The 57,671-nt window shown below is 46.3% G+C and carries 46 protein-coding genes and 1 tRNA gene (2 of these 47 cut by a window edge); 27 read left to right on the plus strand and 20 right to left on the minus strand.

The genetic code is table 11. The annotated features are described in order from the left end of the window. Together ABIE50_RS17120 and ABIE50_RS17125 are read right to left on the minus strand one after the other, a co-directional pair. A protein-coding gene (locus ABIE50_RS17120) for a sensor histidine kinase (protein WP_209857531.1) crosses the window boundary here: on the minus strand, window positions 1–358 show its 5' end (the start). The gene continues 665 nt to the left of window position 1, outside the view; the window shows 358 of its 1,023 coding nt (coding positions 1–358); its start codon is at window positions 356–358; the stop codon falls past the left edge of the window. 13 nt (window positions 359–371) lie between these two features. Then, a complete protein-coding gene (locus ABIE50_RS17125; protein WP_209857532.1) occupies window positions 372–1,577 on the minus strand; it encodes an acyltransferase family protein in 1,206 nt (401 codons plus the stop codon). A gap of 113 nt (window positions 1,578–1,690) precedes the next feature. On the opposite strand from ABIE50_RS17125, the gene ABIE50_RS17130 reads away from it, so the two are divergent. The 3 genes from ABIE50_RS17130 (at window position 1,691) to ABIE50_RS17140 (ending at window position 5,195) form a co-directional block, all read left to right on the plus strand. Next, a complete protein-coding gene (locus ABIE50_RS17130) occupies window positions 1,691–2,182 on the plus strand; it encodes a YdeI/OmpD-associated family protein (RefSeq protein WP_209857533.1) in 492 nt (163 codons plus the stop codon). A 197-nt stretch (window positions 2,183–2,379) separates the two neighbouring features. Then, window positions 2,380–3,177 (plus strand): helix-turn-helix transcriptional regulator, encoded by a 798-nt coding sequence (locus ABIE50_RS17135; RefSeq protein WP_209857534.1) that lies wholly within the window; start codon window positions 2,380–2,382, stop codon window positions 3,175–3,177. 59 nt (window positions 3,178–3,236) lie between these two features. Further along, the gene (locus tag ABIE50_RS17140; protein ID WP_209857535.1) at window positions 3,237–5,195 is read left to right on the plus strand and encodes a M1 family aminopeptidase; all 1,959 of its coding nucleotides are present in this window, start codon (window positions 3,237–3,239) and stop codon (window positions 5,193–5,195) included. Window positions 5,196–5,201: 6 nt separating this feature from the next. Here ABIE50_RS17140 and ABIE50_RS17145 read toward each other — a convergent pair whose 3' ends face one another. Next, entirely contained in the window at window positions 5,202–5,912 is a 711-nt protein-coding gene (locus ABIE50_RS17145) for a LytR/AlgR family response regulator transcription factor (RefSeq protein ID WP_209857536.1), read from the minus strand. Beyond that, entirely contained in the window at window positions 5,909–6,925 is a 1,017-nt protein-coding gene (locus ABIE50_RS17150) for a sensor histidine kinase (protein WP_209857537.1), read from the minus strand. The genes ABIE50_RS17145 and ABIE50_RS17150 overlap by 4 nt, the downstream gene beginning before the upstream one ends. Here ABIE50_RS17150 and ABIE50_RS17155 point away from each other — a divergent pair. From ABIE50_RS17155 to ABIE50_RS17175, 5 genes are all read left to right on the plus strand, one after another. Beyond that, on the plus strand, window positions 6,924–7,952 hold the full coding sequence (locus ABIE50_RS17155; RefSeq protein WP_209857538.1) for a DUF3108 domain-containing protein: 1,029 nt from the start codon (window positions 6,924–6,926) through the stop codon (window positions 7,950–7,952). The two genes, ABIE50_RS17150 and ABIE50_RS17155, sit on opposite strands and share 2 nt — an antisense overlap. Window positions 7,953–8,093: 141 nt before the next feature. After that, entirely contained in the window at window positions 8,094–9,428 is a 1,335-nt protein-coding gene (locus ABIE50_RS17160; RefSeq protein WP_209857539.1) for an MBL fold metallo-hydrolase, read from the plus strand. 153 nt (window positions 9,429–9,581) lie between these two features. Continuing rightward, complete coding sequence (locus ABIE50_RS17165) at window positions 9,582–9,962, plus strand: VOC family protein (protein ID WP_209857540.1); 381 nt, start codon at window positions 9,582–9,584, stop codon at window positions 9,960–9,962. Between the two features lie 62 nt (window positions 9,963–10,024). After that, a complete protein-coding gene (locus ABIE50_RS17170) occupies window positions 10,025–10,243 on the plus strand; it encodes a CDGSH iron-sulfur domain-containing protein (protein ID WP_142686783.1) in 219 nt (72 codons plus the stop codon). A 142-nt stretch (window positions 10,244–10,385) separates the two neighbouring features. Then, complete coding sequence (locus ABIE50_RS17175) at window positions 10,386–11,168, plus strand: PhzF family phenazine biosynthesis protein (protein WP_209857541.1); 783 nt, start codon at window positions 10,386–10,388, stop codon at window positions 11,166–11,168. Here the strand turns inward: ABIE50_RS17175 and ABIE50_RS17180 are convergent. After that, a complete protein-coding gene (locus ABIE50_RS17180; RefSeq protein ID WP_142686785.1) occupies window positions 11,165–11,302 on the minus strand; it encodes an alanyl-tRNA synthetase in 138 nt (45 codons plus the stop codon). The genes ABIE50_RS17175 and ABIE50_RS17180 overlap by 4 nt on opposite strands. 106 nt (window positions 11,303–11,408) lie before the next feature. Between ABIE50_RS17180 and ABIE50_RS17185 the strand changes: the two genes are divergently transcribed. Next, window positions 11,409–11,861 carry a GNAT family N-acetyltransferase gene (locus ABIE50_RS17185; protein ID WP_209857542.1) on the plus strand — a complete coding sequence of 151 codons (453 nt, stop codon included), beginning with the start codon at window positions 11,409–11,411 and terminating at the stop codon, window positions 11,859–11,861. A 55-nt stretch (window positions 11,862–11,916) separates the two neighbouring features. Next, complete coding sequence (locus ABIE50_RS17190) at window positions 11,917–13,818, plus strand: TonB-dependent receptor plug domain-containing protein (protein ID WP_209857543.1); 1,902 nt, start codon at window positions 11,917–11,919, stop codon at window positions 13,816–13,818. A 78-nt stretch (window positions 13,819–13,896) separates the two neighbouring features. Here ABIE50_RS17190 and ABIE50_RS17195 read toward each other — a convergent pair whose 3' ends face one another. The 5 genes from ABIE50_RS17195 to ABIE50_RS17215 form a co-directional block, all read right to left on the minus strand. Then, entirely contained in the window at window positions 13,897–14,691 is a 795-nt protein-coding gene (locus tag ABIE50_RS17195) for a DUF4397 domain-containing protein (RefSeq protein ID WP_209857544.1), read from the minus strand. An 18-nt stretch (window positions 14,692–14,709) separates the two neighbouring features. Beyond that, window positions 14,710–17,265, minus strand: a complete 2,556-nt coding sequence (locus ABIE50_RS17200; RefSeq protein WP_354028050.1) for a TonB-dependent receptor plug domain-containing protein — start codon at window positions 17,263–17,265, stop codon at window positions 14,710–14,712. Window positions 17,266–17,285: 20 nt separating this feature from the next. After that, entirely contained in the window at window positions 17,286–18,239 is a 954-nt protein-coding gene (locus ABIE50_RS17205; RefSeq protein ID WP_354028051.1) for a cytochrome-c peroxidase, read from the minus strand. 194 nt (window positions 18,240–18,433) lie between these two features. Further along, complete coding sequence (locus tag ABIE50_RS17210) at window positions 18,434–19,078, minus strand: YceI family protein (RefSeq protein WP_142686790.1); 645 nt, start codon at window positions 19,076–19,078, stop codon at window positions 18,434–18,436. A gap of 80 nt (window positions 19,079–19,158) precedes the next feature. Further along, the gene (locus ABIE50_RS17215; RefSeq protein ID WP_209857545.1) at window positions 19,159–20,418 is read right to left on the minus strand and encodes a peroxiredoxin family protein; all 1,260 of its coding nucleotides are present in this window, start codon (window positions 20,416–20,418) and stop codon (window positions 19,159–19,161) included. 24 nt (window positions 20,419–20,442) lie between these two features. Between ABIE50_RS17215 and ABIE50_RS17220 the strand changes: the two genes are divergently transcribed. The 7 genes from ABIE50_RS17220 to ABIE50_RS17250 all read left to right on the plus strand — a co-directional run bounded on the left by ABIE50_RS17220 (window position 20,443) and on the right by ABIE50_RS17250 (window position 28,647). Further along, window positions 20,443–20,580 carry a hypothetical protein gene (locus ABIE50_RS17220; protein WP_209857546.1) on the plus strand — a complete coding sequence of 46 codons (138 nt, stop codon included), beginning with the start codon at window positions 20,443–20,445 and terminating at the stop codon, window positions 20,578–20,580. Between the two features lie 614 nt (window positions 20,581–21,194). Continuing rightward, on the plus strand, window positions 21,195–23,396 hold the full coding sequence (locus tag ABIE50_RS17225; RefSeq protein WP_209857547.1) for a B12-binding domain-containing radical SAM protein: 2,202 nt from the start codon (window positions 21,195–21,197) through the stop codon (window positions 23,394–23,396). Between the two features lie 104 nt (window positions 23,397–23,500). Further along, window positions 23,501–24,049, plus strand: a complete 549-nt coding sequence (locus tag ABIE50_RS17230; RefSeq protein WP_142686793.1) for a hypothetical protein — start codon at window positions 23,501–23,503, stop codon at window positions 24,047–24,049. A gap of 28 nt (window positions 24,050–24,077) precedes the next feature. Next, complete coding sequence (locus tag ABIE50_RS17235; protein WP_209857548.1) at window positions 24,078–24,716, plus strand: hypothetical protein; 639 nt, start codon at window positions 24,078–24,080, stop codon at window positions 24,714–24,716. Continuing rightward, the gene (locus ABIE50_RS17240; protein WP_209857549.1) at window positions 24,686–25,465 is read left to right on the plus strand and encodes a sensor histidine kinase; all 780 of its coding nucleotides are present in this window, start codon (window positions 24,686–24,688) and stop codon (window positions 25,463–25,465) included. Before ABIE50_RS17235 ends, ABIE50_RS17240 begins: the two co-directional genes overlap by 31 nt. A gap of 8 nt (window positions 25,466–25,473) precedes the next feature. Beyond that, window positions 25,474–26,109 (plus strand): response regulator, encoded by a 636-nt coding sequence (locus ABIE50_RS17245; RefSeq protein ID WP_354028052.1) that lies wholly within the window; start codon window positions 25,474–25,476, stop codon window positions 26,107–26,109. A gap of 183 nt (window positions 26,110–26,292) precedes the next feature. After that, window positions 26,293–28,647, plus strand: a complete 2,355-nt coding sequence (locus ABIE50_RS17250; protein WP_209857550.1) for an ABC transporter permease — start codon at window positions 26,293–26,295, stop codon at window positions 28,645–28,647. A gap of 56 nt (window positions 28,648–28,703) precedes the next feature. Here ABIE50_RS17250 and ABIE50_RS17255 read toward each other — a convergent pair whose 3' ends face one another. Together ABIE50_RS17255 and ABIE50_RS17260 are read right to left on the minus strand one after the other, a co-directional pair. After that, complete coding sequence (locus tag ABIE50_RS17255; RefSeq protein ID WP_209857551.1) at window positions 28,704–30,188, minus strand: arylsulfatase; 1,485 nt, start codon at window positions 30,186–30,188, stop codon at window positions 28,704–28,706. Window positions 30,189–30,249: 61 nt separating this feature from the next. Further along, window positions 30,250–31,527 carry a hemolysin family protein gene (locus tag ABIE50_RS17260; RefSeq protein ID WP_209857552.1) on the minus strand — a complete coding sequence of 426 codons (1,278 nt, stop codon included), beginning with the start codon at window positions 31,525–31,527 and terminating at the stop codon, window positions 30,250–30,252. Between the two features lie 159 nt (window positions 31,528–31,686). On the opposite strand from ABIE50_RS17260, the gene ABIE50_RS17265 reads away from it, so the two are divergent. The 6 genes from ABIE50_RS17265 to ABIE50_RS17290 all read left to right on the plus strand — a co-directional run bounded on the left by ABIE50_RS17265 (window position 31,687) and on the right by ABIE50_RS17290 (window position 41,591). After that, a tRNA-Leu gene (locus ABIE50_RS17265) sits at window positions 31,687–31,770 on the plus strand. A gap of 114 nt (window positions 31,771–31,884) precedes the next feature. After that, window positions 31,885–33,363, plus strand: coding sequence for a hypothetical protein (locus ABIE50_RS17270; RefSeq protein WP_209857553.1), 1,479 nt, complete (start codon window positions 31,885–31,887; stop codon window positions 33,361–33,363). An 18-nt stretch (window positions 33,364–33,381) separates the two neighbouring features. After that, window positions 33,382–33,900, plus strand: coding sequence for a hypothetical protein (locus tag ABIE50_RS17275; protein WP_209857554.1), 519 nt, complete (start codon window positions 33,382–33,384; stop codon window positions 33,898–33,900). Window positions 33,901–35,027: 1,127 nt separating this feature from the next. After that, on the plus strand, window positions 35,028–35,822 hold the full coding sequence (locus ABIE50_RS17280; RefSeq protein ID WP_142686800.1) for an SDR family oxidoreductase: 795 nt from the start codon (window positions 35,028–35,030) through the stop codon (window positions 35,820–35,822). 25 nt (window positions 35,823–35,847) lie between these two features. After that, the gene (locus ABIE50_RS17285; protein ID WP_209857555.1) at window positions 35,848–36,261 is read left to right on the plus strand and encodes a GlcG/HbpS family heme-binding protein; all 414 of its coding nucleotides are present in this window, start codon (window positions 35,848–35,850) and stop codon (window positions 36,259–36,261) included. Between the two features lie 1,091 nt (window positions 36,262–37,352). Beyond that, window positions 37,353–41,591, plus strand: coding sequence for a type I polyketide synthase (locus tag ABIE50_RS17290; protein ID WP_209857556.1), 4,239 nt, complete (start codon window positions 37,353–37,355; stop codon window positions 41,589–41,591). A gap of 67 nt (window positions 41,592–41,658) precedes the next feature. Here ABIE50_RS17290 and ABIE50_RS17295 read toward each other — a convergent pair whose 3' ends face one another. After that, entirely contained in the window at window positions 41,659–44,193 is a 2,535-nt protein-coding gene (locus ABIE50_RS17295; protein ID WP_209857557.1) for a phosphocholine-specific phospholipase C, read from the minus strand. Between the two features lie 44 nt (window positions 44,194–44,237). Then, window positions 44,238–45,776 carry an FG-GAP-like repeat-containing protein gene (locus ABIE50_RS17300; protein WP_209857558.1) on the minus strand — a complete coding sequence of 513 codons (1,539 nt, stop codon included), beginning with the start codon at window positions 45,774–45,776 and terminating at the stop codon, window positions 44,238–44,240. Between the two features lie 443 nt (window positions 45,777–46,219). Between ABIE50_RS17300 and ABIE50_RS17305 the strand changes: the two genes are divergently transcribed. Together ABIE50_RS17305 and ABIE50_RS17310 are read left to right on the plus strand one after the other, a co-directional pair. Further along, window positions 46,220–46,891, plus strand: a complete 672-nt coding sequence (locus ABIE50_RS17305; protein WP_354028053.1) for a glycoside hydrolase family 18 protein — start codon at window positions 46,220–46,222, stop codon at window positions 46,889–46,891. Window positions 46,892–47,015: 124 nt separating this feature from the next. Then, window positions 47,016–47,369, plus strand: coding sequence for a hypothetical protein (locus ABIE50_RS17310; protein WP_354028054.1), 354 nt, complete (start codon window positions 47,016–47,018; stop codon window positions 47,367–47,369). A 623-nt stretch (window positions 47,370–47,992) separates the two neighbouring features. Here the strand turns inward: ABIE50_RS17310 and ABIE50_RS17315 are convergent. Further along, window positions 47,993–48,241 (minus strand): hypothetical protein, encoded by a 249-nt coding sequence (locus tag ABIE50_RS17315; RefSeq protein ID WP_209857560.1) that lies wholly within the window; start codon window positions 48,239–48,241, stop codon window positions 47,993–47,995. Between the two features lie 320 nt (window positions 48,242–48,561). Here ABIE50_RS17315 and ABIE50_RS17320 point away from each other — a divergent pair, with 320 nt between their 5' ends. Together ABIE50_RS17320 and ABIE50_RS17325 are read left to right on the plus strand one after the other, a co-directional pair. Further along, window positions 48,562–49,740 (plus strand): HlyD family secretion protein, encoded by a 1,179-nt coding sequence (locus ABIE50_RS17320; RefSeq protein WP_209857561.1) that lies wholly within the window; start codon window positions 48,562–48,564, stop codon window positions 49,738–49,740. 17 nt (window positions 49,741–49,757) lie between these two features. Continuing rightward, the gene (locus tag ABIE50_RS17325; RefSeq protein WP_209857562.1) at window positions 49,758–51,941 is read left to right on the plus strand and encodes a peptidase domain-containing ABC transporter; all 2,184 of its coding nucleotides are present in this window, start codon (window positions 49,758–49,760) and stop codon (window positions 51,939–51,941) included. Window positions 51,942–52,102: 161 nt separating this feature from the next. Here the strand turns inward: ABIE50_RS17325 and ABIE50_RS17330 are convergent, their stop codons facing one another. The 5 genes in view from ABIE50_RS17330 to ABIE50_RS17350 are tightly spaced (at most 44 nt apart) and all read right to left on the minus strand, a layout consistent with a single transcriptional unit that may run on beyond the window. Continuing rightward, window positions 52,103–53,353 (minus strand): thioredoxin family protein, encoded by a 1,251-nt coding sequence (locus tag ABIE50_RS17330; RefSeq protein ID WP_209857563.1) that lies wholly within the window; start codon window positions 53,351–53,353, stop codon window positions 52,103–52,105. A 44-nt stretch (window positions 53,354–53,397) separates the two neighbouring features. Next, entirely contained in the window at window positions 53,398–54,924 is a 1,527-nt protein-coding gene (locus ABIE50_RS17335; protein WP_209857564.1) for a PKD-like family lipoprotein, read from the minus strand. 31 nt (window positions 54,925–54,955) lie between these two features. Beyond that, a complete protein-coding gene (locus ABIE50_RS17340) occupies window positions 54,956–55,720 on the minus strand; it encodes a DUF4843 domain-containing protein (protein WP_209857565.1) in 765 nt (254 codons plus the stop codon). 29 nt (window positions 55,721–55,749) lie between these two features. Continuing rightward, window positions 55,750–57,210: a RagB/SusD family nutrient uptake outer membrane protein gene (locus ABIE50_RS17345; RefSeq protein WP_209857566.1), complete on the minus strand. Its 1,461-nt coding sequence runs from the start codon at window positions 57,208–57,210 to the stop codon at window positions 55,750–55,752. A gap of 21 nt (window positions 57,211–57,231) precedes the next feature. Next, on the minus strand, window positions 57,232–57,671 hold the 3' end of the coding sequence (locus ABIE50_RS17350; RefSeq protein ID WP_209857567.1) for a SusC/RagA family TonB-linked outer membrane protein. Its footprint extends 3,025 nt past the window's final position; only the last 440 of its 3,465 coding nucleotides appear in the window; its start codon lies off the right edge, out of view; it ends in the stop codon at window positions 57,232–57,234.

The raw sequence follows: 57,671 nt of genomic DNA on the forward strand, positions 1-57,671 counted from the left end.
TCACGTTGATATCTACCAGGTCGAACAACTGGAGGCCATCGTCGGTTAAAACAACCATCGGCGTGAGAACCATGTTTTGTACCAGTTGATTGACAATAAAAACATACAGCAGTTCTTTCAGGATGATCTTATAGGAAAAACCGGCTTCATTTTTTTTATCAAAATACCGGAACAACCAGTTGAAGATCCCGATCAGCAGGTAGCCCATCAGCGCCGCTGTGGCCATTTCAATGCCGTTCAGCGACAGCGGCCGGTACCAGAATTTCATTTCTGTAATACTGTCTGTTAACAGGCGGATGGTAAAGTATACCAGCAGGCCGTATAACGGTGGGAAGAAATATTTCCAGAATATTTTCATAATTGCTGATTCACTATGCTGCCGGTATTAGTTCCTCTTCTTTTATACCGCGGCTTTTTTCCTTCTTTGCCGCGGGCTTCATTCCAAACAGGAAACGCATCATGGCAAAGGGCTTTATAAACAAATGGAAGATGAATATACTGATTAAAAAAGTAACGATCACGGTAAAGGCGTATTTTAGTCCCACGCCATCCGGCACGTTTACAAGATAGTAAGTAAGGATCACAATTACCGTTTGATGCAGGATATAGAACGGGTATACCGCCTGGTTGGCATATGCCAGGATGGGCCGGGGTTTGTTCAGGTATTTTTTTGCATAGCCTACAATAGCGAGTACCCACATCCATGCAGTAATACCGCCTAAGGCCATATATAGGTAGGTGGAGGGCATGTATCTGAAATTATCGTTGAAGATCCAGGGCTCCAGTTTATTCCAGCGCAGGTAGTTGATGATAAGAAGCCCGGTGAATGCAATGGTGAGTGAAAGCCGTCGGTTCCGTTCCAGGCTGTCCATGAACAGCGGGTTGGCGATGCAGATAAATCCTGCCAGCACATAGAACAGCCAGTAGCAAAAGTAGCCGTAGTCGTGCACCAGGTCGCCTGTCTGCCGGAACCATACCAGCATAAAAGTATGTACCAGTGTGCCGGGGATGATAAGCAGGTAGATGTATTGTTTGTTGCCGATCCAGCTGAGCTTTTGCAGCAGTTTTTTCCCCTTGCCGGAGATCAGCCATACAAAGAAAGGCGCAAAAAGGATATCATACACCAGCAGGTAGGCGATAAACCAGAGGTGGTGCCAGCTCATATTACCATGGGGATATACACCGGTGGTAAACATATGGGTGTAGAAATCGGCATAGTTGCCTTTGAAGCCCTGGGTGAGGCGCTCCATGTACACCTGTGGGGGTACTATAATGAGTATGCCCACCAGCAGGGGAACAAACAGCCGCCTGAAACGGAGACCAATAAACCCGCCGCCGGTGTTCCGCTGCAGCATAAAATAGCTTACCGTTCCGGAGATAAAGAACAGCAGCGGCATACGGAAGCGGTGGAGGAAATCGTTCATTTCCAGCAGGGCATTGCTGGTTTCTTTGTTTTTTATATGCCATCCCCATTCGGGTATATATGGCATGGCGGAATGAAAGAACAGCACGCCTATGATGGCGATGATGCGAAGCCAGTCTAAATATACCTGCCGGGAAGATGATGTTGGTTGCATAACTAAATGTTTTATGCAAACCTATCTTCCCGGCTGTTTTTAAGAAAACATATTTGACGTGTGGACAGTTTTTGGTGTTGAAAAGATGACAGAAGGATTATAACTTTACTGGTATGCCCATAAAACCAATCGTCAGTCAATCGTATCGTCTTGAGAAATTCCCTGTTAAAGGTGGATGGACCTTTGCGCGTATTCCCGAAATAACTCCTGATAAAGTGAAGGCCTTTGGCCTGGTGAAGGTGAAAGGGTCTATAGATGATTTCGAAATCAGGAAATGCCACCTGATGCCGCTGGGCAATAACGTATTGTTCCTCCCTGTAAAAGCGGAGATCCGGAAAAAGATAAAGAAGAAAGCAGGTGATTGGGTAAAGATCATTTTGTTCCGGGATGATGATCCGCTGGAGATACCGGAAGAACTGAAGGTCTGCCTGGAAGATGAACCAGGCGCAAACCGTTTCTTCCACTCTCTTTCTGAAACGGAGCAGCGGTATTATATCAACTGGATCTTCAGCGCCAAAAGAGAAGAAACAAAAGTAAGCCGTATGACCAGATCCGTCATCCGGCTGTCAAGAGGATTGAAGTTATACCAGCGGGAAGAGGAGTGAACAGGGTTTATTCCAGGGCGCCTATGGTAACCGCGATGACCAGCAAAAAAGCAATCAGTAGTTTAAGAAGCTTTTTCATATTTGTTGTTTTGACAGTTCAAAATCAGTACGGCATACAAAGGAGGAACTGTAAGAAAACGAATTGGTTAAAGTATCTTTGATCACCGGCATACCAGCATGCAACCGGCTATTTTTTTATGAGTATCATCCTGTCGCCAGGCAATTATTTTGGAAAAGAACAACAGGTTGGGGAGAATGCCTCTTTCCGGCTGAACATTACGGCATACCAGCCGGATGTACAGATCGGTATGCACCATCATGAAAACGCATATCTCAGTTTGCTGATCCGCGGCAGTTATGAAGAGGTGAGCCGGAAAACAGACAGCGCTGTTATTCCCGGCGAAGTGCTTTTCCGTCCTGCCGGATACAGTCATGCCAATCATTTCCAGCCTTCCGGCGGCCGGTGCCTGAATATAGAGTTTAAGCCAAACGGTTTGCAGGAGCTGGGGCTGGAGCATTTGCTGCCACAAACGGCAGCGATCTATAAAACGGGCACATTCGATTACCTGTACCGGTTGTTGTATGCATTTGTGCAGGACCCGGGCAGCACTCTCCCCGAGGAACATATTATCAGCTGGCTGTTGGAATATGCAGATGGAAAACTGCCTGAGCGTTTGCCCTGGCTGCCAAAAGTAAAGGACATCCTGGAAAATGAATTTGATACCCATCATACTATCCGCTCGCTGGCCGCGCGGGTGTTTGTACATCCCATTTACCTGGCCCGGGCCTTTAAGGAAAGAGAAGGTATCACGCCTGGTGAATACCAGTTAAAGATGCGGGTAAGAAAAGCCATGACGCTGCTTTTTACCACGCAGTTACCGGTAACGGATATTGCTTTTTCCGCCGGCTTTTCGGATGCTTCCCACCTGGTAAAGTGTTTCCGGTTATTTTATAGCGCCACTCCACATAAATTCAGGACCCTGCTAAAAAGTTAATCCGGTACTATTTTTTTGATGCCGCCGGCTGTTACTTTGTATAAAAAAGTATGCGCCGTTTGATCGTTCTTCTATATTTATTAATACCGGCTTTGTTACCCGCCCAGCGGAAGCTCGATTACCGGCTGCAGGTAACTGCCAACCCCGCAAAGCAATCTTTTTTTGTGCAGGGTGGATTTACTTTTGACACGGAAGCCGCTGCGGCCGATTCAGTAGATATCGTGATCAGCAAGGGCGCAGGCCCGGCCACGCTGAAGCTGGAAAGCATTGCAGCCCTCATGGATACCATTCATAAATCAACCGGTGATATCATCTACCGCTGGCATTTCCGTTCTTCGCTGCCGGCAGGAACCTCTTTACACTTCACCTGTGCCTACGAGCGGGGAGGAGAACCCGCCTTCCAGTTTTATCTGGACAGCAGCTTCTGCATGGCAGGCGGCTACGGTGCTGCATGGTACCCGCAGATGACCGATGGCGCAGGCAATCATACCCGTGGCACCGGCGTCATTACCGTTACCACACCTGCCGGCCTGATGCCGGTAATGGCTTCCAGTACCGTTACCGTGGCGGATAGTACTTATACTTTTCATTATGCACAGCCGGATATCTTTTCACTTTATATAGGCCGGTACACAAGGCAGGCGTATAAGGGGCAGCGGCCTTTTTATACCTACAGCCTGAGCAAGGGTGTGGATGGCAACGACCTTAGCCGGAAATCTGCTGCCGTGCTGGATTACCTGTCGTCCCAATTCGGACCGCTGGACATTCCCAACTTCTCCATCATTGAATATCCCGATTATGTGGCAGACATAACCGGTATTGGCGGCGCCAGCATCTTAGGAGGTGTGGCCATGCCTACCGGAGCACTGCGCCGGTTTAATTACGCGCTCTTTGGTCATGAAATAGGCCATCAGTGGTGGGGCAACAAAGTATTGGCGGCCGGTAGTAAGGGAGAGTCCATGCTTTCGGAAGGACTGGCACAATACGGCTCATTACAGGTAGTGAGCCATTTCGACAGCGCCCATGCCATGGCGTACCGGAGAACGGGTTACCCTGGTTATATCAGCGACCAGTGCGGACTGGGTTATCTCAAAAATATAGCTGCAGGCAATGATGAGCCATTGGTGGCGCTTACCGGCAGCAATGGGCATACTATTGGCGACAGCAAGGGCTTTCTCGCCCTGGAGCTGCTGTCCGGCATCGTGGGCAAACAGGCTTTTCATAAAGCCCTGCGGACTATCGGCGATAAATACAGCAGTAATGGCGTTACCTGGGAAAATTTCCAGGCAGAAGTGGAGAAGGCGCATGGCAGCAGTTTGCAGTGGTTTTACCGGCAGTGGTTTGAACGCACAGGCGCCCCTTCCTGGCAAAGCAGCTGGCAACAGCAGCAGGATAAGCTGCAGCTCAGCATTACGCAAAAAGACAGTATATACCAGCTTCCGCTGGAAGTGCTGATCACATATAGCAACGGGGCAACAACACTGCAACGTATCAATATCAATAACCGCAGCAACCACCTGGCGCTGCCGGTGAAGGGAACGGTAACAAACGTGCAGATAGATCCTTATTTTAAAGTGCTTCACTGGGATGAAGCGCTTACTCCAGAGGCGCTTGCCCAGGCCAAAGTGGTGCGGGTGCTCAACCTGCGCAGGCAGCAAAAAAATGATGAAGCGATGAAGCTGGCGCAGTCGTACCTGGACGAAGGGTTCCCGGACGATCACTACGGGGTGGAATATACGTTGTTGTACCAGATGGGCCGAATTGCCGCGATGCAGCATAAAGACAAAGATGCCCTGGCCTACTATCAGCGCGCTTTGCAATGTGTATCGCGTGCGCCGGACCTGCTGGCCTATACTTACTACCGGATTGCACAGCTGGCCGCTGCCCAGCATGATGATGCACTGATGCGGTGGGCGGCAGTCAATGCACTGAAAGCCGATGCGGCAGCAGATAAATCAGATGGTATGGAGGCAAAAGTAGCGGCGTTTTTACCGGCTGTAGTGGCGAAGACCCCGTAACCGGCGTTATAAAAACCGCTGCCGGATCAATTCCATAAATGCGGGCCTGAACTTTTCACTCAGCGGGATCCGTTTGCCGGCAACGAACAGGTGATTGTCCTGGATCTTATCAATATGCGTGGTATTTACAATATAGGAGTTGTGTACCCTGATAAAAGGCGCCGACAGCTGTTCCGCAATATCTTTCAGGCGTTTGTATACCAGTATGGCTTCCCGCACAGTTACCACCCGCACATATTCTTTCTCTCCTTCAAAGTACAGCAGCTCGGAGAGTTTCACCTGTTGCAGGGTTTTACCGGTTTTTATAAAATAATAACCGGGAGATGATTCCGGAACAGCTGCATCCTGAATACGGGAAGGCATAAACGCCGTTTCTATTTTCTGGCGGGCCGCCAGGAAACGTTTGAGTGTAATGGGTTTGAGCAGATAGTCGACCGTTTGGAAGTTATAACTGGCGGCAGCGTATTCCGTATATGCGGTGGTGAACACAATTTTTGTTTCCGGAGGCAGCAGGGCAGCCAGCTCCATGCCATCGAGCCGGGGCATATTGATGTCGAGGAAAACCAGGTCGGCCCTGTTGCTTTTAAGGAAGTTCAGCGCTTCCAGCGCGTCGTAGCATTTAGCCAGCAGTTGCCAGTCCGTTGTTTGCTGAATATGCAGTTCCAGCAGGTTTACAGCATTGGGCTCATCATCAACAATGATACATTTCAGGCTCATAACGGAACGGATAATAATGCGGTGAAATAATTACCGGACTTGCCGGTTTGCAGCGTGAAGTTGCCGCCATACAGCAGGGTAAGGCGTTTCCGGAGATTATCGATCCCTGATCCGCCGGGATGGTTATGTACAGGTTGCCCCGGTAAACTGTTCCTTGTAGTGAAAAGCAGGGCGTTGTCCTGTTTTACCAGCGAAATATCAATATGGTTCTGCATACTTGTTTTATCGATCCCGTGTTTGAAAATGTTTTCTACAAAGGTCATGAGCAGCATGGGCGGAATCGTGCATCCGCCGGGCACTTCACTGGTAAATTGGAGATCGATGCCATGCCGGATCCGGATGCGCTCCAGTGCAATATAATTCTCCAGGAACTTTATTTCCGTGGAGATGTCTACCTGGTCTTTAGGGCTTTCATCTACAAAGTACCGCATAATATCCGACAGCCGTTCTATCAGGGCCGCAGTACGGGGGGCTTCCAGGTAGGCTTCGTAATAGATATTGTTCAGCGTATTAAAGAGAAAATGTGGTTGTACCTGTGACTTAAGAAGATTGAGCTCAGTTCTTGTATTCTGTAACACCAGTGCGGCCGCCTGCGCCTTCAGCTCAAAATAAACGATGGCCATTCTCATTATAAAGCTCATCAGGAACAGCAGGGGAATGCCGGTGAGGTAACGGAGCATAATAGCGGTGGTGAGAGGTTCCGGGTGCGTGGTGAACCAGGTGTTGTAGATCCAGGTGAGCAGGATGCCCCTTATTGATCCTGCCGCCAGCAGGAATAATGGCACCGTAATAACGTAGACCCATATACGCTTTTTCAGGTAGTACCGCGGATACAGCCAGCTGATATTGCCGTAAATGACCAGGGCATAAAAGAGGATGTTGAGCAATGAAAAAACGGCGGCCTGCCAGAAGCCATCTTCCGGCAGCATGGTAAAGAACATCATTAAAAAAACAGCCACCCAGAGCACCCATTGTACCTTGACGGCTGCCGGCATACGGCTAATTAATTGCATGGCCCAATTTACGAAGGTTTTGCACTCGTTTGCAGTGATCGTATTATTATTCAACAGTTACCGGCAAAGGCTCAACCACCGGGCCGGTAGTTTCAACGGCTGCCCGGTTTCATTTTTTTTCAGGAGAAACAGGCAGGTTATTAAAAAGAAAGGGAAGGTGATTGAAATCATTTTCAGAACAGCAGGGAAACAGGAAATCTTTGCTGATCCGATCACTTTAAATCACCTTTTCAATATGCAACCCAAGCGCTACCTGACCCTTGCTGTACTGTTAATGACCATGCTGCCCGCTTTTGCGCAAACCGATACCATTGATCAGCAACATCTCCGGCTGAATACTGCTTTCCTGAAACCCGGGGTAAAGCAATACCTGGTATATTTTCAGCTGCCCTCCCGCAGTAACTGGCTTGACCTGAGCCTGTGGGTGCGGGAAATAGAGAAAACCAATCATGATAATGCGCCCGTGTTCCGTATCACCCAGCATTGGTATGGGAGTGATACCGTCCGTTATCTCAAAAGCTACTCCTATAACAGCGTGGCCGATTTCTCACCGTTGTACCACGCTGAAACAAGAGGTGGGGAGCAGAAAGCTTACCGCTGGGCTGCTGATGGGATCAGCGGCGATTCTGCCGCCCTGAACAATAAAGCAGCGGATTTTAAACTGGTTTTTGACAAGCCTAATTATAACTGGAACCTCGATATCGAAACCTTTGAGATGTTGCCTTTGAAGGCCGGGAAAACCTTTGTGATCCGGTTTTATGACGCGGGATTGGAGCCGCCGGCATATGTAACGTATAAAGTAACCGGCAGTGAAACGCTGCAAACTTTAAACCACCAGGAGGTAGACTGCTGGAAACTGTTCACCGAAGGAGACTCGCCGCGGGGGCACTATACGCAAACCTTCTGGATCAGTAAAACAGGTCATGAGCTATTGAAGGAAGAAGATTTTTTCGGAGGCTATTACCGGTACAAGGTAAAGCTGCCGGGACTGGCGCCGCACCTGGAGCCGCGGTTTACAAAATTATAAATGTTGCATGGTTTGCGCCCCGGTATCCCCGGGGCGTTTTTTATCTCCCCGAAACAAACAACTGATAATGCTGTTTGTTGTAACTTCCATGATCTGTGTAAAAGTTCTTTACATGGAAAGTTTGTCATAAAAGCAACGGTCATGGATATTCAACAATTTGAAGATAGTGGGTTGGCGCAGTATGCCTATGCCATTTACAGTGAAAAGGCCCGTGAGATCATCGTGATAGATCCGGCCCGTGATATCAGGCCCTACCTGGAATATGCAAAAGGACTGAATGCAAAGATCTCCGGTATTATTGAAACCCATCCGCATGCGGATTTTGTGAGCGGCCACCTGGAGCTGCACCGGGTTACAGGCGCCACTGTGTATTGTTCAAAACGTACCGGCGCCGCTTACCCGCATGTAGCTTTTGATGAGGGAATGCGGATGATGCTGGGGGATATTGTGCTCAAAGCATTGAATACGCCGGGTCATTCACCGGATAGCATCAGCGTGGTGTTGATACACGGAGGGGAGCCACGGGCGGTGTTTACAGGCGATACATTATTTGTGGGCGACTGTGGCCGCCCCGACTTAAGGGAGCATACCGGCAACATGACGGCGCATCGTAACGAGCTGGCAAAACAAATGTATCATTCCCTGCGCGAAAAGCTGATGGTGCTGGAAGATGATGTGCTGGTATATCCCGGGCATGGCGCCGGAACTTTATGCGGTAAATCGCTCGGCGATGCCGACAGCAGTACTATCGGGTTGGAGAAAGTAAGCAACTGGAGCCTGCAACCGCTCAGTGAAACGGAGTTCGTGACAGCTTTGCTGGCCCGGCAACCTTTCATTCCCAAATACTTCCCTTACGATGTGGGTGTAAACCGCGAAGGAGCGCCGGACCTGCAGCCATCGCTGGATAAGGTGAAGATAGCAGCGGAAATAACAGAAGAAAATATTATTATCATAGACACCCGGCCCCAATCCCTTTTTAAACAAGGTCATTTGCCCCATGCCATTAACCTGCAGAATGGCGACAAATTTGAAACCTGGCTGGGAAGTATCGTTGCGCCCGGAGAGCTATACTTCCTGCTGGCGGGGAACGAAGCGGCATTAGAGGAGGTGATCCGGAAGACAGCCAAGATAGGTTATGAGCCATTTATCAAAGCAGCGGCTGTTTACGCCGGGGGCAAGGCAACGATGACACCATTGCCGCTGGCAGATTTCAGGGAGCACCCGGAACATTATACAATTGTGGATGTCAGGATGATATCTGAAGTGAACGATGAAAAGATATTTAATGATGCGATCGCTATTCCGCTGGACCAGCTACGGGAACGGGTATCCGAAATTCCGGAGGATAAGCCCATAGTGGTGCATTGCGCCGGCGGCTACAGGAGCGCAGCGGGCAGCAGCATTGTGGCCGGTGCATTGGAGGATAAAGTGCCTGTATATGACCTGGGAGAAGCTGTAAAGGAATTTGTGCAATAGTTGTCGTAATAGCCCCTTAATTTGCCTTGTTCACCCCCCGTGATTACGGGTTGATGATAGTACATTTACATAACAGGTATTTCAATGGAGCAGGCCGCTGTGCCTTGTTTCACCGTAGTATGAAATTATTTTTCACCAGAAAAACCAGTTATTATGTTTGGGAACACAAAAGCATTCAGCAGTTTCTCAGTAAATGATCTGCAGCAGGCAAAGCAATTTTACCAGCAAACATTGGGAATAGAAACAGAAGCCGGCGAAAAGGAACCGGTGCTTACTTTAAAGATCGCGGGCGAGCCATCGGTGATGATCTACGAAAAGCCTGATCATACCCCTGCCACGTTTACTGTGCTGAACTTCCCGGTAAGCAACGTGGAAGAAGCGGTAGACAAGCTCACCGCAAAAGGCGTACAATTCCAGCATTACGAAGGTGAGCTTAAAACAGATGAGAAAGGTATTTTCCGCGGAGGAGGGCCCGTAATTGCATGGTTTGCCGATCCTGCAGGCAATATCCTTTCCGTGATAGAACAACGGTAACAGGTTGTTAACGGAATAGCCATTTGTTTTCCCTACTTTTGCCGCTCAAATAAGGAAGATTTATGGCTACAAAAATTACAGTAAACAACAATGGCTCACTGAGAATAGAAGGTGAATTTGAGATCGTGGATAAGAACGGGAACAAATACGACCTGGGCGGCCGGGAAGCAGTAGGGATCTGCCGTTGCGGGCTTTCTGCCAACAAACCGTTTTGCGATGGCTCCCATAAAGGTCACTTTGAGCACGATGCGGTAGCATTTGCGCTCCCTCCGAAGAAATAGTAAAATCAGCGCAGTTTTTAAAGGCTTCATGCAGGTATTTGCATGAAGCCTTTTTATATCTGATATGGTCGAAATAATCAAAATTGCATCTGTTTTTGGAAAATAATTCGCTGCATTTTTGTGCTACAATTTGTAACAACATATGGAAGTAAGATTTTTTCAGGTAGATGCTTTTACCAGGCAGCCATTTAAGGGAAACCAGGCAGGCGTGTGCCTCCTGGAGCAAATGCCCGGTGATGAGGTATTGAAATCCATTGCCGCAGAAAACAACCTGGCAGAAACGGCATTCCTGCTGCCGGTAGAAAATGGTTACCACCTGCGCTGGTTTTCACCAAAAGTAGAAATGAAACTCTGCGGGCATGCTACACTGGCCAGTGCGCATGTGTTATGGGAAACCGGGCTTGTTGCGCCGGATGCTACTATTTCCTTTACCACGCTGAGCGGCGTGTTAACCGCCAGCCGGGAGAACGGGTGGATCACGCTCAATTTCCCGGCGCGTAACTGTGACCGGGTGGCATTGCCGGACGACCTGCGCAGGCTGTTTGCCGACGCCATTGATGTAGCATTCAGCGTGGACCGCTATATCATAGAGCTGCCAACAGGCGCCGCGGTGGCTGATTTTGTGCCCGACAGGAACATCCTGGCGCCTTACCTGGTGGTGCTTACAGGGAAAGGCAGCGCAGAAGGACCGTATGATTTTATTTCCCGCTATTTTGCCACACCGGTAGGCGTTGATGAAGACCCGGTAACAGGTTCCGCGCATTGCAGTTTAGCTACTTATTGGGCGGCAAGATTACATAAAAATGAATTCCTTGCTTACCAGGCATCGCCACGGGGCGGAGAGTTGAAAGTGATACTGGAAGGAGATCGCGTACTGTTGAAAGGAGAGGCCGTGACGGTAATAGAAGGCCGGTTCCATTTTTAACGGAACAGGGATGCGCCCCAGTAACCCAAGGCCAGCCACAGCAGGCCCTTTATAAGGAAGAAAAGAAAACCCCAGAAGCCGAGCTTTTTTATCCATTTAAGGATCTTTGCTTTCCTGTTGTTTTCTGGTGTCATAGCATCACAAAATTAAAGGTTTTTTTGTTGAGATAAATGTATCTTAACAGGGTTGATATTTTCATCAGGTGAAGTCATTACGTATAACCGTTCACGTATTAACCCTATGATTTTCAGAGAAGCCACTATAAGCGATATTCCCGGTTTACAGCGTGTCCGTGCGGCTGTGAAAGAAAACATGCTGAATAACCCCGGGCTGGTTACCACGGCTGACTATGTGCAATATCTTACCAGCGCCGGTAAAGGATGGTTGTGTGAATCGGCCGGGCTCATCGTGGGATTCGCTATTGTGGATACCGCCACACATAATATCTGGGCTTTGTTTGTAGATCCGCATACGGAGGCACGGGGAATTGGCAGGGAGTTGCAGCGACTTATGCTCAACTGGTATTTTGATACTTACCCTGGGCCGCTCTGGCTTGGCACTGCACCGGGAACCCGGGCGGAACATTTTTACACCCGCAGCGGCTGGAAGAATGAAGGCTTGATGAAGAACGGGGAATTAAGATTTGAAATGGACCGCGATACCTGGTTATCATTACGGAATACCCGTACCTGATTGGATAAATGATTTAATACGTACTTTTGCGCTCTTTTAGCAATCATTTAGAGAGATGCGTGTAGCAGTACCGAATAACAAATTACTGATATCCCTGTTCCTGGGTCTTTGTGGCAGCGCCTCTGCGCAACAGGCAGACTCCTTGCTTACCACCCGCCACCTGGATGAAGTGATTGTGCAGGAGAACAGGCTGGCAGCGCCTGTAAAGGCGGTGAACCGGAATATTACCATTATTACCCGCCGGCAGATAGAAGCCTTGCCGGTAACGTCTATAACGGAAGTATTGGCTTACGTACCGGGGCTGGATGTAAGGCAGCGGGGCCCAGGCGGTATCCAGGCGGATATTGGCATCGACGGGGGCACTTTTGACCAGACCCTGGTGCTGCTGAACGGTGTAAAGATCACTGACCCGCAAACGGGCCATAATATTATGAACCTGCCTGTTTCCCTGGCAGATGTAGACCATATAGAGGTGCTGAGGGGCGCTGCTGCCCGTATTTACGGGATCAATGCACTGAATGGCGCCATTAATATCGTAACCCGTAAAGCCACCCAAAGCGGGGTTAGCATCAGCGGCAGCGGAGGCAGCAGTTTTAAAAAGAATGAAAAGGATAATTTATACGGTGCATACAGTCTTGGCGCCACCGGCGCGCTGGTAAAGAACGGCATCAGCCAGTCGCTTTCCGCCAGCCGTAACCAGGGCAATGGTTACCGCTATAACACGGCCTACGATAACTACCGCGCATTTTACCAGGCTGCCTTTAACCGCGATACCCTGCACCAATACAATGTGATGGCCGGATTTGTAAATAACGGGTATGGCGCCAATGGTTTTTATGCCGCTCCCGGCGACCTGAATTCAGAGGAAACCGTGAAAACCCTTTTCGCCGCTGTGAGCAATACCTCCCGTATCAGTCCCAACTGGGTGATGACGCCACGGGTAAGCTACCGCTACACCAAAGATGATTACATCTACATAAAACCCGATAAATTCAGGAATCTTCATAACACCCATGTATTCGATGCAGAACTGAATAACACATTTACCACTGCCATCGGCACCTTTGGCGCCGGCCTGGAAGGGCGTTACGAGCATATTAAAAGCTCTAACCTCGGTAACCACGACCGTGCCAACCTGGGCCTGTTCGGGGAGTATAAATCAGTGGCCGACCGCCGGTTCAGCTTTACCGTGGGAGGGTATCTTAATTATAACACGGTATACGGCTGGCAGTTCTTTCCCGGTGCAGATATAGGTTTTAACGTTACGCCCAACATAAAGCTCTTTGCCAATGCAGGTACCGCCCAGCGTTTGCCTACTTACACAGATCTTTACTATAAAGGCGGTGGTATTACCGGCAACGAAAACCTGGGGCCGGAGAAAGCATCTTTTGCAGAAGCGGGCATACGGAAGTTCAGCGGTAAGTTTTCTTTCTCCGGGTCGGTGTTCTACCGGCAGGTGAGCAATTTTATTGACTTCGTGAAAGATACTGCCGGCGGTGTAGATCCGGCAAAAGTTCCCTGGCAGCCGCAGAATTTCCAGCGTGCGGATATGACCGGTTTCTCGCTTAACAGCGGCTACAACACTATTTTCAGCGAAGGATCGCTGGTTAACAGCTTTGGTGTGAACGCCGGCTACAATTATCTTTCTCCCTCATTTAAAGGCGATGCGATCACCACGAAAATTTCGAGATATGTGATTGAAAGCCTGCGGCACCAGTTCACTGCCAATGTGCGTACCGATATTGCAAGCCACTTCAGCGTTTCCGCCGCGGCGCGTTATTGCATGCGCGTTAATTACAAAGACTATACCCTGTTAGACGCCCGTATTGCGTATAGGCAACCCCGTTACCAGGTGTATGCAGATGCTACCAACCTGCTGGATGTAACCTATGTAGAAGCTGGCGCTGTGCCCATGCCCGGCCGCTGGATCACAGTAGGTGGCAAGGTGAGCTTTTAACAGCAACTTATAAAAAAGTAAAAGCAGCGGACAAATTTGTCCGCTGCTTTTTTATTACAAACCACCAATTGCCAACCGTTATAAACCGCCGGTAGAGAGGATGCCAGCGCTTACAACCCCTTTGCTGTCTGCACGTATAAATACTGTGTATATTTTCCCTGCTTCAAGATTGATATTAGTTAACCTCTGCTGGTCAATAACAATGGGCGCCGCATTTTCTCCTGCGCTTACAACCAATGAAACCGTACCCGCGTTCAGGTTAGTGAAGGGCGCGCTTTCGTAAGCGGATCCCTGGAGGTTGCTGCCACCGGCGCTTCCATAGGGAATAGCGGTGAACAGGCTGCTTTCCACATTGTTTTGTTTCAGTTTTACGTTTACTCCCCCGATACCCTGCGCCAGGTGCACAAACCGGAACTTGGCCTTTCCTGGAGGCGGGGCTGAAAGATCGTCATAAAAAAGGATCAGGGTGTCTTTGCCTGTATTGGCTTTAGTGGATGCGGCAAATACAGTATGGTAGTATCCGGTAATAGGACCGTTAGGACCGCCTGTTGCTGAATAGACAGCGCTGCTGCCAAACTGCCTGGAAGCTTTGTAGGCAGTGCCGCTTCCTTCCGTAAAGTTGATCTGCACATTCCCGAAAGTAGTGGGTACATAGGGGGATGCGGCGCCTGGCAGCACGGCATCGGTGGTTACTTTTTGTGTAAATGTCCAGAACTGGATGCCGGTGGCGGGAATGCGGGCATTTACAAAACGGATATTGGCGGAGAGCGGAGGGCGGTCACCGGCGTTTACATCCAGGTAATCCGTTTTGTTGCAGGCGCTGAAAGCCAGTATAGCAAAGCTACCCAGGAAGAAGAAGTGATTATTTTTCATGATGATCTTTTTAATGGATTAGAAACGGGCGTATAACCTTACAAATGGCTGGATGCCTGCACTGCCGTTCTGGATACCTACTACAGACGGGTTACGCAGTCCTGCAATGGCTTTGTCGGTATAGTCGCCCAGTACATTGAACGCATTATTTACACCGGCCGTTACCTGTACGGCTTTGCTGATGCGGTACCCTACGGAGAAGTCGGTAACCCAGATGGGCTTCAGTTCCTGGAAGTAGTAGTCGGGCCGCGGGAAATTAGCATTGAGCGCAGAGGCGGTGGTAACAGCGCCAAAATAAATGGTACGTGCCAGGAAGGTGAACCGGGGCGTACCCAGTATAGCCTGCAACGTTATTTTCTGTTGTGGTATATTGGTAGTTACCCTTGCTTTTTCCGATTCGCTGAAGATGACATATTTATATTGTTCCAGTCCTTTGGGGGTATTTACAGATGTTACCTCATTCTTTACAAAGTTGCCGCCAGCCAACAGCTGCAGACTGTTACGTTGCAGGGGGATTTTATAGCTGCCGGTAAATTCAATTCCCTGCGTGCGGGTGCTGAATGCGTTGTAAAAGAACTTTGCCTGGGTGGTGCCGGTTTGCAGCAGCAATGCCCTTACATCTGCCGGCAGGTTTTGATCGGTAGCGGAGAAGTTACCGGTATTGCCTACACGATTTTTAATATCTATAAGATAGGCATCAACGCTCAGTTCCACGTTTCGTGCCGGTTGGGAAGTAATGCCGGCGGTGTAGCCGGTACTTTTCTCCGGTGTAAGGGAAGGAATGCCAAGCGCCCTGGTAGCGGCATTTTTATTGGAAGCGGTTACCTGGTCAACGGCGCGGCCCTGCTGGAAGCTGGTGGAGGTTTCCGTGTAATAGAACTGTGCAAGATCGGGGGCGCGGAAGCCGGTATTGGCGGAACCCCGTATACCGAGCCATGGGGCGAAGCTGTAGCGGGTAGCTATTTTACCGGTAGTAACGTTGCCAAAGTCGGAGAAGTTTTCCGCGCGGATAGCGGCGGACAGCAGCCATTTTTCGGTAACATTAAGCTCCACATCGGCATAGCCGGCTACAATAGCGCGACTTACATTCACTTCATTTGAAGGGCGGAACCCGGCGTGGATCTGTGATCCGGGAGAAAGCCCATTCAACGCCAGCAGGCCGCCGTCGGCCAGGTAAGGCACGCCGTTCACAGAAGTATCCACTGTATAAACAGGGCGGAGATCTGCTTTGCTGTAGGAGGCTTCTTCTCCGGCAATGATCTGGTAGGTTTCTGTGCGGTACTGCGCACCAAACGCGATGTTAAGGCCATGCAGCACGGTGGGGAAGTAACGGCTGATATCTAGGCTGGCGGTATTCTGGGAAGCGTTGTATTTGCCGGCATCGAAAGTAGTAGGGCTTTTGAGGCCCAGGCTGGCATTGAGTGAATTGCTGATCACGTTGCCAAAATCATTTTTGCCGTATACATTGGAAATATCGAGCTTCCATTCACCGGCCCGGGCTTTGAGGCCAATGGCAATGGATTTGTCGGTGATGCTGTTGTCCATGTTTGGCAGGAAACCATCGGGGTAAAGACCGGTATTGTTGCGCTCCGTCCATCCCGGCAGGCGGTATACCGCGGTAAACTGGGAGTTGCGGTGACTGATACCGCCGAATGCATACACTTCAGCATGGTCACTAACGGGAATGGCTGTATTAAAAAACAGCAATGCATCTTTAGCTTTGTTGGAACCTCCGCCGCGCTGGTCAAAAAAATGGCGGTCGATGCCCCTGCTGGCGAGGATAGCGTCATCTATTTCTTTGGTATAGATGTTATCATAACCGCGGGTGTTGGCGCCACCTCCATAGATGGGGCCGTTGTACAGCCCAGCATCGTCGCGGCCGGGCGGAAGTGAAATGGCTTGTGTGGCAAATTCGGCGGTGGCGTTGAGGTAGCCGCCCCGGTCGCCTATTTTGATACCGTAGTTAATATTGGTGCGGGTACTGGCGCCATCGCCGCGGCGCCGGACGCTGCCGGTAGTGGATACGATCACATCATCCGTTTGTTTTTTCAGTACGATGTTAATCACCCCCGCGATGGCATCGGAGCCATATTGGGCGGCGGCGCCGTCGCGCAGTATTTCGATGCGCTCTATAGCGCCGGCGGGAATAGAGTTGAGATCGTACCCGGTGGCGCCGTTGCCAAGGCCGCCCCAGTTCACGTTGGAGCTCTTATGGCGGCGTTTACCATTTACCAGTACCAGCAACTGGTCTACGCCAAGCCCTTTCAGCTGTGCAAGGCTCAGGGCAGATCCTGCATCGCCGGCATTGGAGCCGTTTACCGAATGGAAGGAGGGGGATACATACTGTAATAGTTGTGTGATGCTGGTTTGCGGCGCTGCTTCCTGCAGTGATTTAATATCGATGACATCTACAGGTACCGGCGAGTTCAGTTTGGTACGGTTGGCGCTGCGGCTGCCTACGATCTGTACTTCTCCCAGCTGGCTGGTAGTATCCGTAAGGTGTTTATCCTGTGCTGCTAGTGTTGCTGAGAGCAGCATCAGGGGAGAGAGGACAGGCAGTATAATTTTTTTCATGCCCAGGTTGATTTTTATGGTTAATGATCTTTCAGTTTGAAGCGGTCGTCGGTAAGCGCTACCAGGAATGCTTCCAGGTCTTCCATTTCTTCTTTGCTGAGATGGAGCGGTTTGCTGAGCGACAGGTCACGGTTGATGCCATCATGTACAATGCTGTTGGGATCATTGTAATAGGCAATTACTTCCTTTAGTGTTTTGAACATACCGTTATGCATATACGGAGCAGTAACGGCTACATTGCGCAAGCCGGGCACTTTGAAGAAACCGCGGTGGGAGCTGTCTTTCGTGGCTTCAAAGCGGCCGGCGTCCGTTAAGGTGGTCCCGTTATAAAGACCGATGTTTTTGAAGCGGTCGGCCGTAAAATCTTCTCCCGAATGACAATTATTGCAATTGGCTTTACCGATAAAAAGAAGGCGACCACGTATAGCCGATGGTGTTAGTGCATTATCATCGCCGGCAATGTATCGGTCGTACGGGCTGTTGGCGGTTTCCAGGGTACGCTCAAAAGCGGCGATAGCCTGCAGCAGGTTTTTGCTGTTTGGCGGACTGTTAAACAGTTGCCGGAAATAGCTTTTATAGCTTTCATCATCGTTAAGGCGCTGCACGGCTTCTTCAATAGGCAGCCCCATTTCGTCGGGATTGATAATGGGTTGCAGGGCCTGGTCTTCCAGGGAAGCGGCGCGCCCGTCCCAAAAGAAATTAGGTCGCCCGGAAAGATTGGTAATGCCAGGCGTATTCCTTTTGGTGGGCGTATGATGAATACCATTGCTGAAGGCGAGGGTATCTGCAAATCCAAATTGCGGGATATGACAGGACGCGCAGCTGATGCTGCGGTCTTTCGATAACAGGGGATCAAAGAACAGTTTTTCTCCCAGCTGTGCTTTGGTGGGCGGATCGCTGGTTTTGAACCCGGCTGTAATAATGTATGCACATAGTATTCCCAGTAAAATGAATATCATTTTTCTCAGCTTCATGGTGGTAAAAGTTATAAATGGCATGTAATGCCCGGTAGCAACATGGAGGTTGCAGAAAAATTAAATGGTTGATTAAAAAAGGTTGCTGTTAAGAGGCTGTAACAGAGTTGGTGGATTGGCATTCCCGGGAGCATGGGCGGGAGTGCCCGTGCTCCCCAGGAATTATATAATGGGGTAGTAAAAACAAGAACGAATTATTTGGCAGCGGCTACGAGTGTTACATCCAGGTCGAAGTCGTCGTAGATGGCTTTATCGCCGATGCCTTCAAAGAAGCTTTTGGAGCCGTATTTAATATTGTATTTGGTACGGTCTACTTTAATAGCTGCTTTGGCCGTAAGCTTGCTGCCGGCAACAGTTACGGTAGCCGGGAAGGTAACGGGGTTGGTGATGCCTTTAATGGTTAAGTTACCGGTTACTTCGTAGTTGCCACCGCCTTTGGAGGTTACGTTGGTAGTTACAAAAGTAGCGGAGGGGAATTTTTCCACGGCGAAGAAATCTTCGCTTCTCAGGTGCCCAAGTAATTTAGCGTTGCCGCCTGCATCTTTGATATCTGTTACTGCGATGCTGCGGGTATCGAGTGAAAAGCTGCCGCCTTTCAGCACGTTGCTTTCTACTTCCAGTTTGCCATCGGCAATATTGATAGTGCCTTCGTGCTGGCCGGTCACTTTTTTACCTGTCCAGTTTAATTTACTTTCTTTACTGTCTACCTGGAAAACAGTTGCTTTCCTGGCTGCTGCAGCTTTGGTTGGTTTTTCTCCTTTGTTGACAGTAGCAGGTGAGGTGAAAGACATGAGGAAGATGGATCCTCCAATAAAGAGCAGTGATGCTAATCGTTGCATATGTTGTGTGTTTAAATTTGGTGCAATTTAATGTTGACGGTCGGATTAGCGTTTACGAGATCCGGAAATAAATGTTAAAGTTAGTTTTCCGCAATTAAAGCGTCCAGGTCCTGGTTCCATTTGGCTACATAGTCTTTGTAGTACTGGCCGGTCACTTCACCGGTATAGCCGGTATGTATCTGCCGCACTTCGCCTTTACGGTCAATGATGATCGTAGTAGGGAAGGCCATCATGCGGTTGAGCGCGGGTAGCTTTTCAGATGCCACTTTCTTATCGGCAATGCCGCCAAAGAGAATATCATACTGGATATTGTATTTTTCTTTCAGTTTACCCAGGGTATATTTTGCATATTCCAGGTCATCTTTCTGTTCAAAACCGATGGCGATGGCTTCTACACCACGGTCTTTGTTTTTATTGAACCAGGGGGAGAGGAAGGAGGTTTGATCCGTGCAGTTGGGGCACCAGGTACCGATGATTTCCACGATCACTACTTTGCCTTTGTATTTGTCGTCGCTCAGTGAAACGTTGTGCCCATTGAGATCCGGCAGGGTGAAGTCCAGTTTTTTATAACCTTCTTTCAGGAAAGTGAGCTTATACGGATCCGGTAATTCTGCAGCCGCATTTTTTTCGCCGTCAAATTTGATGTTATTGTAGATGCCCAGGCTGATTTCCCCGGTGAGGGATTTATCATCATTTATTTTTCCTTTGATGTAGATGGGGCTGGGGCCTGTAAAGCCGGACAGCTCAAACTCATCGCCGTGAACGGTTCCTTCCAGTTCGCGGCTGTCGCCTACCACAGACATGACCACACCGGTGAGTTTATTACCGTTTTGTTTGAGCAGCCCGATGCGGTTGGGAGTTGGTTCTTTACTATAGATCTTCAGGTCCCATTTGCCGCTGATATCGTATGCAGGCGCGGCTTCCGTGCCTGGTTCCGCGAAGCGGTAGGTTTGTCCGTGTTCCGCTGTGAAAGGCAGTGCGTTGCCGCGGAAGTTAGGCACCAGGCTACGGTATTCGCCGGTGATTTTACCATCGGATTCAATTTTTGCTACCAGGGCAGCATCGTAGGTGTTCATCTTTATAAATAAAGAGTCGTTGCCTATGCGTTGTACATGGAAATCGTCGCGGCGGGAACCGTTGATGAGCGTAAAAACTGCATGTTCAGGGTCTTTGCCTTTCAGTTCAAAATTGAAGGGTACCTGTGATTCGCTGAGGGTGAATACACCTCTCCAGATACCTTGTTTTACAAATGGTTTTTTGGGAGCGGCGAAGGAGCTGGCGCCGTTAAATAATCCTGCCACCATCAGGCCGGTTAGAAATAAGTGCTTATGCGTTTTCATGGTTGTATATATTGATTGAATAAAATGAAAGACGTTGCCGGTCCTGGTGGGGCGGACGAGGTAATGCTACAAATAAAACTGGTGGTGGGAACTGATGGAGTGGTGGCTTTTATCAGTGGTGGTGAGACAAAGATAAAGTGGTGTTTTATTATTTCCAAATAAAAGTCTATAAATTTTGTAGACTATGCGAAAAGGGCGAAGGGGAGCGCCTTCGGCGCTTGTCTTTCTGCAGGATTAGACTGATTATGATGATTACGCTGATTTTATTTTTTTCTTATGGAGATGGTTTTTATTGGTGAGTGTTGCAAGGAGGAGCGTGCAGATTTATTGATTTCTTTTTATATAGATGGTTTCTATTTAAGGCGTATCCTACTTTTTAAAGATTCAGTTATTTAGTTGTATTTAATAATAAAGAAACTGTTATAGCTACTTAAATCAAGACATTCAGGTAGTATTAAATCATCGACATAAAACAAAATCAAAAAATATCAATCATTTCTGTACCAGCCATCCGTCAAAATTACCTCAACCGCAACCATCTGTGTAAGAAAAGAATAAAATCAGCGTAATCATCATAATCAGTCTAATCCTGCAGAAAGACAAGCGCCGAAGGCGCTCCCCTTCGCTCAGTACCAGTCATCCGTCAAAATTACCCCAACCATTTACAAAAGAAAAGAATAAAATCAGCGTAATCATAATAATCAGTTTAATCCTGAGTCAGACAACCTTCGCTCCCTCCGCAAAAAGCGGTAGATTTGCGTTTTAAACAACGCGACTTGAGTAATTCTGTTTTTTTAATAACACCGCCGTTTACCCAGCTGAACACGCCATACCCGGCCACAGCTTACCTGAAAGGATTTCTGAATACAAAGAACATTACTTCCTTCCAGTCGGACCTGGGTATTGAGGTAACGCTCCGTTTATTTTCAAAAACCGGGTTGGAGCGTTTGTTTGCGCATATTGCTGCAGCCCCGCCGGTGGCGGCTTCAGAGAATATAACACGGATGCTGGTGTTGCAGGACGACTATATACAGACCATAGACGCGGTTATTTTATTTTTGCAGGGAAAGAATCCCACACTGGCGCACCTGATCTGCAAACGGGATTACCTGCCGGAAGCATCGCGGTTTGCGCAACTGGATGATTTGAACTGGGCTTTCGGGGCCATGGGCACGCAGGATAAGGCCAAACACCTGGCTACCATGTACCTGGAAGACTTGTCGGACCTCATTATGGAGTGTGTGGACCCGCATTTTGGTTTCAGCAGGTACGCCGAGCGCCTGAGCCGTTCCGCTAACAGCTTCGATGAGCTTTATGCCGCATTACAGGCCGATCATACATATATAGACACCATCCTTACCGACTTGCTGGCATTGCATATGCAGCAGGTACAACCGGCGATGGTGGCCATTTCTGTGCCTTTTCCCGGCAACCTGTACGCGGCATTGCGCTGCGGACAGTGGATCAAACAGCATTATCCTGCCGTGAAAGTGGCGATGGGCGGCGGGTTTCCCAATACGGAACTGCGCTCACTGGCGGATGCCCGGGTATTTGAGTTCGTGGATTTTATTACGCTGGATGATGGGGAAGCGCCCCTGGAAAACCTGCTCTTATTCCTGGAAGGAAAGAAAACCGCGGAAGAATTGAAACGTACTTTCCTGCTGACAGGAGAAAAGGTAACCTATGTGAACAGCTCCGCCACGCATGATTATAAACAGGCCCAGCTGGGTACGCCGGATTACAGCGACCTGCTGCTGGATAAATACATTTCCGCCATAGAAGTAGTAAACCCCATGCACAGCCTGTGGAGCGACGGGCGCTGGAACAAGCTTACCATGGCGCATGGCTGCTATTGGGGCAAATGTACTTTCTGCGATATTTCTCTTGATTATATAAAGATATATGAGCCCATTACGGCATCGTTGCTGTGCGACCGTATGGAAACCATTATTGCGCAAACGGGGCAAAACGGCTTCCACTTTGTGGATGAAGCCGCGCCTCCCGCATTGATGCGGGCACTGGCGCTGGAAATTATCCGGCGTAAGCTCACCGTTAGCTGGTGGACGAACATCCGTTTTGAGAAAAGCTTTACCCGGGATCTGTGCCTGTTGCTGAAGGCATCAGGATGTATCGCGGTTTCCGGCGGACTGGAAGTAGCATCCGACCGGTTGCTGGGACTGATCCAGAAGGGTATTACCGTTGCCCAGGTAGCGAGGGTGAACCGGCATTTCACCGAGGCCGGTATTATGGTGCACGCATACCTGATGTATGGATTTCCCACACAAACCGCACAGGAAACCATTGACGCGCTGGAAATGGTGCGCCAGATGTTCCAGGCGGGGATATTACAATCGGCTTTCTGGCACCAGTTTACCATGACGGCCCACAGCCCGGTAGGGCTGAACCCCGCAAAGTTCAATGTACAAAAGGAAACTGAGGAAACAGGCGCCTTCGCCAATAATGATATTATGCATATTGATCCCACAGGCACGGACCATGAAGCTTTCAGCTATGGGTTGAAGAAATCGCTGCTGAACTATATGCACGGCGCCTGCCTGGACTTCCCGTTATCAAAATGGTTCGACTTTAAAGTGCCGAAAACCACGGTGCATCCCGATTTTATCACCAATGCACTGATGGAGGAAGAAGCCGGGACCGTGAAGCCCACCTCCAAAGTGGTATACCTGGGCAAACAGCCGGCCATGGAAATTATTACGAAATCGAAGAAGGGGAGTACCTGGGAAATGTCTTCCTTAACATTCCAGGGCAAAAAAGAGAAAGTAAATATCAGCGTGCAGCCTTCCCAGGGCCAATGGCTCACGCAGCTGCTGCAGCAGCTGTCGGTAGCTAACGTCAAAACCTATACGCTGCAGGAGGTGAAAGACAGTTACGAGGCTGCCGGGTTGGAGGACTTTGAACTGTTCTGGGACAACAAGCCGGTAAATACCCTTTACAAGCTGGGTTTATTAAAACTTTAAGAGGACGGTGCAGGTGGATAGCAGTAAAATGTGTTACCGGGGATTTTCCCGGTAACAGTCATGAGTAAAAAGTCAAATATTTGTTTCCACTAAACTGACCTAACATGAGTGATCAAATGTCCCTTGCTGGCTATGGTTGTAACGACCAGGGCTACCTGAAACCTCTCACTGAACAGCTGGATTACCGCATGCCTTTTACTTCGGACCAGCTGGTGACCTATGGAATGCCAATTACTGTTGGTGCGTATTTTGGAATGCTGAACAACTTTTACAAATTTTTGATTGCTAATCCGGCACTGATTCCCTTATTCCAGGGATCATATGCAGTGGATTTCAGTAAAGCCTCTCTTTTACGTATCTTAAGCCAGGAAGGCTGTGAGTACATCCGGTTTCATTTTGCCATTCCTGAGGCCGATGAGAAGCTCAGCCTGGTGGCTGAAGGGCTTACGTCGGATCAGGAACAGGTAGGATATGCGCAGTTGCTGCAGAAAGCTACCACAAATAATATGGTACATGACACCGGAGATCCTAAAATTGAGGAAAGAGGCAATGGTACCCCAGGCCCGAGAGGACCGCTCAAGCAATTGTTTGACCTGCTGAAGGCACAGGGATCGCCGCTTGCTACGGCCGACCTGGATCTTTTATTTTTATAGCTAAACCTGATTTAAATTTTTTGTGCCGATGAACGGTTGGGTGTATGCATATTATGCTTTATTGATAGCCTGTTTTATTATCAGTTTGTTTCACCTTGAGCACAGGGAAGTAAAGCTGCTGACCGTATTGCTCGGCGTATCCATTATTACAGAGGTGATAGTGGAAATTATCGGCACAAAAGGTTTAGGTTTTTTTATAGTGTATCATTTTTTTGTGGTGCTGGAATATAGTTTGATTACAATTATTCTCCGATCGGGGATCAGGGACTATCGCTGGCGCTTACTAATGGGTATTTCCATTTTTGTGTTTTGCTTTGTGTCTCTTTTCTACAGCTTTGTAATGGACGGATGGCGTGCCTTTCCGGGTATCAACATCACCATAGAAAGCTTCCTGGTTATTTGCTGGTGCCTTTTATCCTTTTTTTCAATAACCCCGGATAGTGAAGCATCTATATTCCGGCACCCTGTTTTTTGGTTAACCCTTGCCTTCTTTATTTACTTCGCGGCTTCCGTGAGTGTAAACGCCTTTTATAACCTGCTACTGGAAAATGATACGGCCCGGGCCAGGCATTTTTTCGCAGTATTGAACTCATTATCCAATTACCTGTTGTATATTATGCTGATAAAAGGCATTATATGCTTCCGGTCAAACAGGATCTCTTTGTAGCGGTGATTTTTATATCGTTGCTGGTTACCATTATGGGACTGGTGGTAGTGGCTGCGGTAATAAGTTATAAGAAGAAGCAGGATGCATATTTACATCAGCTTAAATTAATGAAAGAAGATTACGACAAACAATTAATGTGGTCCCAGATTGAAATGCAGGAAGAAGCCTTTGCCCATCTGGGGCAGGAGTTGCATGACGATATAGGCCAGTTATTAAGCAGTACCAAGCTCCTGATCAATGTTACCCAAAGGAGCATGAAGGAAATCCCGGATACGTTGCAGATCGCAGAAAATACCCTGAGTACCGCTATTCAGCATCTGCGGGCGCTTTCAAAATCATTCAGCCGCCAGTGGCTGGATCAGTTCAGCCTGGTAGAAAACCTGAAAACGGAAGTGGAAAGGCTCAATTCCAGCAGGGCCATCACGGTGAAATTTACCTATGAGCTGGTGGAGTTACCCCTGCAGGCGGAGCCACAGATCATCCTGTTCCGGATCATACAGGAAGCCATGCAGAACTGTATTAAGCACGCCCGGCCACAGGTGATTGATATCAGTATCCGGAAGGCAAACCAGCAACTGATCGTCATTATTGCGGACGATGGTTCGGGCTTTGATAAAACCAGTATGTCGTCTATCGGTATGGGCACCCGGAATATGCAGCACCGTACCAGCTTACTTGGAGGCGATATCCGCTGGGAGGTAACAACCGCCGGTGGTACGGCCGTATTGATAACATTACCCCTTGAATAATTTTTTTTATGAAGATCAACATAGGTATTGCAGATGATCACCAGTTGTTCCTGAAGTCACTTAGTTTACTGGTGGGCGGATTCGCAGGCTTTCACATTGTGGCCGAAGCGATGAATGGAGAAGAGATGCTGGATAAACTGGCCAAGCTGCCTGCACCCCCTGATATCCTGCTGCTGGACGTAAATATGCCGGTAATGGATGGGGCCAAAGCCACGGAAGCCGTACTGAAATTATATCCCACCGTAAAAGTAGTGGCCTTGTCGATGAAAGACAATGACGCCACGATCATAGAAATGCTGAAGGCTGGTTGCTGTGCTTATCTCCTTAAAGATATCCATCCCACAGAACTGGAGAAGGCATTAAAGGAGATTTACACTACAGGGCAGTACAGTAACGATGCCTCCAATGTTAATTACCGCCGCCTGCTGCTGCAGTCGGAGCAAAAACAAACGCTCACAGAACGGGAACGGGAATTCCTTCACCTGGCCTGCAGCGATCTTACCTATAAAGCCATTGCCGCTAAAATGAATGTAACGGAAAGAACCGTGGATGGCTACCGTGAAATATTGTTTAACAAATTAAATGTACAAAGCCGTACCGGTATGGTGCTGGAAGCGCTTCGCCGGCAACTGGTGACCTTATAACGATTATTTTTCCCGCAGATTTAGTGCTCATCACTGTATACCTTGTTGTCCGCTTCTGAACACCTGTTCCCATTTCCGGACAGTTTATCCCGACATTCGCAAAGTAAGCAATTGGTTTTCATAGCGCTATTTGCTGGCATTTTCTTTGGGCGCTTGCATGTGTTTCATTTTCAACCAAAAGCTATGATCGCAAACTATTTCAATGTTGCCTTTCGCCATTTCCGCAGAAACAGGGGATACAGTATATTGAATATTGCGGGCCTTACCGCAGGTATTGTCTGTACGGCGCTTATCTGCCTGTGGATAGAATCTGAGCTTACGTTTAACCACGATATACCCGGCTATGAGCACCTGTACATAGTCAGGGAAAACCAGACCCATAATGGTAAAATTTCCACTTACATGGGCACGCCGGGGCCTATGGGGAAGGCATTGCCGCAGGATGTGCCCGGCGTGGTAAGGGCCGCCCGCAGCGGAGGCAATTCCCGGGAGCTGTTTAGCTGGAAGGATAAGCACATGAATATAGACGGGCATTATACGGATGCTTCGTTGTTTGCCATGCTGGGGCTGCAGTTTACCGGCGGCAATCCTGCCACGGCTTTTCAGCAGGTAAACTCCCTGGTGATCAGCGAGCGGATGGCCACCGCTTTCTTTGGCACCACAGATGCCGTGGGCAAAACGCTTACCATGAATAACGGCGACGACTATATGATCACCGGCGTATTTAAAGCGCTCCCGGAGAATAGCACTTTTAATTTCCAGTGGCTGGCGCCTTTTGAGGTAATAGAGGCCAGCCACGACTGGATAAAACGATGGGACGCCAACGGCGTCCGCACTTATGTGCAGTTATCACCTCATGCAGATGTAGCAGCAGTGAACCAGCAGTTGAAAACATATCTCAGTACAAAAACAAGGACCAATACGGTGTGCTTTTTACAGGCTATGGACGACTGGAACCTGTATGATCAGTATACGGATGGCAGGGTTAGCGGGGGCCGTATCCAGTACGTCCGTTTGTTTAGTATCATAGCTGGCATTATCCTGTTAATTGCCTGTATTAATTTTATGAACCTCGCTACAGCGGGCGCTGAAAAGCGCGCCCGTGAAGTGGGCGTGCGTAAGGTAATGGGCGCCGGCCGGAATAAGCTGCTGTTGCAATTCATGACAGAATCTGTTACGATGGCCTTTATCGCAGTAATACTTGCTGTACTGATCCTGTTATTGGTGCTGCCGGTGTTTAATGCTGTTATTGGCAAACAGTTGTCGCTTTCGTTGTGGAAGCCATCACACACCGGTGCGCTGTTGCTGATAGGATTGCTTACCGGCGCGGTGGCAGGCAGTTACCCGGCTTTTTATCTTTCCTCGTTTAGCCCGGTGGGCGTATTGAAAAAAATGAAAGGCAGCAGTAATGTGCTGGCAGGTTTTATCCGGCGTGGCCTTGTGGTTACACAGTTTTCCGTTTCCATTATATTAATCATCTGCACTATCATCGTATACCAGCAGATTAACCATGTGAAGTCCCGTAACCTTGGATTTGATAAGGACCGCCTGTTGTCTGTTAATATGCAGGGGCATGTCAGGGATCATTTTGATGCGATACTACACGACCTGCAGGAAACCGGCATGGTTGCCAATGCCGCTTTAAGCCAGTCGCCCATGCTGAAGATCTGGTATAACGCCGACAACTATACGTGGAATGGAAAAGATCCTGAAAAGAATGTGCTTATTACCTACGACGGCGTAAGCCCGCAATATCTTAACACCATGAATATGCAGTTGCTGGCAGGCAGGGATTTTAATACCGACGCGCGTACGGACAGTAACAACGTGATCATCAATCATTCAATGGCGGTAAGCATGGGAGCAGAAGGCAGGGTCGGCGGTATTATTTATAATAATAACCGTGCGTATCATATTGTGGGTATCATAGGTGATTTCCTGTATAATAATATGTATACGGCCAGCGCCCCATTCCTGCTTTTCAGTAATACTGCCTACACGGAATATATAAGCATCCGCTTTAAGCCGGAAGTTAATATTAATACAGCGCTCGCTGCTACGGAGAAAATATTTGCCCGTTACAATCCCGGTTACCCGTTTGAATATACTTTCACGGATACTGAATTTGCCGCCCTGTTCAGGGAAGAGATGCTTACAGGCAGGCTGGTTGCTTTTTTTGCCGGTCTTGCCATCTTTATCTCCTGCCTGGGATTATTCGGGCTGGCCACTTATACAGCCGAGCGCAGAACCAGGGAAATCGGTATCCGTAAAGTGCTGGGCGCTTCCATTGCCGGGCTCACGGGCTTATTATCAAGGGAGTATATGAAGCTGGTGGGTATTTCCTGCCTGCTGGCATTCCCGGTGGCCTGGTGGATGATGCATCGCTGGTTGCAGGCATATGAATACAGGATTGCCATCAGTGGCTGGATCTTTATGTTTGCGGGTTTGCTGGCTATGGCCATTGCATTGGCAACGGTGAGCTACCAGGCGCTGAAGGCTGCATTAACCAACCCGGTAAGGAGCCTGCGGGCGGAATAGGCTTATTGATAAGGTAGTGCAGGGATTTTCAACACCGGAAATCCCTGCACTATTTTTTATTTTGTTTTACTGATTTTTGGGTTGATGAATTCCCATTCATTGATATGTGCGTTCCGGTGCTCTTTTTTCACAATGTAGCTGAGCTCCTGCAGGAGTTCCGGGTGTGCGGCAGCCACATCATGTTCTTCCCCTTTGTCCGTACTGAGGTCATATAGTTCCCAGGGAGCGGCGGGGTTTTTCTTCAGGCCGTTTTTTATGGCTTTCCATTTTCCCATGCGGATAGCTACGGCGCCGCCTTTTTCGGGGTATTCAAAGTAGAGGTATTTTCTTGCTGCTACCTGCGCATGTTTGCCGGTCATTTCCGGCAGCAGGGAAATACCATCGTTAGGTGGGGCGGGGATGCCCGCCATTGCGGCGATGGTGGCCATCAGGTCGTACTGTGCACCAGGTAGCTCCGATGAGGCGCCTGCAGGGATTTTCCCCGGCCAGCGCACAATAAACGGTTCGCGGATACCGCCTTCATAAAGGTCCATTTTAAGCCCTTTAAGGCCCCCGGTGCTGTTAAAGAAGGCAGCATCCACCCCGCCGTTGAAAGTGGTGCCATTATCGCTCGAAAACATGATAACCGTGTTTTTATCCAGCCCGAGACTGGCCACCAGGTCCATAATGATGCCCACCTGTGTATCCAGGTAGGTGATCATGGCTGCGTAGGCCGACAGCGGGTACTTCTGCGGGCTGTAGCCCTGCTGGCCGTAGTAGGGTTTTTCATTGAATTGCCCGAGGTATTGACGGAGCGCGCTGTCCGGCACCTGCAGGGAAACATGTGGTATGGTATAGGGGAGATAAAGAAAGAAGGGGCGTTGTTGATTTTTCCGGATGAACTGAGTGGCTTTCTGCGTCATTTCATCTATCGCATAGTCTTTCCCTTTGTAATAGTTGAAGTCCGCGTCGGTGGCGGTAGCTGGCGATAGTGGCCTGTGCACATCGATGAAGGTGTTCCGGAGACTGTCGGCTTTCCCGTTTTCCCAGAGGTGGGTAGGATAGAAGCTGTGTGATTGCTTCTGGTCCAGGTAGCCATAGAAATAATCGAATCCCTGCCGGTTAGGATCGCCGGTGTTGTATGACATGCCCAGTCCCCATTTACCGATAGCGCCGGTAGTGTAGCCGGCCTTTTGTAACATGGTGCCAATGGTAACGGTGCCTTCCGGCAAAGGCATCTGCCCGCCCTCCAGCGAATCGGCGAAGCCGCCCATTTCATAATTGCCGCGGATATAGGAGTGACCGCCATGGCGGCCGGTAAGCATCATACAACGTGCAGGTGCGCATACCGGTGTGCTGGTATAAAACTGGTTAAAGTGAATGCCTTCCGCAGAGAGGCGGTTGAGATGAGGCGTTTTTATTTTCTGCTGGCCATAAGGGCCTGTTTCAGCATATCCCAGGTCATCTGCATAAATAAAAATAATATTCGGTTTCGGGGTTTGAGCAGATGAAATAAGGCTCTGCAGGGCGAGTAATCCCGGCAGCAGAATTTTTCTTAGCATGACTATCGGGTTGTTTGTGTTAAGATAGAAAGGTTATGGAAGATAAACTACAGCAAAAGTATCATTGCGCAAGCGTTTGTGTACGGATAATCACCTCATCGATGCGGTGATGGTCCATTGTTTTTATTTCAAATGTTACCTGGTTGAGCATTACTTTTTCGCCGGGCACAGGAATATGTTTCAGTTTATCGATGAGCAACCCGGCAATGGTGATATCTTCCCTTTCATATTCCCGCAGCCATTCAAAACTGAGTGTTTCACGGATATAGCTTAGTCGCGTGTAGCCATAGGTAAGCCAGCTTTTATCCGGCTGCTGTACCAGGAAACGCTCTGTGGCATTGAATCCCGGGAGACTTCCGCCCAAAAGGCCAGATACAATATCGTGGTAGGAGATCATTCCTTCACAGGCGCCGTATTCATTGATCACTACGCCCATGTTGGTATTTTCGCGGCGCAGCTGCTGGAAGATGTCGTATACGGCCTGGTTCAGCGATAGGAAAGAAACAGGGCTGAGCAGTGCTTCCAGCGGCTTATCGGGATACAGCATGAATTCCTTTGCACCCAGTGCGCCGAGCATTTCCTTTTTATCATTCACTACCGGGAATGTGCGGTGAATGCTACGTTTAATCGTTTCCGTTATTTCCGTTCTGCTCATTTCTTTTTTTACATAGGTGATCATACCAGAGGGCGTCATAATGTTTTCCGCTGTGAGGTCGTATGCAGAGAACAGGTTTTTGTGAAGGGTGAATTCTCCTTTGTCTATCAGCCCTTGTTTGTAAGCGGCAGTGAGCATGCTCCGCAGGTCGTTTTCCGTTAATTTTTCTTCCCGGATCGTATTTACGGAAAAGAGGCCGAGAATGAGTTTGGTACTGGCGGTAAGCAGTTTTATAAAAGGGTAGGTGATTTTTGAGAAGATGATCATTGAGGGGGTGATGAGATAAGATACTTTCTGGGGATTCAGCAGGGCGAGGGTTTTGGGGATCAGTTCACCGATAACGATAGTGAGGTAGGTGATGCCGCCCACACCTACAATAAGTGCCACCAGGTGGGCCATACTTTCATGGAGGCCCCATGAAACGAATACCGGTTCCAGCCAGGCCGCCATCAGGTCGCCGCCGTAGAGCCCTTCCAGTATGCCTACAAGGGTAATACCCACTTGTACGGCGCTGAGAAATTCGTCCGGGTCTTTGATGAGGTTCAGCACGCTGATGGCCTTTTTATTGCCACTATCGGCCTGTTGCTGCAGGAGCGTTTTATCTACTGAGATCAGGCCAATTTCCGCAATGGAAAAGTAGAAGTTGAGCGCTATAAGTACGATGATAATGATGATAGAAGTCATAATGTTGGCGGTTGTATGCTAATTAACAACCCGGGCACGTTATTGTTTACCGGGCTGATTTTCAGTGAAGTTGCGGAGGTTGACTGAAAAAATATTTCAGTGAAATTTTGGAAAAATAAAACGGCTGCTTATATTTGCAGCCCTGACACAATATCAGTTGCCCAGATGGCGAAATTGGTAGACGCACTGTGTTCAGGTCGCAGCGCCCGCAAGGGTGTGCTGGTTCGAATCCAGTTCTGGGCACACAATAGGTTGTAAGTATTTGACTTACAACCTATTTTATTATTAGGCGTTTCCGTTTTTCCCGCATTTCCTCCGCTTTCTCCTACTATCGTTGACACAAAATTGACACACCAAATGACACACCAAATTCGTGTGCGGGTGGGAGAACAAGACGGTCACGTTTGTGCTTTTTATGACACCCAAATCAGACACTTTTTCCTCGTTTGTGACACACCAAAATTTTATATCACACCGGCAGTTGGCAAAGAAACTCTTTCTTGTAAAAAAGATCACACTCACTCAAAAAATGATGATCAAGACGAAAAGATTTCGGCAATAAAACAAGAATTTGCCAAACATGATTTTAGCAAAAGTCTTTCAAATCGTTTTAATGATTCAATAATTATTAATTGGTCAGCAGATTGGGAGCAAGTATCTGCTAAAAAAGGTAAGGATAATGCAGTTTATTACTTCATTCCTCTTTTGCCAAGCCTGTCATCACAGGCAGGGCAAACTAGTAAATATAAAATAAACGTTATTGGATTTCAGCAATTCATCATTGCTACGGAAGACATTAATAAAGGCGTTCGATTTTTCAAAGGTAGATACATACTACAATCAGGTAGTTCACCCAATAACACATCAAATATTAACAGATCTGCTGTAATAAATTACTCACGCTTTACCGGGAAATTATTTTTGGACGATTTTTCAGGTAAAACCCATATTATTAATTATTACAATGGGGAAAAAAAGAAAGTAAAAGTTCAAACAGAGAATGCACGAATTATTTGCGACCAGGAGTGTACATGGACAATGTGGTGTGACAGAGGTCCTTGGGTAACGGTTACTTATGGATACGGTGGAGGCAATTGCCCATCTCCAGAGTCCGGACCGGAAGTAGCATATGATTGCCTCACTAGTGGTGGTGGTTCAAGTGGTTGGGAATTACAATATTCATATTTAGTTAATTGTACCAATATTGATGACCCCATTGATCCTCCAACACCTCCAGGACCTGGAGGCGGTGGAATCGGAACTGGTACTAGTGCTGTTCGTGATATTTCAAATAAATTAAAAACACCATGTTTTAGTAATGTATTCTCAGAAGTACAATCTAAAACCTTGCAAAATACAATCAGTAAAATGCTTAATAGACTATTTGGAAGCACAGAATTCCTAAATTTGGAAATAGGGGAAGGCGTATTGAAACAAGGAGTAGAAGGAGATACAGGAGGCTCAATTAACTCAGGGGGATATAAAATTGTTCAAGTTACTTTAAATACCAATGAGCTTAAAAATGCCTCAAAAGAATATATTGCTATAACTATTCTCCATGAGGTTGTTCATGGCTTTTTCAAGGCAGAGAATAAAAACCCGTTAATAGATGATCATAATGAAATGGGATCATTCTATATCCAATACATGGCAGAAGCCTTAAAAGAGTTATATCCAACTATCTCACATGATGATGCAATTGCTTTGTCTTGGGGTGGAATTCAGGAGTCTTATGGGTGGTCTGAGTTAGTTCGGAAGACTCCAGCTGCTGCTATTTCTATTGCTGATACCAATAAAAAATATAAAACTGGTATATCGGGTACGAATTGTAAATAATTTAAATCGGAGATTCTTATGAAAAGATTTTGCATTTCAATCTTATTATTTTGCCTCAGTATAACAGTAGTAACTGCTCAAGAAAAAGAGAAATTGTACCGAGCAGAATTTGATACTTTAGCTAAAGAAACAATGCGCAATTTCAGAATTCCTAGAAGTGTTGCAGAGTCCTGTAAATCTTCCGCAGTTTCATATATTGTTAAAATAGAGAGAAAATCAAACAAAAACAAAGCTATAAAGAAGGACTTTCAGTTCTCCAAAAATTTCCCGGTAGAGCTTAAAGATAAAATATTAAACAATCTTGTGGTTTTTGAATCCATAAAATGGGAAAATTTTTTCCCCAGTACAAAAAGTAATGGCACTTACTCATTTCTTGTGCCAATGGTTTATCATTCAGATGCCAAATGTTTTGAAAAAATAAATTCTGTGGAGTTTGCGGATATTGTCAATACCGGACTGTCTTTTGATGAAATACCACAACAACCATTATATCTTCTTAAACCCTTATTAATTACAGTATTCAAACCAATACAATAGGTCAAATATATCATACAAGGCTGTTAAAAGACAAACTATAAAATGTATTGTGTAAAACTCAGTACTCACGAAATTATAGTTGGCCAAATACAAAGCCCAGGATACACCTCTTGGGCTTTTCCGCATGGCGGCAAAGACAATTGGAATGCGCATATATTGAGAGCCTGAATTTAGAACGAAGGCAACTTTACAAATAAATTTCCGAGCCTTCTTAATATGTATATTTGAGAACAGTTTAAATCCGGTAAAAGGCGCTTAATATATATTTCTTTTGGCATCACGCTAAACTATTCATTTGGCTGCGATCAAATAATTGACATAAAGAACGATGATTTGGAATAGTTGCGATTTAATCTGATGGTTTATGGGTTAATGAATAAGTGTGGTTACTTAAAATTAACCCATAAACCATCAGATTAAATCGCAACTATTCCATATAATACAACCATTTTCTACTTGTAAGCTTTTGCCACAAATTGATACGGCGGCGCTTTATTCAGACAACAATGATATTATTTCAACTGGGATTGAGATTTTAAGATATTCCGGTTGGTATGCGTCATTTTGGCGCTGAAATATTATTTTGTACATTTATTCACGACAGAGAGAATGTCCCGGTATATGTGGTACTAAAACGTTTTTTTGCGTTGATACGCAATTGACACACTTCGATCGCAATATATTGATATCCAGTTAGTTGAAATTTCAGTTCTGGGCACGGAAAGCCCCTGTAAATCTTGATTACAGGGGCTTTTCTTTTGATCAACCCCAATTGTCGCCGATATTTTGCCTCACAGCCGGCACACAGTTCAGCATACAAAAGACCAGTTGTAAAAAAAAAGAATAAAGCAGCGCTGGCAATCGTATATACAAAAAAGTCCCAACTATAGCAGAGCGCTGTCTCGTTCTCTAAACGAATCATACTGGTCAATTTCTTTGTGTGGTTCCCACGAAAATACGGAACTGAAAAAAGGTCAAGAGCTTCAATAATTAGATTATTTACATTCGGGCGCCCGATAAATTAAACTAGTATAATGGTATTTTATTCGACCGGGTATAAATTGAGGAAAATTTATTTGCAGGGAAACAGAAGCTTGTTAAAAGTCATGGTTGCAAGTTAAAATCAAATGAAAAAAAAGAGAATTTTAATTACCGGGGCTGGTAGTGGACTGGGCAAAGCAACCGCTTTGCAGTTAGCAAGAAATGGGCATGACGTGATTGCGTGTGTAGAGTTATTATCCCAGGTTACAGCGTTGAGAAAAGATGCTGAAAAGAATAAGGTTGAGCTAACAGTAGAACAAATTAATATTTTAGATCCAACGGACCGCCAGTTCGCATGGACATTTGAAGATATAGATGTGTTGTACAATAATGCGGGAATTTCGGAAGCCGGAGCAATATCTGAAATTCCTTTGTCTTTTGTGCGCAAGGTTTTTGAAACAAATGTATTTGCAAATCTGGAGTTTACGCAAGGCTTTATTAAAAGTATGGTTAAACGCAGAAAAGGCAAGATCATCTTTGTTTCTTCTGTTGCAGGCTTTATTGGAGGGCCTTTAACCGGGGCTTACGTAGCCTCAAAGCACGCACTGGAAGGGATTGCAACAGTGATGTCAGATGAGTTGGCTCCTTTTGGGATCCAGGTTGCCACCGTTAACCCGGGACCTTTTGACACAGGATTTAATGACAGGATGATGGAAACCATCAAAAAATGGTACGATCCGAAAGTGAATTTTATTGATCAAACCAAAGCTGCATTTCCATTTGAGCAATTTGATCCGCAGGAAATGATTGATAAAATGGTAGAAATAGCCGAAAACGATGGAGGTTTGTATCGTAATATTTGTCCGGAAGAGTTCATTGATTTAGTAAAAGAAGCTCAGGCGGATGCCTGGACCAGGAGACAAAACGAACAGTTATCATAATTTATCACGGTAATGCATATAATAAATGTTGGACCATTTTAGGGCAGAGAACTTATTCCGGGTTTTACAAATCGTTGTTTGCAAGGCGGAACGCATCCAGGTTCCGGTATCCGTCTGTATAACAGATGCTTCGGGATTGTCTTTGGCCTTTTTAAGAATGGAGGGCGCCAAACCTATTAGCGTTGAATTAGCGCCTAAGAAGGCCTATACAGCCGCCATGTTTAAAATGGCCACAAAAGATTTAGGGGGGATTGCACAACCGGAAGACGCCTTCTTCCAGATGGGAATGAGGCTTGGAGGAAAGATTGTGACCTTTGGTGGCGGAGTTCCCCTGCTCTATGACAACAATTTGATCGGCGCCATTGGAGTGAGTGGCGGCAGCGCAGACCAGGATCATGAAATCGCCCAGGCAGCTACTGATGTATTTCTGAAACTGTAAAACAGGGCATATTCCTGTACATCCTCGCTGGTTCATTAAATCCTGTGATCTGTTTTGCTTACATCGCTCAAAGCAAGTTGTTTTTATGAAAGCCTGTTTGAGAACCAATAATAATTAACCCACAACCCCTATTACATCTTAAAGATTTTGTCTTCAGAGAAAAGCCGGTTAAAGCATTTGCAAATCCCGATATATTTGGTGAATTTAATAGATCTGAAAGCCTACTCAGTGATCCCGAGACAAATCCCAGGCAATTTGGGACCATCTATATTGATTTGAATCAAGACAGTTTATCAGGGAAGCCAAAAGAAATTATTGCTACTGCTATTTATCACGAAATAATTCACGGAATGCCCCGGAAGATGGACGTGCACCAGATAGTTATCTTACAGGAATCTATGATTTCAATAATACGAAATATGACTTAAGTTCAGCTGTTTTTGTGCCTCCCATTTTCATGAGTGCTTCGAATAAAAAAATAGATGAGAGTCAACGACTAGACACTACCGATATCCGTAAGACATTGTTACACCCCCAAATTACACTTTAATTTAAAGAGGGCGAGTCTACCTCATTTTTCTAATTTTAATTGCTAAGCGCAAAATACTTTGTGGCAGATGGAGGAATGACCAAAGTGTATTCACTTATTTATTCGACTCCGCTTTCTTTATTTTCGTTAGCCGGCAAATAAAAAAACTTCAGATATTTCCATTAATTTCTCATGAGGCGTCAACCCTTGTAGTGATGCATATGGACGATTATAGAAATCTTGTTATTCCGGTAACTTAGGAGCAGTGTGGGGATTCCGTTCCTTCCGGGAGTTGTACAGTAGAATTCTGATTTATCCGTTAGTTGTGAACGTTCTGCTTTTCCATTTAAGTGCAGCCTTCCAGGCTTAATCGGCCTGAATTTTATAAAATGAACCTGGAACCGGCCATAAAAAAACGTCCCACAATCAGACGATTGCTCTGAATCAGTTTTAATTATTTTTAATGAAAAAGTGAGAATTTAAATATTAATTTTATTATCTTAATCTCAGATTTTTTAGTTTGCGCACTTAGCGGAATAACCCTCAACGAAATAACTATTTTATGTTACCCGAAACGAGCCCTCAACTCAACCAATCCGGTCCCTATTATGCTAATACCATTGCAATTGTAGGTGTATCCTGTCGTTTTCCTGAAGCACCTACAGTACAGGACTTCTGGGAATTATTGCGACAGGGAAAAGATACTGTTACACGTATTCGTCCGGAACGCTGGAATTTATGGGATTACTATGATCCCTCTCCACTCGCGGTCAATAAAACCCATCAACGCGATGCATCCATGCTGCAGGATATCCATGATTTTGATCCTTTATTCTTCAATATTTCCCCTGTGGAAGCTGCCGAAATGCATCCTTCCCAGAAACTCATATTGGAGCTTGTCTGGGAAGCTATTGAAAGCTCAAACATACCTTTCAGAAAGATACAGGGCCGACACATAGGGGTTTATACAGGCGATATCTGGAGTGATTTTGAGCATTACCGAAAGCAAAAAAATGTTCCTGTTACGCCGCATTCGGCGCAGGGAATGTCTGCCAACATCATTGCTAACAGGGTCTCCTATGCATATGGGTTTACCGGGCCCAGTATGTCAGTTGATACAGGTTGTTCGTCCTCAATGACGGCCCTTCACCTGGCTTGCCGGAGCTTACTGCATGAGCATGTAGAAATGGCCATTGCCGCCGGGGTAAACCATTTAATGGCCCCTGACCAATCTGTGTTACTTTCAAAATTTGGCGCATTATCTGTAAAAGGCAGATGCAGTGCATTTGACAGTGAAGCGGACGGTTTTGTACGTGGAGAAGGGGGTGGGGTATTGTTACTGAAAAAATTATCGCAGGCTGAAAAAGACGGCGACAGGATATATGCCCTTATACGTGGAACAGCTATCAATAACAACGGATATAATGTCAACCTGCCGGCTACCAGTATTGCCGGCCAGAAACAGGTACTGGCACTTGCCTATAAGCAATGCGGTATTGAGCCGCATGAGGTGCACTATGTAGAAGCACATGGAACCGGTACAAGGGTAGGCGATCCTGTTGAAGCCAGGGCGCTGGGGGAATTTTTTAATACCAGCAAAAGAAAGCGCAAACTTAGCATCGGATCTGTAAAAACAAATATAGGCCACCTGGAAGGCGCAGCAGGTATAGCAGGAGTGATAAAGGTGGTGCTCTCAATGCAGCACAGGTTGCTGCCTGCCAATCTTCATTACAAGACACCCAACCCCGATATTCCTTTTGAAGCACTTCAACTTTCTGTACAAAATCAGCTAACTCCCTGGCCGGTAAATGGCAGGGAAACCCTGAAGGCCGGCGTCAATTCGTTTGGATGGGGAGGTGCTAATGCCCATGCCGTTTTGGAAGAATACAGAGTAGGAGATGACCAACGCAGCAATCTGCCCGAACGCAGCCGGTATTGTCTTCCGCTTTCCGGCAGATCAGCTGCAGGGCTCAGGGAGTATGCCAAAACGTATGTTAATATTCTTAAAGAGGCTACAGAAAGCACTTTCAAAGAAATATGCATAGCAACTGCCATCTTAAAACCAGCATTCGAATACCGGAAATTATTCACTGCAAACAGCAGGGATGGACTTATTGGGGCACTTGAAAGTTTTATCCGGGACACAGATGAGATAATACCGCATATGCCAGGCTCAAATGATTACAAGGTGGTAATGGTATTCCCCGGACAGGGTTCTCAATGGCCGGGCATGGGATGCGGGTTGTTTTTGCAGGAGCAGGTATTCAGGGAAACACTGGAAGAGTGCGACCATGCCTTTATGCCTTATTCAGGATGGAGCCTGATACAGGAGTTGCATGCTTCCCGGGAATCTAACCGTATGCAGCATATTGATGTTATTCAACCTTTACTTTGCGCTATACAAATTGCGCTGGCAAAACTCTGGATGTCCTGGGGAATCAGGCCTGAGGCTATAACAGGACATAGTATGGGAGAAGTTGCTGCGGCATACATTGCCGGAGCCTTAACGCTTGACCAGGCGGCGCGTATTATCTGTACCCGTAGTTCCTTGATGAAAAAGGCAAGCGGAGCGGGAAGCGGGATGATCGTGACGGAGTTATCAGTTGAAGAAGCAAACAGATTGATAGCAGAAAAATACCCGGCGTTGAGCGTTGCAGTCTGCAATAGCCCTAAATCCACCATATTGGCAGGCGATCTGCCGGCCATTGAGGAATTGAACACGGAGCTGGACAGCAAGGGTATCTTCGCCCGCCCCGTAAAAGTGGACGTAGCCTCACACAGCAAACAGATGGACCCATTCAAACCTGATCTGGAAAAGGCACTGGAAGATATGAAACCTCTCCCAAATCATATTCCCCTTTTCTCTACTGTCAGAAGTAAAATGATCAGTGGAAAAGAAATGGACTCAGGCTATTGGGCAGATAACCTTCGTAACCCGGTGCAGTTCACTGCAGCGATGGAATATCTCATGAAGGAAGGTCATTCGGTATTTATTGAAGTAAGCCCTCACCCGGTATTGCTGAATGCTATAAATGAATGTGCAGAGGCGTTCGAAGCACAGGCCATACCGGTAGCTACAACCTATCGTGAAAAGCCTGAGCAGGACTCCATTTATAGGAGCCTCGGAGAATTATATGAAAGAGGATATGATATGGATTGGAAACTATTTTATCACACCTCCAAAGCGCCGCTTGTAAAGTTGCCGGGGTATCCTTTCCAAAGGGATTGTTTTGATATAACGTACAAGCCAAAATCCGCAGGAGAGAATGACATACTACCGGAAGAATCTGACTTCCTGCGCCACTTCGGGACACTTAATTCAGTTAAAGAAAAAAGAGATTTACTGGAACGGCTGGTAATACAATATACCGCTGGTAATATCAAACTCCCATCGGACAGGATCAAGCCATATATGACATTTAAAGGACTAGGACAGGACTCACTAATGGGTATCCGGTTAAAGAACCGCCTGGAAAAAAAACTGCATATTAAACTACCTGCCACCGTCTTCTGGACGCACCCAACTATAACAGCATTTGTTTCCCTGTTGATAGGAATACTGGAAGAAAACCATGGGAAGGATCAAACTGTTTTCTCCGGGGAAACCACGGAAATTAAGCAGGAGGATCCTACGCGCTGGTTTGTTATCCCCAGGCCACAACCCGAAAGCACCAACCGCTTGTTCTGTTTTCATGACGCCGGAGGTGATGCTTCCCTTTTCAGTGGCTGGGAACGTCAGCTGGGAAATGATTTTGAGGTGGTGGCTATAGAGTTACCAGGGCGGGGCAGAAGGCTAATGGAGGCCGCTGCGTCAGATATTCACCTGTTGATCAGGGAAATGATGCCTCTGCTTATTCCGCTCCTGGATAAACCTTTCCTGTTTTTCGGCCATAGTCTTGGAGGATTGCTGGCATTTGAAACAGCAAGAGCGCTACATAAAGCGGGGCTTCCATTACCCAGGAAATTATTTATATCTGCTATGCCGGGGCCTTCAAACTATCCTTTCAGGGAGGTGGAATACAACTGTAGTGAAGATAGGCTTACCAGCATATTTACAGATTTCGCTAAAGATCGGATCGGAGACGAAGAACTGTTCCAACTGCTGATAAAACGACTACGGGCCGATCTCCTGTTGTTCAATAATTATAACTATACACCCGAAATGCCCTTGCCTTTACCCCTCGTAATAATTCATGGAAAAGATGATGAACGGACTACGGGGAAGTGTATTGATGATTGGCATAGCGAAACATCTGTATCAATGAAAGTCATTTCAAGGCCGGGTGGACATCAGTATATCAGGGAGGACCTGCATTTTTTAGCTGCATTACTCCGGGAAGAGACGGGGACCCCAATTGGAGATAAGATCATTGGCACCTGGAAACTGATGTCATGGGTATATTTCAATGACAAAGGCCAGCCCATTCATTATTTGGGGGAAAATGTCACCGGTATACTGATGTATGACAAGAACGGCAATATGAATGCGCAGTTGACAAAAATGGAGCGGTCACCCTTCAGTTCAGTTTCACTCAATGATGGAAGTCCTGAAGATGCCCGGGCTGCTCTAAGCGATTATGTAGCTTATTACGGGAAATATTATGAAAACAGTCCCGGTGAATTAGTGCATGTTGTGGAAGGCAGTCTTTTGCCTAATTGGATAGGTAGTAAACAGGTAAGATATGGCAGATTGAAGAATGATCAATTGATTCTATCCACACCGCCTATTCCATCGAAGGATGGAGAATTGGTTTTTCATCTTACCTGGAGAAAGATGCTATCTACACATGAAGCCCATTAATATTATAGTAAAACGGGAGATCATCGGCATCAATAACGTAAGGATGTGGCCTGATAAGGCCACGTCCTCACGTTAAAGGCGGTTTTGTTGATCCATCCCAAAAGCCCATGTATGGGTCTGTATATCCGGGCAAGCCTCTCTCTACATGGCCGGTATAGCGCCTGTAGTATTTTTCATGGCCTGAAACCCTGACGGTGAAATCGTACCAACTCAGAGAGTTATCGAGCCTGACGGCCGTTGTGACAGACTTCATGCCCGTAGCGCCGTTGGCCGGAAGCGGCATTACAATGTCGGGTTGCCCATAAGCATTATCTGTAATAATAACGGTGCCGGATGTGTTATCGTTAATATCAACGCGTATTTCAACGTTACCGGTTAAAGTCCGGGCGTCCTGTAAAGCGTATTCGTATAAACAGGAAATAGCAATGTCCGGATCATTATTATCTCCGCCAAATTCTCTTGAAAAACCATTGGGACCGTATACAACGACGTGGTATACGTTATTCTTAAAAAGCATCAAAGGGAGAGTTTCTGTGAGTGTATCCCCGGCTTTCACTACATAGGATCTCGGTCTTGTTAAGCCGGTAGTGCTCCCCCAACCGTTCTTAAAGATCTCAAGCTCGTTACGGCCCCAATAAAGACTGAATGCAGCACCCCAGCAGGTATGGCCATATATTTCATTCCCCGCTTCAAAACTTACAACAACGGCATTAGCGTTTTTATCTACCTTTGCTTCAGAGAATAATTGATATAATAACCCATTGGCTGGCCGTATTCCCTGTTCCTGTTTGGGCAATAACTTATTATTCCGGATATCCTTCCTGATCGCTGCAACTTGATCAGAATTCAGCAAATTAGTGCACGGATCCACGCTGTGCTTTGCGTTCTTTATTTGTGTGAAAAAGCTTAGGTTGTCAACTAGTGGAGGAAGTGTTATCTTTTCGCCGTTGTACGGCCTGAACACAGACGTAATATCTCCGCAAACAGTTCGCCTGAATTGACTGATATTGTTACATTTGATATTACTATTGCCGGCTTTTGTATTTAGGAATTTTTCCAGGAACATTAAAGTGGAAGTATGATCAAGTACCTGTGAGTTCACCCAACCGCCACGGCTCCATGGCGACACTACCAACATAGGTACCCGGTACCCGAGGCCGATCGGACTCTCATATTCCTCTGCAAACTCTTCACTAACATCTATTCCGGATGAACAGCGCCCTGCTCCCTCAGTGGGAGCTACAGGGGGAGGCATGTGATCAAAGAAGCCATCATTCTCATCGAAGTTTATTATAAATATGGTCTTTTTCCAAACCTCGGCGTTTGAGGTTAGTATATCTAAAACTTCGGAAACGTACCAGGGACCATATTGAGGGGAAACCGGGTGATCCGAAAAAAACTCAGGCGCCACTAACCAGGATACCGTTGGCAATTCTCCTTTACTAACATCCTGTCTGAATTGATGAAGAATATCACCGGCAGGAACTGACATGGTTGTTCCATCATTCAGCGTAATTTCCTTAAGGGAATTATATAATGGATCATTAATATTTGTGGTAAATGCCCTGTTATGAATGTCCTTGTTGTATTGGGGCAAATCTTCCCACATGGTTGCTATAGCGTCCCAGGCTGCTCTGTTTTCTTCATTCAAACAAGGATAGAATTGTTTAAACGATTCCAATACATTGTCAGTAAAATTTGATAACCATTTTATCTTAAGGTCCTCTGTTTCGGTATAAACTTTCCCGAAAATATTACCCATCTGCTTAAAGGGCCCAAGAATCTGATTTAATATGTTTGTTACCCCCGGTTGTACAGGTTCTGATAAATCTCCCGAATTAAACCGCTCCAAAATAACAGGAAGTATTTTTTTAATGTCATCTGCCCGAAGATAATTTATAAAGGTTTGGTTCTGGTAGATTTTCCATGATATCCCATTATCCTGCAATACTTCCGGGAATGCCTGCCAGTTGCAGGTTCCGGGTATTAAGAATGAAGCATTATCCATATGACTCTTTGTATTCGGAAAAATATCATTCTTACCTGACAGCGTACCTGTCCAAAACATTGATCTGTTAGGGGATGTACCTGTCAGTGACGAGCAGAAATAATGATCGCATACCGTAAAGGCATCAGCCAGTGCATAGTAAAACGGGTGATCCTCCCGGGTGAAATACTGCATCGTTTTCGGCGTTTTCTCGTCTATCCACTTATCCATATACCCTAAATTTCTTGCTCCTACCTGATTCGCTGCTTCATGCGGACATCCTCCGGACCAGGTAACATTTGTGTTTTTGATATCGCATCTTGCCGGTGCATATGTTTCTCCCATCTTATTACTTTGCAACCAGATGGGGTTACCATTTTCCTGCCGCAGGAAGCGGGGATCATTGAATCCTCTCACCCCCTGAAGCGTACCCAGTAAATGATCAAATGACCGGTTTTCCTGCATTAAGAAAACGATATGCTCCGCATCCATAAAGGTGGTGCCAGGATCGGGATTGATGGCAAATGCTTTTTGAACCGCGCCGGGGAGGCTACCCAGGGCCAGGCCTCCGGATAAAGCCGTTAATTTTTTAATAAAATCGCGTCTGGATTCCATTTAGTGAACTTTTTACTATTAACATTCAATTTTAAACCTGACAATTATTCTACAGCCAGCCCTATGGTTTTAATGTGATATCCGGACGAGCTTAAATGGACCCAGTAAAAACCTGTCGTTAGTTTACTGATGTCCATTGTTATAAGATTGCTTACACTATGACGTTCACGTATCATCTCCTGTCCAAGCGCATTGATAATGCTCACCAGTATATCCCCGGATCTTTTTACAGGAGAACTAAAAGAAATATGTATTACCGACTTCGCCGGATTAGGGTATAGAGATATCTTTTCGATTTTGCTCACATCCTGTTTTGATATTGAAACGGTATCAACTAGCGGCAGGCTTTCCTTCGGATGAAGATTTTTTAAAACAAGAAAGTTGTCACTATAAGAATTGGATACCATTAAATTCAACTGTTTGGTTTTTCCCATCTCCTTCATGTAAACATGTTGTGGAGCACTGCCAACAGGTATTTCCCTGATCTTTTCAAATGATACATTATGTAGGGAAGAATAGTTTTTCAGAATAACGGTATTATTATCCTTCTCACTGCTTACGGCTATCTCCGGCATGCCGTCGTTATCAAGATCACCTGCCGCCAATGAGCTGGGGCTTTTAACTGATATCTCCATTTTAGCATCTGCAAAGTGAGCCTGACTGTTGGGAGAGGATGTATTCATGTAAATTGACAACGAATTGTCAAATAAATTTGTGACGGCGATATCCGGCATTTTGTCGCCATCCAGGTCTTCCACCAGACAATCTACAGGTCCGCTTCCCGTATTTAATTTATCAACCTGTGTAAAAGATATCTGCCCCGGCAATGAAGTAGAATTCTGCAGAACAAACAAGCTGTTTTTATCATAATCGGAAATAATCAAGTCCGGTCTTTTATCACCATTTATATCTTTTACAACAAAGTAATTAGGGCGTATCCCCAAATCACGGCTGGATCTTGAAAAGTTCACCATACCCTTATCGGTGGAGTTGCCTAAAAATGTTAAAGATTTCTTTTCAAAATCAGCTACAATAAGATCTGTCTTCTTGTCGCCGTCGAGGTCTGCTGTTGCAATGTAATAGGCAGATCCGTTCGTTTCTATACTATGTTTTTTTTTGAATTTTATTGACCCTGGTGTGGACCTGTTCAGAAAAATGCCAACAATACTATTGTAACCCTTTTTATTTGATAAGGTGATAATATCCTCCTTTGAATCGCCATCCATGTCACCAATACAAAAAGAAAGTACCCTTCCATCCAGCGATATACTGTCTTTCATTGTCCAGGATTGTCCGTCGTTTGCCGGAATTCCCTCCCAGACGTAAATCTTCTTTTGCTTAGGGCTGGAAACAATTATTTCATCTTTTGTATCATTGTCCAGATCTGCTGAAACAAGTTTTCCCGGCGAGCTATTGGGCCATCTGTAAGTAGTAGCATCAAAAGAAAATTGATTTGATTGACCCTGCAATATGTGCGGTATGTTTAGCAGAAAAGCAATACATATACCTGTGAGCACATTACTTCGTAAGGGACGTAAGTTTATATTCATGAAGTTCTGATTTAAACGGGTATAGCGTTTCATTGGTGGGCTTTTATAAGTCTGCGTTGAAATATATTTCACTGTTTCCAATTCATAATGGATCTCAGCACACACGAGATACATGTGCTGTAATGTTATACCCTGGGGGAAGAAAGAGTTTACATTAAGTTAATATTGGCCCCGGCGCTGAAAAGGCTTGTATGCATCAACTTGCCGGCCTTTTAATTATGTTTAGAAGCGTTACTACGTTTAGTGGCCTGTTGGCTTGTCAGCGCCATTATTACAGCTATTAAACTTGTTTAACAAATTAAACCTCCCGTTTGAATACACATTAATTGCGCTATTTTTAACTGTTAAATAGTTTTCTTTTCCGGCCGGTTTATAAAACTAGTTCCATCATCAAGGTCAATAAGTAATGGTATACACGTTATTTATAAGTAATTCAATTGATGGAGCACCAGATTCATTTAATAAACCTATCAATTATGAACTACATTCCAAGAGTCGGCTTATCCTTATTCATGCTTGCATTTGGCTCAATTTTGATGCAGGCCTGTACAACTAAAAATGACCTGAAAATAGAAAACGAAATCAAGGCGACGCTAAAGGTGAAAGATAGCACGTACCAACAGGTTGGTTATATGAAAGTGAACACAGCGCGCATTACAGATATTGATAAGTTTCGGTTCGAGTTGTCAGCAGAGGAGTCAAAACGGTATGTCCCGGAGCGTTTTTTTGATATTGCCATTGTCTTCGAGTCGGCAAAAATATTGCCTGCTAAGTCGCCCAAGCTCAGAGGAGAGACCAATCCCGGTGCAGGAGACTATGTGCTCGCATATAAAGAATGGGCAGCTTCCAAAGCATTTTCACCCTCGGCGGCATCCATAAACAGGGCAGACTTATATACATCAGACGGAAAACAAATCGATGATCCGATGCAGAGAAATAATGATCCGGGACGCTATTCGCTTAGCATGAATGAGGAACTGAAATCGGATATATTGGCACTTAAGAAAACCGGGAGAATGGTATTGATGGACATAATGCCAGACCATGAAGATGCGGGATGGGAAAGTTTCAACACGCAAGAGCAGGCGAAGAAATTTGCGTTACAGATTAACGACGCTATTAATAAATTATGGTTGGGATGGTATTGATATAGATGAGGAATATGCAGCCTACAACAATGGACCATATATCGGTTCGATCAGCAGGGTGCTCTACGAATTGAAGAAAATTTGGAAACAGGAAGACAGTAGGCACCCAGGCAAAAAATTGATTATGGCGAAAGCCTTGTTCGCAGATTATGGTGACTTTTCTACACCCGTTAATATTGACGGAAATGAGGTGAGGTTAACAGACCTACTGACCTATGGGTGGGAAATGTCTTACGGCTCATCACTCAGTTATAGACTAACCAATTATTTAAACACGTTTAAAATGCAGAAATATCAACTGGGCCTGGGCGTTGATTTTAATATTAACTCAACAACGAGTGCTGTTACTACCGCCAAATACGTAAAGAATAATAATTTGAAATTTATGATGTATTACGACGTCAAGGTAGGTGATAGTTCCAAATATCAGGCGGTATCGGATGTTTTTTATACACGCAGGCTGCAGGTAGTTCAATAGGGGAGCGCCCCGCAATTAGGCTACGTTAGTGCGTCCTGGTTAGTTTGAGCAGCAGGGGGATCAGTTTTCCTTGCTGCTCAAACGATTTATTGAGAAGTGAATTGGCGGACTAGCAATATCTTTTGTCAATAGTGAGATCAACACCGCTATGCGATTAAAAACTGGTCTTGAAAAATGCTTTTGGCCAGATCAGCATTGACAAAGCCGGAAGCAATAATACCAAAATACCTATCGATTGCTGGTTAAAGTAGTTCAGCAGTTTAGGGTTGATTTCGCCTGATATAGAAGGAATATCGGGAAATACGGCTGGCGGGTTTAGTTTGCGCCAAAAGATGTATTTGCCCAAAGGGATATGTTTCCGTGACGATGGATTCTTATCGTCGGAAAAAGTCATGCGGAGGCATATGACCGTCAGGTTGAAGTTCGTATTTGTGTGGTGGAGCGGGAGCCGTATCCGGGAAAACTTTTTCGGGAAAGAATGCGGGAGTGAGTTGGAAGGGTATATGGTTATGCCGGCGCTTTAGGAACGGCCATGAAATTTGATTCTAATATAGTGTGTTGTGCTATTAAAAAAACAATGGTTTTTTTATTTCCCTTTAATAACACAACACGCTGTAACTACATTATTTCCCACATATGATGGCGGGCAGGAGCTGGCCTGGAGGATAATCGAGGACTTTAGCAAAAGCCTTAGTTGCCCACACTGTTGCTTCCGCAGCTTCCGCTGGATCATTATTTGTGATGGCGGATGCCAGTTTTGTTACGTATTCAATGCCAACTGACAGCGTATCGGCTATAATACCCCCTCCATTAACATTAATAAGTTCATCCTGGGAAAGCTCAAGGAATTGATAAGATTGTAATGATTTCATAAAAACATGATTTAGTTGAAAAAAAGTGACTATGATATTTGATTATTAAAACCTGCACGTTTAATTATGCAAACAGCTAACCGTTATCTGATCCGTTCCGGTAGCCGCTTATACTGCTATCAGAACGGGTAGTGTGAAAATTTATAGTACGCTTAAGATCATTACTATCACTAATTTAACTTTTCCCGGGCAAACCACACCTGAATTGCCTGTTCGTTTTGTTCATTTTGATAATCCTGGTTCATTTTATACATTTTTCATCAACCAGCTACTCCTGAACGCTAATTGGCTATATTGGAAAAGACCATTTAATCCCGTTTATGAAGCCCGTTCTTTTTCCGGCCGCTATCATGCAGCGTTCCATATTTACCTGGCTGCCCAGGGTGCGCGTTCATACCCAGGTTATTTACATCACCGTATTGTTAGCTGTCCTGTGCATAATGGCCGCTTTGCCATTCATCAAAGTAGATATTGCTGTTGCCGCTAGTGGAATTGTGCGCCCGGTTACTGAAAAAACAGAGTTGCGATGTATGGTGGCCGGTACCATAGAAGAGATACTGGTGAGTGATGGCGCCAGCGTACAAAAGGGGCAGGTGCTCCTGCGGTTGCAGGAAGATATCAGCAACGCCAAACTGACGCAGAATAATTTCGAATTAACCCAGCGGGAAATCCAGATAAAGGATCTCCAAACGCTGGTGGCCGGCGGCAGCAGGCTGCAATCTTCACTGTACCAGCAGCAATATGCCCGGTTCATGGCCTCCCTGCAGGAACAGGCCGCCACCATGGAAAAGCTTAAGCTCGACCTGGAGATGTATGATAAGCTTTTCAAAGACAAGGTTATCGCCAGAAAGGAATACCTCGACCGGAAATATGAATACGAAAAAAGCAAAGCAGCTTATACATCTGCCATACAACAACAGCGTAGTACCTGGGCTACTGACCTGAACCAAATGCGGCTGGAAGACAACCGCCTGCGCGCCGATAACCGGCAGCTCACCAAAGAAAAAGAGTGGAACCTTATTAAAGCGCCCGTGAGCGGCACCCTGCAGCAATTTACCGGGAAGTATGCCGGAGGCTACGTGCAAACCGGAGATCTGCTTGGCGTTATTTCCCCCGACTCAAATATGATCGCCGAATGTTATGTTTCCCCCCGGGATATTGGTTACCTTAAAAAAGGAATGCCGGCCAGGTTCCAGGTGGATGCCTTCAATTATAACGAATGGGGAATGGTAAAAGGTGAAATACTGTCTGTCGATAACGACTTTGTACTCATCGATAATCAACCTGTATTCAAGGTACGATGCCAATTTGCCGGTACCACGCTGCGCACTGCCAGTGGAGTGAGCGCATCCTTACGAAAGGGAATGACCTTACAGGCCAGGTTCATCCTCACGAAGCGCAGCCTGTACCAGCTGTTGTACGACAAAACGGACGACTGGATCAATCCCAACAACCGAAAGCGCCCTGCTACTGCAGGCGTAAATGCAATCAAACACTGATCTTTTACCACGGATACATGAATAACCATCAATCTGCCCGGCTCAAACGCGGGGCGAAGATCAAACAACACGACATTACCGACTGTGGTGCTGCCTGCCTGGCTTCCGTAGCGGCCTGGCATAAACTGCGGATTCCACTGGCGCTGATCCGGCAGTATGCCGGCACCGATAAGAAAGGGACAAATGTAATGGGGATAATCACCGCCGCCCAGCAACTGGGGTTCCAGGCTAAAGGGGTGAAAGGCCCGTTTGAAGCGCTGGAGAGTGTTCCCAAGCCCGCAATAGCCCATGTAGTGGTGAATGGGATGCTGCAGCATTTTGTAGTCATCTGCCAGGTGACGGCTAAACAGGTAGTAGTGATGGACCCGATCGATGGCCAGTATCACAGGCTTACCCACGAGGCATTTAAGGCGATGTGGACTAACGTGCTGGTGCTGATGCTCCCCGGAGATGAGTTTCAGTCAGGCAACAGGAAAGTATCGCACCTGCAGCGTTTCTGGTACCTGATGCGCCCGCACCGCGCGGTGGTGATACAGGCTGTTTTTGGAGCGATGATTTATACGGTACTCGGACTGTCTACATCTATCTATGTACAAAAAATTGTAGATAATGTGTTGGTAGACGGGAACAGGAATTTGCTGAATATGCTCAGCGTAGCTATGCTGATTATCCTCGTACTGCAATTGGTCATCGGCAACCTGAAAAGTATTTTTATCTTCAAAACTGGCCAGCAGCTGGATGCCCGGTTGATACTCGGCTATTATAAACACCTGCTGCTGTTGCCTCAGCAGTTTTTCGATACGATGCGGGTAGGGGAAATCACTTCGCGCATCAACGATGCCATCAAGATCCGCGCCTTTATTAACGATGTATCCATTTCGTTGGTAGTGAACAGCTTCATTGTGGTATTTGCCCTTGGGTTGATGTTCAGTTACAACTGGAAGCTGTCGCTGATCATGCTGCTCATCATTCCGCTGTTTCTCATTATTTATGCGGTGAGCAACAGGATTAACAAGAAGTACCAGCGCCGGCTGATGGAAGAAAGCGCAGAACTGGGCAGCCAGCTGGTGGAGTCGCTGAACAGCGTGGCTACGATCAAGCGTTTTGCATTGGAAGAATACGCCAATATGAAAACGGAAAACCGTTTTATACGGGTGTTGCAAACCACCTTTCATTCGTCGATGGCTAACCTGTATATCAGCAGCTTTGCGGGTATTATCACTAATTTTTTTGTGATCATCATCCTGTGGACGGGCTCCGGCTATGTGCTGGACCAACAGCTAAGTGCGGGGTCGTTATTGTCGTTCTATGCGTTAATCAACTACTTTACAGGGCCTGCTGCCAGTTTAATTGGCGCAAACAAAAGCGTGCAGGATGCGCTTATTGCGGCCGACCGCCTTTTTGAAATCATGGACCTGCAACAGGAAGATACCACCAATAAAATAGACCTCTCCCCACAGCATAGCGGAGATATTACTTTCAACAATATTACATTCAGCTATGGTACCCGGAAAGAAGTGTTCCGGCAGTTTAGTATGCATATCCCGAGAGGATGCATTACTGCCATTGTAGGACAGAGCGGTTCCGGTAAATCTACGCTGATGGCGCTGTTGCAGCACATCTATCCGGTGAAGGAAGGGAATATCACTGTCGGGCAAACGGATATCCGGTACATACATCCTGAAAGCCTGCGGCGTTGGGTAGGGGTAGTACCGCAACACATCGACCTTTTTCACGGAAGCGTGGCCTCCAATATTGCAGTCGGTGAATTTGAGCCGGATATGCAGCGTGTGCTCGAAGTAGCCAGGTGGCTGGGTATTACCAGCTTCATTGAACAGCTGCCAGATGGTTTCAATACGTTGCTGGGGGAGCACGGCGCTAACCTTTCCGGAGGTCAGCGGCAGCGGCTGGCTATTGCCCGGGCGCTTTACCGCGATCCGCAGGTACTGATCATGGATGAGGCCACATCGTCGCTGGATCCTATATCTGATCATATGGTACAGGAAGTAATGCAGCAGCTGCGCGATGCCGGAAAGACAGTGATTGTGATTGCACACCGGCTAAGCACCGTGGTGAATGCAGATAAGATCATTGTATTGGAAAATGGATTGTTGGCAGAAGAAGGAACGCATTTCCAGTTGATGGAGAAGGATAGGGTGTATGCGAAACTATGGAGCCATCACCAGGGGATGATGGGGTAGGGGAACGTGTGCCTGGGTTTTTCTGACAAAAAATAAAACAGGTTGTAAGTTACCAACTTACAACCTGTTTTATTTTTTGTCAGTTCCATTTTCTCGCCATCAGCGTAGTTATACTGCCAATTTAAAATCCAACGGAGAAAGAGACTAACAGTATTCATTAATTAATGGGATTGCCAGATGTTCTCATCTTTTTTCATTTGGGCAATAATTGATTCGAATTGTTTCCTATTCTCACTTGGAACAGAATCTGCCGCCTTTTCCATCCAGGTAATAGCAGCTTGTTTTTCCCCCAGCTTATACAACAGGGCTGAATAAGCGCTGATGACGCCCGCATCAGGAACTTTTGCCGTATCCATGATGGCTTTGCACCAGCCAAGCGTTGTACGGAGCGTGGTACTGTCGTTGTACATACTGGAAATATTCCAGGCGATCCAGCTTAGCTGGCTAGGATCGATAGAGGCTGTATGCTTGTCCCGGTAGTTTTGTGCTACCCTGAAGAACTTCTCTTTCTGTTGAGCCGCTGCCTGAAGTTTCAGTTCAGCATAAGGTTCCTCTACATGTATGTTGGGATATTTACTACGATAAATAGCTTCCAGTGAGTCGAGATCTATAGACCTGTTTTGGGATAAGAAGGACATCGTTTCACTGAGAATGGCTTCGCCAAGTTTCCTGGTGGCAACACCTTGCCCCAGTATTTCATCTACCCGGGCAGTATTGTTTAAAAACAACCCGAAGCCCTTATCCTGCGTATTGGAAATGTTTTCGGCGATCAGTGTTAAGTTGTCTTTTGTATACGGGTCTTTTATATTGGGATAATACTGGTTAAATGCTTTGGCCGCTACCTTGGTAAATCCTGCCTGTTGAGCTATCCTGATAAATTTCATCAGGAATGCAGGTGATTTTTCGCCGGCTTCATACTTTTTGAGCAGGGTATAGTACTGCCCATCCGGTGTCAGGGCACTGCGTCCAGCAGCAATAAATTCTTTTACCGGCAGGTAACCTTCTATGCGATGTACCAGCTGGCCATCAGGGGCAAATATCAGGCAGGTAGGGTAGCCGCCTAGAGGATATTCTTCCTGAATTTGTTTCGCATCGTTATACCAGCTTTTTACATAGTCGTTGTCTTTATCCGGGTTCTGATCAAATTGTACGCTTACCGGGATAAAATTGGCATTGAAGAATTCCCCTGCCTGCTCATTTTCAAATACATCTTCTTCCATTTTCCTGCACCAGCCACACCAGGTGGTTTGACAGTCCATCAGGATGTACTTATGTTCTTTCCGGGCTTTTTCTTTGAGGGCCTTCCACGACAATTTATTGTCGAAATGAATGCCTTCCGCCATTGCATTGGTCATCAGGAAACAGGAGAACAGCAGCGCCAGGATTGCTTTTATTCTTTTACGATAGCTCATGTCACTAAATTTATTTAACGTGTTATTGAATAGATTTACCAGTATTACTTATAGGCTACATCCACAATCTTCCCGGTGTTCGGAATGGATTTTACCAGGCTCACGGTGCCATCTACTTTTGGCGTGGTGTAGAGATCCAGTGTGCCGGACTTTTTATCTGCTTCATTGTAGGTACATACTACTATATTGCTGAAGCTATTGTTGAAGATATCCAGGTTATCGTTGAAAATTTTAAGTACTGTGATCTTATTATTTCCATAGTCATGGATTAACTGTGCCTGCCTGCTGCTCATGTTGTATTCGTATAGCTTTCCTCCGGCACAGTAGAAAATAAATCCGAAAATATTATCGACGGCAAATAACCCGGCGTCGTGGATGTCCGGCGCTGTTATCTCCCTATAATAGCTTTGGATACCATCTTTAGAAAAGCGGGCCAGGTTAATTTTTGACGTACTATCCAGGATCGCAAATACTTCTCCCCCATTAAATGTGCTCACATATTGCATGTAACGCAGCTGCTGTTTCGTAGAGAAATTAAATAAAGTGCCCTGGGGCAGTTCCAGGCAGTAGGCTTGCAGAGGCGTGCGCAGGAAGGTCCTGGTATCTTCATTAAATACAATGGCGCCTCTGAAATCCGGTTCAACGGTATACGGTGCAACAAACTTTGATGCCCTGAATGGAACATCGTTCAGGTAATTACAGGCCTGGAAAGGCAAGCTATAATATTCGTCGATATAATAAAGGCTGCCGTTATTTTGCAGGTAGTGCTGGTATCCATCGGAGGCGAATGTAGCTGAGGAAAAATCAGGAGGGATTGGTAACCCCGCAATATAGTTCGCCAGGTTATACCTGGGATTTTTATATTCGAGGGTATCCGATCCCAGGATGGCAAAGTGTTGAGAGGTGCCAATGAACGGATAGCGGCCGGACTGAGGTTTGAAACGGGTTTGAAGATCAACGGCAATAAACCTGGGCTGACCGGTGATGGGGAAGGTGGAACCAACACTGGCCAGTATATCCGGTACAAGAGTGTCGTTGTACACAGAGGAGATCATGCCCAGGCGGGTATTCCCATTTTCAGGATCACATAATAACAGCCAGCCTTTGGCACTGGTGCTGCCCAAAACTATTTTAAAGTAGGTATCCTTAAACAGGCCTGTTGCCTTATCGGTTACCCGAAAGAAGGCAGTGTACGCTCCAAACAGGTTGTGACGCATCTGCGCATTGGTAATGGTGCGGACCATGCTGTCTTTGGGAATATCAAGCGTGGGGCTCGTGGATAAGGGCACCAGGCTTGGATAATCAGAGGCGATGCCTATTCCCTGGTTTAGCTGCCAGCTATAGGTATATCGGGAAGTGTCGATAGGCTTGCCATCGGGGGTAGTGATAACAGGTGCAATGCGAAAAGATTGTTTAATAACGTCTACCACATACAGGGTATCTACGCCTTTCACCACTACCGGGTCGTTAACAGCGTGATAAGTATAGTTGCCTTTATCCTTGAGGCAGGAAGCAAGCATGATATACAGGATGAAAATACAGGAGATCAGCTTATGTTCGTGATGTCTCATGAGCATCTATATTTGAATTTGACAGAATGATTTATCGTACATCGGGCCCCATGGCCATTAGGCTGCCATCCCTTTCCCGGATAATATTGCCGGCAGCAGCCTGCTGATTTAAGTACTGTTGCATTTTTGTGGCGATCTCTTTAAAGTACGTTTTGCTGAGCTTTCCGATATCGTCTGTTAATGATAGCCCATTCACTTTTAACAGGACCAGGTATTTCTGCTGTGAATAAGCTCCCAGGAAATTGATATAATCTTTCCAATAGTCTGGTTCCGGTATGATATCATCGATAGTGATTTTGAAGGAAACAGCATTTAACATGATGTTGTTGTAAATAGACTCCTTTTGTTCTGTTATCAATGTGTCAAAGAAGGTATTGGGCATCAACTTTAAAACAAGGGTAGCGGGTTTGTCAAGTAGCGCGGCCGACCTATGTACTTTTACATAAAAGGTTGCGCTGATACTGTCGCGGGGAATAATCAATTTGCTATTGTCGGGTAATGTATAATCCCTTCCTGCTACAGCATCTGAGGAGTCCTGGTTCACAGCCAGTATGAAAGGCCTGTCTGCCGACGAAGTATCCCCGGTTATTTTAACGGTCAGGGGGATGGAGTCTTCCGTCACATCAGGCTGGTTGCCAAATGAATAATCCTTCGCATTATAATATATGAAATAGAAGTTCCGCATCATGTTATTGTCAAAGTAGATATCCGCTTTGGTATTGTATGCGATGAAGGATGTCTTTTTGCATGACATGAATAGGAGCACAGGTAACGCAAGGAGCAATAATTGTTTCATATCAGTATCTTTTGAAAATAAAGTAAGTTTTATCGGTATTGTGTTTCACTAAGCGGAAGTGGCAGTACATATTTACTTTTATCCATAGTGATGGAACTACTACCGGACGAACCACTAAGGATAGTGGCAAAATTCTTCCGCTTATAATAAAAGAACAGTTGTCCTTCTCCAAAGAATTCCTTCCTGTATTCCTTGGTGATCTCATCTGAAATATTGGCGCCGGCATCGATAGGAATAATCAGGCCGCGGTTTGCTCTCACGGTATTCAGGTATGATCTGTCGCCGGAACATTCGGCCGCGATATAGTACAACTCAGACAGCCGGATGAGGGGTTGAATGGTTTTACTGGAAGAGGAGGGACTGGTGGTAGTGGTGACAGGGGCAAACTTTATAAAGGTTTTAAAATTGTAGTTTGCTTTCTGATCAATGGTCCAGGAGCTTCTTAAACGGTAGTCATTATCCTGGTTTTCAAAAATAGCGGCCAGGTTGGCAGACAACGGGGCCAATAAAGTAGCTTTGGCCACAGTGTTGGAAGTCTGTAAATTAGATGCAGCAAAATATTTCTGGTGCATCGCATCCCGCCGGGTATTTTCCAGGCCAAAGATAATTTCTGAAGAAAATATCCGGTTGGGATCTTTGATGCCGGGGCGGGAATCACTTTCAGGCGTCCACGGAAAGATGCTGCCGCTAATGGTTATCACATCCAATGCGTTTTTTAACGCGTTCGCTTTGTCGCCCCGGTACAGATATACCCTGGCCAGCAGGCTTTTAACAGCATAATAGTTCATCCGCCTGTTTCTTGCCCTGAAAAAGTTCCCGGAAACATCTGTATTATCGAAAGGTTGAATGCCGTATTGTATAATGGGATCTTTTGCCAATAGTGATGCCGCCATGCCAAGGTCGTTGACCAGGCTGTCCATGAATTGCCTGGCGGGTATCAGCGGGCTAAGCCTGGTAGCGGGCTGGGTTGGATAAGGCGCCGTTTCCGAAGAAGAGTCGACGGCATATACAGGGCCAAACAGCCGAAGCATATCAAACAATACAAACGCCCGCAGACCATATGCTTCACCCAGCAACAATGCTTTTTCGTCCGGGCTGATGATATTTTCTGTGGCTCCCCCCGTACCTTTTATAAATTCATTGATATTAAGGATGTTGGTATAGGCGTTGCCCCAGATAGCGGATATATCCGACTGTAAAAACGATCCGTCCAGAAATTGATAATTGCCGGACGACGCAAACCTGTTCAATCCGGGCGTATTATAGTACTGCGCAAGCACATCTACGGTGCTAACTGTTAAAGATCCTCCATATAAATTATCTGATACCAGGTTGATGTAAATACCATTTAACGCTTTCTCGATAGACGATTTTGAAGTAAATACCTGGATATCTATCAGCCTGTCATTGGGTTGTACATCCAGGTATTTGTTGCAGGCCAACAGGCTTATACTTACGATTGCCAGCAGCCCTTTGATAATCTTATTCATTTTGTCAGGTGTTTGTAGGTGTTAGAAGAACAAGCTCATACTAAATGAGAAACTTTTTGCAAAAGGGTAATCCGTTCCTCTTTCGCGCGTCACGTTGGATATCATAAAAATATCATTCAAATAACCATTGATGCGTAGTGTTTTTGCCCTTATCTTACTGATCCATGGGTGTTGGGCAGCTAAAAATTCATACCCTGCAGAAATTGATTCTCCTGATAGAAAATTTTCTGTTTGTATAAACCGTGAGGAGGGAGGGGAGTAGGTGCTGGTAACGTTGGGATCGGAGAGGTTGATATTTTTAAAAAACACAATATCGCCCGGTTGCCGCCACCGGTCGTACAAGGCTCTTTTGTCCTGGTTATAGATCAATTGCGGAAAGCCGATGTTTTCTACTTTGTTGAATATTGCCGTGTTAAAGTTCGATTGGCCTATGCTATAGCGGAGAAATATTCCCATGGAAA

Origin of the sequence: Chitinophaga sp. OAE865 (assembly GCF_040546735.1) — a bacterium.
Classification (GTDB): domain Bacteria; phylum Bacteroidota; class Bacteroidia; order Chitinophagales; family Chitinophagaceae; genus Chitinophaga; species Chitinophaga polysaccharea_A.

What these genes read in the sequence shown, in the direction of transcription:
- ABIE50_RS17300 (WP_209857558.1), bottom strand. Translation starts at nt 45,776, where the DNA reads ATGAAACGCTATACCCGTTTAAATCAGAACTTCATGAATATAAACTTA.
- ABIE50_RS17250 (WP_209857550.1), top strand. Translation starts at nt 26,293, where the DNA reads ATGATCGCAAACTATTTCAATGTTGCCTTTCGCCATTTCCGCAGAAAC.
- ABIE50_RS17260 (WP_209857552.1), bottom strand. Translation starts at nt 31,527, where the DNA reads ATGACTTCTATCATCATTATCATCGTACTTATAGCGCTCAACTTCTAC.
- ABIE50_RS17325 (WP_209857562.1), top strand. Translation starts at nt 49,758, where the DNA reads ATGAATAACCATCAATCTGCCCGGCTCAAACGCGGGGCGAAGATCAAA.
- ABIE50_RS17245 (WP_354028052.1), top strand. Translation starts at nt 25,474, where the DNA reads ATGAAGATCAACATAGGTATTGCAGATGATCACCAGTTGTTCCTGAAG.
- ABIE50_RS17150 (WP_209857537.1), bottom strand. Translation starts at nt 6,925, where the DNA reads ATGCAATTAATTAGCCGTATGCCGGCAGCCGTCAAGGTACAATGGGTG.
- ABIE50_RS17215 (WP_209857545.1), bottom strand. Translation starts at nt 20,418, where the DNA reads ATGAAAACGCATAAGCACTTATTTCTAACCGGCCTGATGGTGGCAGGA.
- ABIE50_RS17240 (WP_209857549.1), top strand. Translation starts at nt 24,686, where the DNA reads ATGCTTCCGGTCAAACAGGATCTCTTTGTAGCGGTGATTTTTATATCG.
- ABIE50_RS17195 (WP_209857544.1), bottom strand. Translation starts at nt 14,691, where the DNA reads ATGAAAAATAATCACTTCTTCTTCCTGGGTAGCTTTGCTATACTGGCT.
- ABIE50_RS17315 (WP_209857560.1), bottom strand. Translation starts at nt 48,241, where the DNA reads ATGAAATCATTACAATCTTATCAATTCCTTGAGCTTTCCCAGGATGAA.
- ABIE50_RS17180 (WP_142686785.1), bottom strand. Translation starts at nt 11,302, where the DNA reads ATGACACCAGAAAACAACAGGAAAGCAAAGATCCTTAAATGGATAAAA.
- ABIE50_RS17155 (WP_209857538.1), top strand. Translation starts at nt 6,924, where the DNA reads ATGGCCCAATTTACGAAGGTTTTGCACTCGTTTGCAGTGATCGTATTA.
- ABIE50_RS17130 (WP_209857533.1), top strand. Translation starts at nt 1,691, where the DNA reads ATGCCCATAAAACCAATCGTCAGTCAATCGTATCGTCTTGAGAAATTC.
- ABIE50_RS17125 (WP_209857532.1), bottom strand. Translation starts at nt 1,577, where the DNA reads ATGCAACCAACATCATCTTCCCGGCAGGTATATTTAGACTGGCTTCGC.
- ABIE50_RS17275 (WP_209857554.1), top strand. Translation starts at nt 33,382, where the DNA reads ATGAAAAGATTTTGCATTTCAATCTTATTATTTTGCCTCAGTATAACA.
- ABIE50_RS17160 (WP_209857539.1), top strand. Translation starts at nt 8,094, where the DNA reads ATGGATATTCAACAATTTGAAGATAGTGGGTTGGCGCAGTATGCCTAT.
- ABIE50_RS17170 (WP_142686783.1), top strand. Translation starts at nt 10,025, where the DNA reads ATGGCTACAAAAATTACAGTAAACAACAATGGCTCACTGAGAATAGAA.
- ABIE50_RS17335 (WP_209857564.1), bottom strand. Translation starts at nt 54,924, where the DNA reads ATGAGACATCACGAACATAAGCTGATCTCCTGTATTTTCATCCTGTAT.
- ABIE50_RS17310 (WP_354028054.1), top strand. Translation starts at nt 47,016, where the DNA reads ATGGCGAAAGCCTTGTTCGCAGATTATGGTGACTTTTCTACACCCGTT.
- ABIE50_RS17220 (WP_209857546.1), top strand. Translation starts at nt 20,443, where the DNA reads ATGAAAGACGTTGCCGGTCCTGGTGGGGCGGACGAGGTAATGCTACAA.
- ABIE50_RS17175 (WP_209857541.1), top strand. Translation starts at nt 10,386, where the DNA reads ATGGAAGTAAGATTTTTTCAGGTAGATGCTTTTACCAGGCAGCCATTT.
- ABIE50_RS17290 (WP_209857556.1), top strand. Translation starts at nt 37,353, where the DNA reads ATGTTACCCGAAACGAGCCCTCAACTCAACCAATCCGGTCCCTATTAT.
- ABIE50_RS17330 (WP_209857563.1), bottom strand. Translation starts at nt 53,353, where the DNA reads ATGAGCTATCGTAAAAGAATAAAAGCAATCCTGGCGCTGCTGTTCTCC.
- ABIE50_RS17135 (WP_209857534.1), top strand. Translation starts at nt 2,380, where the DNA reads ATGAGTATCATCCTGTCGCCAGGCAATTATTTTGGAAAAGAACAACAG.
- ABIE50_RS17230 (WP_142686793.1), top strand. Translation starts at nt 23,501, where the DNA reads ATGAGTGATCAAATGTCCCTTGCTGGCTATGGTTGTAACGACCAGGGC.
- ABIE50_RS17235 (WP_209857548.1), top strand. Translation starts at nt 24,078, where the DNA reads ATGAACGGTTGGGTGTATGCATATTATGCTTTATTGATAGCCTGTTTT.
- ABIE50_RS17285 (WP_209857555.1), top strand. Translation starts at nt 35,848, where the DNA reads ATGTTGGACCATTTTAGGGCAGAGAACTTATTCCGGGTTTTACAAATC.
- ABIE50_RS17345 (WP_209857566.1), bottom strand. Translation starts at nt 57,210, where the DNA reads ATGAATAAGATTATCAAAGGGCTGCTGGCAATCGTAAGTATAAGCCTG.
- ABIE50_RS17165 (WP_209857540.1), top strand. Translation starts at nt 9,582, where the DNA reads ATGTTTGGGAACACAAAAGCATTCAGCAGTTTCTCAGTAAATGATCTG.
- ABIE50_RS17200 (WP_354028050.1), bottom strand. Translation starts at nt 17,265, where the DNA reads ATGAAAAAAATTATACTGCCTGTCCTCTCTCCCCTGATGCTGCTCTCA.
- ABIE50_RS17205 (WP_354028051.1), bottom strand. Translation starts at nt 18,239, where the DNA reads ATGAAGCTGAGAAAAATGATATTCATTTTACTGGGAATACTATGTGCA.
- ABIE50_RS17145 (WP_209857536.1), bottom strand. Translation starts at nt 5,912, where the DNA reads ATGAGCCTGAAATGTATCATTGTTGATGATGAGCCCAATGCTGTAAAC.
- ABIE50_RS17185 (WP_209857542.1), top strand. Translation starts at nt 11,409, where the DNA reads ATGATTTTCAGAGAAGCCACTATAAGCGATATTCCCGGTTTACAGCGT.
- ABIE50_RS17340 (WP_209857565.1), bottom strand. Translation starts at nt 55,720, where the DNA reads ATGAAACAATTATTGCTCCTTGCGTTACCTGTGCTCCTATTCATGTCA.
- ABIE50_RS17270 (WP_209857553.1), top strand. Translation starts at nt 31,885, where the DNA reads ATGACACACCAAATTCGTGTGCGGGTGGGAGAACAAGACGGTCACGTT.
- ABIE50_RS17320 (WP_209857561.1), top strand. Translation starts at nt 48,562, where the DNA reads ATGAAGCCCGTTCTTTTTCCGGCCGCTATCATGCAGCGTTCCATATTT.
- ABIE50_RS17210 (WP_142686790.1), bottom strand. Translation starts at nt 19,078, where the DNA reads ATGCAACGATTAGCATCACTGCTCTTTATTGGAGGATCCATCTTCCTC.
- ABIE50_RS17255 (WP_209857551.1), bottom strand. Translation starts at nt 30,188, where the DNA reads ATGCTAAGAAAAATTCTGCTGCCGGGATTACTCGCCCTGCAGAGCCTT.
- ABIE50_RS17305 (WP_354028053.1), top strand. Translation starts at nt 46,220, where the DNA reads ATGAACTACATTCCAAGAGTCGGCTTATCCTTATTCATGCTTGCATTT.
- ABIE50_RS17280 (WP_142686800.1), top strand. Translation starts at nt 35,028, where the DNA reads ATGAAAAAAAAGAGAATTTTAATTACCGGGGCTGGTAGTGGACTGGGC.
- ABIE50_RS17190 (WP_209857543.1), top strand. Translation starts at nt 11,917, where the DNA reads ATGCGTGTAGCAGTACCGAATAACAAATTACTGATATCCCTGTTCCTG.
- ABIE50_RS17295 (WP_209857557.1), bottom strand. Translation starts at nt 44,193, where the DNA reads ATGGAATCCAGACGCGATTTTATTAAAAAATTAACGGCTTTATCCGGA.